This window comes from Psychromonas algicola (genome assembly GCF_004378355.1).
Lineage (GTDB): Bacteria > Pseudomonadota > Gammaproteobacteria > Enterobacterales > Psychromonadaceae > Psychromonas.
Map to the genome: position 1 here is coordinate 57,672 of NZ_SNUB01000006.1, position 57,671 is coordinate 115,342.

48 protein-coding genes and 3 tRNA genes (2 of these 51 cut by a window edge) are annotated in these 57,671 nt (G+C 37.3%); 23 read left to right on the forward strand and 28 right to left on the reverse strand.

The annotated features are described in order from the left end of the window. Window positions 1–762, reverse strand: the 5' portion of a protein-coding gene (locus E2R67_RS04525) for an adenosylcobinamide-GDP ribazoletransferase (RefSeq protein WP_134289743.1). Its footprint begins 36 nt before the window's first position; the window shows 762 of its 798 coding nt (coding positions 1–762); it begins with the start codon at window positions 760–762; the stop codon falls past the left edge of the window. Between the two features lie 38 nt (window positions 763–800). Further along, the gene (cobT, locus tag E2R67_RS04530) at window positions 801–1,853 is read right to left on the reverse strand and encodes a nicotinate-nucleotide--dimethylbenzimidazole phosphoribosyltransferase (RefSeq protein ID WP_243836953.1); all 1,053 of its coding nucleotides are present in this window, start codon (window positions 1,851–1,853) and stop codon (window positions 801–803) included. A gap of 219 nt (window positions 1,854–2,072) precedes the next feature. Here cobT and E2R67_RS04535 point away from each other — a divergent pair, with 219 nt between their 5' ends. The 3 genes from E2R67_RS04535 to E2R67_RS04545 all read left to right on the forward strand — a co-directional run bounded on the left by E2R67_RS04535 (window position 2,073) and on the right by E2R67_RS04545 (window position 6,920). Next, a complete protein-coding gene (locus E2R67_RS04535) occupies window positions 2,073–3,626 on the forward strand; it encodes a response regulator (RefSeq protein WP_134289745.1) in 1,554 nt (517 codons plus the stop codon). A 164-nt stretch (window positions 3,627–3,790) separates the two neighbouring features. Next, window positions 3,791–5,149 (forward strand): ATP-dependent RNA helicase SrmB, encoded by a 1,359-nt coding sequence (gene srmB, locus E2R67_RS04540; protein ID WP_134289746.1) that lies wholly within the window; start codon window positions 3,791–3,793, stop codon window positions 5,147–5,149. A 241-nt stretch (window positions 5,150–5,390) separates the two neighbouring features. After that, the gene (locus tag E2R67_RS04545) at window positions 5,391–6,920 is read left to right on the forward strand and encodes a COG3650 family protein (protein WP_134289747.1); all 1,530 of its coding nucleotides are present in this window, start codon (window positions 5,391–5,393) and stop codon (window positions 6,918–6,920) included. Window positions 6,921–6,932: 12 nt separating this feature from the next. Here E2R67_RS04545 and dacB read toward each other — a convergent pair whose 3' ends face one another. Further along, window positions 6,933–8,381, reverse strand: coding sequence for a D-alanyl-D-alanine carboxypeptidase/D-alanyl-D-alanine endopeptidase (dacB, locus tag E2R67_RS04550; protein ID WP_445177030.1), 1,449 nt, complete (start codon window positions 8,379–8,381; stop codon window positions 6,933–6,935). A 198-nt stretch (window positions 8,382–8,579) separates the two neighbouring features. Between dacB and pyrB the strand changes: the two genes are divergently transcribed. The 3 genes from pyrB (at window position 8,580) to rraA (ending at window position 10,602) form a co-directional block, all read left to right on the forward strand. After that, a complete protein-coding gene (gene pyrB / locus E2R67_RS04555) occupies window positions 8,580–9,515 on the forward strand; it encodes an aspartate carbamoyltransferase (RefSeq protein ID WP_134289749.1) in 936 nt (311 codons plus the stop codon). 9 nt (window positions 9,516–9,524) lie between these two features. Next, window positions 9,525–9,980, forward strand: a complete 456-nt coding sequence (gene pyrI, locus E2R67_RS04560) for an aspartate carbamoyltransferase regulatory subunit (RefSeq protein WP_208379460.1) — start codon at window positions 9,525–9,527, stop codon at window positions 9,978–9,980. Window positions 9,981–10,086: 106 nt separating this feature from the next. Beyond that, the gene (gene rraA / locus E2R67_RS04565) at window positions 10,087–10,602 is read left to right on the forward strand and encodes a ribonuclease E activity regulator RraA (RefSeq protein ID WP_134289751.1); all 516 of its coding nucleotides are present in this window, start codon (window positions 10,087–10,089) and stop codon (window positions 10,600–10,602) included. Window positions 10,603–10,701: 99 nt separating this feature from the next. Here rraA and E2R67_RS04570 read toward each other — a convergent pair whose 3' ends face one another. After that, on the reverse strand, window positions 10,702–10,935 hold the full coding sequence (locus tag E2R67_RS04570) for a cell division protein ZapB (RefSeq protein ID WP_134289752.1): 234 nt from the start codon (window positions 10,933–10,935) through the stop codon (window positions 10,702–10,704). Between the two features lie 189 nt (window positions 10,936–11,124). Here E2R67_RS04570 and E2R67_RS04575 point away from each other — a divergent pair, with 189 nt between their 5' ends. Beyond that, complete coding sequence (locus E2R67_RS04575) at window positions 11,125–11,349, forward strand: DUF1653 domain-containing protein (protein WP_134289753.1); 225 nt, start codon at window positions 11,125–11,127, stop codon at window positions 11,347–11,349. A 10-nt stretch (window positions 11,350–11,359) separates the two neighbouring features. Here E2R67_RS04575 and cysE read toward each other — a convergent pair whose 3' ends face one another. Then, window positions 11,360–12,139: a serine O-acetyltransferase gene (gene cysE, locus E2R67_RS04580; RefSeq protein WP_134289754.1), complete on the reverse strand. Its 780-nt coding sequence runs from the start codon at window positions 12,137–12,139 to the stop codon at window positions 11,360–11,362. A 22-nt stretch (window positions 12,140–12,161) separates the two neighbouring features. Beyond that, the gene (locus E2R67_RS04585) at window positions 12,162–13,091 is read right to left on the reverse strand and encodes a cation diffusion facilitator family transporter (protein WP_134289755.1); all 930 of its coding nucleotides are present in this window, start codon (window positions 13,089–13,091) and stop codon (window positions 12,162–12,164) included. Between the two features lie 180 nt (window positions 13,092–13,271). On the opposite strand from E2R67_RS04585, the gene trmL reads away from it, so the two are divergent. Further along, window positions 13,272–13,736 carry a tRNA (uridine(34)/cytosine(34)/5-carboxymethylaminomethyluridine(34)-2'-O)-methyltransferase TrmL gene (gene trmL / locus E2R67_RS04590; protein ID WP_134289756.1) on the forward strand — a complete coding sequence of 155 codons (465 nt, stop codon included), beginning with the start codon at window positions 13,272–13,274 and terminating at the stop codon, window positions 13,734–13,736. 38 nt (window positions 13,737–13,774) lie between these two features. Here the strand turns inward: trmL and recJ are convergent, their stop codons facing one another. From recJ to xerD, 3 genes are all read right to left on the reverse strand, one after another. Then, window positions 13,775–15,508, reverse strand: a complete 1,734-nt coding sequence (gene recJ / locus E2R67_RS04595) for a single-stranded-DNA-specific exonuclease RecJ (RefSeq protein ID WP_134289757.1) — start codon at window positions 15,506–15,508, stop codon at window positions 13,775–13,777. Window positions 15,509–15,577: 69 nt separating this feature from the next. Beyond that, window positions 15,578–16,330 carry a bifunctional protein-disulfide isomerase/oxidoreductase DsbC gene (gene dsbC, locus E2R67_RS04600; RefSeq protein WP_134289758.1) on the reverse strand — a complete coding sequence of 251 codons (753 nt, stop codon included), beginning with the start codon at window positions 16,328–16,330 and terminating at the stop codon, window positions 15,578–15,580. 177 nt (window positions 16,331–16,507) lie between these two features. Beyond that, on the reverse strand, window positions 16,508–17,404 hold the full coding sequence (xerD, locus tag E2R67_RS04605) for a site-specific tyrosine recombinase XerD (RefSeq protein ID WP_134289759.1): 897 nt from the start codon (window positions 17,402–17,404) through the stop codon (window positions 16,508–16,510). Window positions 17,405–17,461: 57 nt separating this feature from the next. On the opposite strand from xerD, the gene fldB reads away from it, so the two are divergent. Continuing rightward, window positions 17,462–17,980, forward strand: coding sequence for a flavodoxin FldB (fldB, locus tag E2R67_RS04610; RefSeq protein ID WP_134289760.1), 519 nt, complete (start codon window positions 17,462–17,464; stop codon window positions 17,978–17,980). Between the two features lie 335 nt (window positions 17,981–18,315). Then, window positions 18,316–19,836, forward strand: a complete 1,521-nt coding sequence (locus E2R67_RS04615) for a DUF3360 family protein (RefSeq protein ID WP_134289761.1) — start codon at window positions 18,316–18,318, stop codon at window positions 19,834–19,836. 68 nt (window positions 19,837–19,904) lie between these two features. Here the strand turns inward: E2R67_RS04615 and E2R67_RS04620 are convergent, their stop codons facing one another. Then, window positions 19,905–20,408, reverse strand: a complete 504-nt coding sequence (locus E2R67_RS04620) for a glycine cleavage system transcriptional repressor (protein WP_134289762.1) — start codon at window positions 20,406–20,408, stop codon at window positions 19,905–19,907. Between the two features lie 615 nt (window positions 20,409–21,023). Between E2R67_RS04620 and pflB the strand changes: the two genes are divergently transcribed. The 3 genes from pflB (at window position 21,024) to rlmA (ending at window position 25,108) form a co-directional block, all read left to right on the forward strand. After that, on the forward strand, window positions 21,024–23,309 hold the full coding sequence (pflB, locus tag E2R67_RS04625) for a formate C-acetyltransferase (protein WP_134289763.1): 2,286 nt from the start codon (window positions 21,024–21,026) through the stop codon (window positions 23,307–23,309). Window positions 23,310–23,470: 161 nt separating this feature from the next. Next, window positions 23,471–24,211, forward strand: a complete 741-nt coding sequence (pflA, locus tag E2R67_RS04630; protein WP_134289764.1) for a pyruvate formate lyase 1-activating protein — start codon at window positions 23,471–23,473, stop codon at window positions 24,209–24,211. An 81-nt stretch (window positions 24,212–24,292) separates the two neighbouring features. Further along, complete coding sequence (gene rlmA / locus E2R67_RS04635; protein WP_134289765.1) at window positions 24,293–25,108, forward strand: 23S rRNA (guanine(745)-N(1))-methyltransferase; 816 nt, start codon at window positions 24,293–24,295, stop codon at window positions 25,106–25,108. Here the strand turns inward: rlmA and yfbV are convergent. Next, a complete protein-coding gene (gene yfbV, locus E2R67_RS04640) occupies window positions 25,105–25,554 on the reverse strand; it encodes a terminus macrodomain insulation protein YfbV (RefSeq protein WP_134289766.1) in 450 nt (149 codons plus the stop codon). The genes rlmA and yfbV overlap by 4 nt on opposite strands. Window positions 25,555–25,821: 267 nt before the next feature. Here yfbV and E2R67_RS04645 point away from each other — a divergent pair, with 267 nt between their 5' ends. Next, window positions 25,822–27,021: an acetate kinase gene (locus E2R67_RS04645; RefSeq protein WP_134289767.1), complete on the forward strand. Its 1,200-nt coding sequence runs from the start codon at window positions 25,822–25,824 to the stop codon at window positions 27,019–27,021. A 62-nt stretch (window positions 27,022–27,083) separates the two neighbouring features. Continuing rightward, window positions 27,084–29,249: a phosphate acetyltransferase gene (pta, locus tag E2R67_RS04650; protein ID WP_134289768.1), complete on the forward strand. Its 2,166-nt coding sequence runs from the start codon at window positions 27,084–27,086 to the stop codon at window positions 29,247–29,249. Between the two features lie 80 nt (window positions 29,250–29,329). On the opposite strand, the gene E2R67_RS04655 is transcribed toward pta, so the two are convergent. Both E2R67_RS04655 and E2R67_RS04660 read right to left on the reverse strand, forming a co-directional pair. Further along, window positions 29,330–30,268: a class I SAM-dependent methyltransferase gene (locus E2R67_RS04655; protein ID WP_134289769.1), complete on the reverse strand. Its 939-nt coding sequence runs from the start codon at window positions 30,266–30,268 to the stop codon at window positions 29,330–29,332. Between the two features lie 3 nt (window positions 30,269–30,271). Then, window positions 30,272–31,369, reverse strand: a complete 1,098-nt coding sequence (locus E2R67_RS04660) for an AI-2E family transporter (protein WP_134289770.1) — start codon at window positions 31,367–31,369, stop codon at window positions 30,272–30,274. A gap of 418 nt (window positions 31,370–31,787) precedes the next feature. Here E2R67_RS04660 and adhE point away from each other — a divergent pair, with 418 nt between their 5' ends. Further along, window positions 31,788–34,439 (forward strand): bifunctional acetaldehyde-CoA/alcohol dehydrogenase, encoded by a 2,652-nt coding sequence (gene adhE, locus E2R67_RS04665; RefSeq protein WP_134289771.1) that lies wholly within the window; start codon window positions 31,788–31,790, stop codon window positions 34,437–34,439. 130 nt (window positions 34,440–34,569) lie between these two features. On the opposite strand, the gene E2R67_RS04670 is transcribed toward adhE, so the two are convergent. Together E2R67_RS04670 and purL are read right to left on the reverse strand one after the other, a co-directional pair. Then, on the reverse strand, window positions 34,570–37,248 hold the full coding sequence (locus E2R67_RS04670) for a sensor domain-containing protein (protein WP_134289772.1): 2,679 nt from the start codon (window positions 37,246–37,248) through the stop codon (window positions 34,570–34,572). Window positions 37,249–37,376: 128 nt separating this feature from the next. Continuing rightward, on the reverse strand, window positions 37,377–41,273 hold the full coding sequence (purL, locus tag E2R67_RS04675) for a phosphoribosylformylglycinamidine synthase (protein ID WP_134289773.1): 3,897 nt from the start codon (window positions 41,271–41,273) through the stop codon (window positions 37,377–37,379). Between the two features lie 193 nt (window positions 41,274–41,466). Here purL and mltF point away from each other — a divergent pair, with 193 nt between their 5' ends. Both mltF and E2R67_RS04685 read left to right on the forward strand, forming a co-directional pair. Further along, window positions 41,467–42,972 carry a membrane-bound lytic murein transglycosylase MltF gene (mltF, locus tag E2R67_RS04680; protein WP_134289774.1) on the forward strand — a complete coding sequence of 502 codons (1,506 nt, stop codon included), beginning with the start codon at window positions 41,467–41,469 and terminating at the stop codon, window positions 42,970–42,972. 164 nt (window positions 42,973–43,136) lie between these two features. Then, entirely contained in the window at window positions 43,137–43,541 is a 405-nt protein-coding gene (locus E2R67_RS04685) for a CBS domain-containing protein (protein WP_134289775.1), read from the forward strand. A gap of 56 nt (window positions 43,542–43,597) precedes the next feature. Here E2R67_RS04685 and E2R67_RS16595 read toward each other — a convergent pair whose 3' ends face one another. The 8 genes from E2R67_RS16595 to orn form a co-directional block, all read right to left on the reverse strand. Then, on the reverse strand, window positions 43,598–43,768 hold the full coding sequence (locus E2R67_RS16595; protein ID WP_166739311.1) for a hypothetical protein: 171 nt from the start codon (window positions 43,766–43,768) through the stop codon (window positions 43,598–43,600). Continuing rightward, a complete protein-coding gene (gene tadA / locus E2R67_RS04690) occupies window positions 43,758–44,294 on the reverse strand; it encodes a tRNA adenosine(34) deaminase TadA (protein WP_134289776.1) in 537 nt (178 codons plus the stop codon). The genes E2R67_RS16595 and tadA overlap by 11 nt, the downstream gene beginning before the upstream one ends. 14 nt (window positions 44,295–44,308) lie before the next feature. Further along, window positions 44,309–45,181 carry a prepilin peptidase gene (locus E2R67_RS04695; protein WP_134289777.1) on the reverse strand — a complete coding sequence of 291 codons (873 nt, stop codon included), beginning with the start codon at window positions 45,179–45,181 and terminating at the stop codon, window positions 44,309–44,311. Window positions 45,182–45,221: 40 nt separating this feature from the next. Continuing rightward, complete coding sequence (gene ndk, locus E2R67_RS04700) at window positions 45,222–45,662, reverse strand: nucleoside-diphosphate kinase (protein WP_134289778.1); 441 nt, start codon at window positions 45,660–45,662, stop codon at window positions 45,222–45,224. Window positions 45,663–46,318: 656 nt separating this feature from the next. Continuing rightward, a tRNA-Gly gene (locus E2R67_RS04705) sits at window positions 46,319–46,394 on the reverse strand. Between the two features lie 110 nt (window positions 46,395–46,504). Then, window positions 46,505–46,580 (reverse strand) — tRNA-Gly (locus tag E2R67_RS04710). Between the two features lie 55 nt (window positions 46,581–46,635). Beyond that, window positions 46,636–46,711: transfer RNA gene (locus tag E2R67_RS04715), tRNA-Gly, on the reverse strand. A gap of 184 nt (window positions 46,712–46,895) precedes the next feature. Beyond that, window positions 46,896–47,435, reverse strand: coding sequence for an oligoribonuclease (orn, locus tag E2R67_RS04720; RefSeq protein ID WP_134289779.1), 540 nt, complete (start codon window positions 47,433–47,435; stop codon window positions 46,896–46,898). A gap of 96 nt (window positions 47,436–47,531) precedes the next feature. Between orn and rsgA the strand changes: the two genes are divergently transcribed. Genes rsgA through E2R67_RS04740 form a run of 4 tightly spaced genes read left to right on the forward strand, consistent with a single transcriptional unit; the run spans window position 47,532 to window position 52,123 of the window. Continuing rightward, window positions 47,532–48,572, forward strand: a complete 1,041-nt coding sequence (gene rsgA / locus E2R67_RS04725; RefSeq protein ID WP_134289780.1) for a small ribosomal subunit biogenesis GTPase RsgA — start codon at window positions 47,532–47,534, stop codon at window positions 48,570–48,572. Between the two features lie 40 nt (window positions 48,573–48,612). Beyond that, entirely contained in the window at window positions 48,613–49,467 is an 855-nt protein-coding gene (gene asd / locus E2R67_RS04730) for an archaetidylserine decarboxylase (protein ID WP_134289781.1), read from the forward strand. Window positions 49,468–49,510: 43 nt separating this feature from the next. Continuing rightward, window positions 49,511–51,049 carry a threonine ammonia-lyase, biosynthetic gene (gene ilvA, locus E2R67_RS04735; protein WP_134289782.1) on the forward strand — a complete coding sequence of 513 codons (1,539 nt, stop codon included), beginning with the start codon at window positions 49,511–49,513 and terminating at the stop codon, window positions 51,047–51,049. Window positions 51,050–51,058: 9 nt separating this feature from the next. Then, complete coding sequence (locus E2R67_RS04740; RefSeq protein WP_134289783.1) at window positions 51,059–52,123, forward strand: potassium channel family protein; 1,065 nt, start codon at window positions 51,059–51,061, stop codon at window positions 52,121–52,123. 76 nt (window positions 52,124–52,199) lie between these two features. Here E2R67_RS04740 and E2R67_RS04745 read toward each other — a convergent pair whose 3' ends face one another. After that, entirely contained in the window at window positions 52,200–52,748 is a 549-nt protein-coding gene (locus tag E2R67_RS04745) for a hypothetical protein (protein ID WP_134289784.1), read from the reverse strand. A gap of 177 nt (window positions 52,749–52,925) precedes the next feature. Between E2R67_RS04745 and E2R67_RS04750 the strand changes: the two genes are divergently transcribed. Beyond that, the gene (locus E2R67_RS04750; protein ID WP_134289785.1) at window positions 52,926–53,456 is read left to right on the forward strand and encodes a hypothetical protein; all 531 of its coding nucleotides are present in this window, start codon (window positions 52,926–52,928) and stop codon (window positions 53,454–53,456) included. A gap of 83 nt (window positions 53,457–53,539) precedes the next feature. Here the strand turns inward: E2R67_RS04750 and parE are convergent, their stop codons facing one another. The 4 genes from parE to nudF form a co-directional block, all read right to left on the reverse strand. Continuing rightward, window positions 53,540–55,429 (reverse strand): DNA topoisomerase IV subunit B, encoded by a 1,890-nt coding sequence (gene parE / locus E2R67_RS04755; protein WP_134289786.1) that lies wholly within the window; start codon window positions 55,427–55,429, stop codon window positions 53,540–53,542. A gap of 82 nt (window positions 55,430–55,511) precedes the next feature. Next, entirely contained in the window at window positions 55,512–56,099 is a 588-nt protein-coding gene (locus tag E2R67_RS04760) for a YqiA/YcfP family alpha/beta fold hydrolase (RefSeq protein WP_134289787.1), read from the reverse strand. Between the two features lie 13 nt (window positions 56,100–56,112). Continuing rightward, the gene (gene cpdA / locus E2R67_RS04765) at window positions 56,113–56,949 is read right to left on the reverse strand and encodes a 3',5'-cyclic-AMP phosphodiesterase (protein ID WP_134289788.1); all 837 of its coding nucleotides are present in this window, start codon (window positions 56,947–56,949) and stop codon (window positions 56,113–56,115) included. Between the two features lie 168 nt (window positions 56,950–57,117). After that, window positions 57,118–57,671: the 3' portion of an ADP-ribose diphosphatase gene (gene nudF, locus E2R67_RS04770; protein WP_134289789.1), read on the reverse strand. 43 nt of this gene lie beyond the right edge of the window; the window shows 554 of its 597 coding nt (coding positions 44–597); the start codon falls outside the window, past its right edge; the stop codon is at window positions 57,118–57,120.

Consider the following 57,671-nt stretch of genomic DNA (forward strand, 5'->3'; position numbering starts at 1 on the left):
TAATAAAATCAAAAAGATTAATAACTCATTTAGTTGCTGCAAAAAGCCTAAACAGTCTCCAGTGTAACCTTGTATTTGCTTGTTAAAATAAGCACGACATAATAATGTACTTATGGTGAGCAAACAAAGTATCAGCACACTCCACAATACAGGCATCCAATACATTGAGCTCAAACCCATTAAAATAGCCAGCAACAAATACTTTTTAGGTAAAGCATGAGAGGAACTAGCCGCTTTGCTACTTTCATCATCTCTTGCATATAAACTACATTGAATAACAGCTAATAGACTGAGACGGCTCAACATAGCAGCACTTAATAACAGCGCAAAGAAAACAATATTAGATTGTAAAGAAAGCGTAATTAACAGATTGATTTTCAGAGCAAAAAGCAAGATCAAGCCCAGCACACCATAAGTGCCAATCTGGCTATCCTTCATGATCGCCAAACATTGTTTTTTAGTATAACCACCGCCAAAACCGTCACAGCTATCTGCAAAACCATCTTCATGTAATGCACCAGTAAACAATAAGCTCGCAACTAACATCAAAATAACACTAATCGTATTATCAAACATGCTTTGCGCAACATAAAAAACACAAAAACCAAGGATCGCAGAAAATGCCCCCACCACTGGGAAATAAGCATTGCCTAAGTGGAAGGGATAAGCTTTAAAATCAGTAGAGCGTGGAACAGATAAGCGAGAAAAAAACGATAATGCATAACACAATAAAGTCCATTGTTTTTTAAAACTAGCTAACATCTACTTCACTCTCTATTTATTACGGTGGATTTATTAACTTAGTGGCTATCAGACACACCCGCATCAGCAAATGAAGCCATTTCATTTAAGAATGTAAGCGCAGAAACCAATAATGGGTAAGCAACGGTCACGCCAGATCCTTCTCCTAAACGCATACCAATTGAAAGTAATGGTTTAGCCTCCATTTTGGCCAATAATCGTTTATGTGCTTGCTCTTCAGACTGATGACAGAATTGCGTGTAATGTAAAAAGTTTTCATTCATTTCACTAGCAACTAACGCCGCACTCGAAGCAATAAAACCGTCAATTAACACTAACATAGATAATTCTGCAGCTTTTAACATGCCGCCCACCATCATCGCGATTTCAAAACCGCCAACACTTTGCAATACAATTAAAGGATCACTTGCGTCTAGTTTGTATTTTGCAATCGCAGTATCAATGGCTTTAGCCTTGATTAAAACAGTCGCATCATCAACACCAGAGCCTTTACCTGCAGATTCTTGACCAGTTAATCCTAATAAAGCAGACATGATCGCGGCCGCTGAGGTGGTATTAGCTATGCCCATTTCACCAAATCCAATCACGTTACAGCCTTGGTCAAATTGTGCTTTGACGACTTCAGCACCTTTATTGATAGCGGCGATGCATTGCTCTTTACTCATTGCAGCTTGCTCAACAAAGTTGTGTGTCCCCGCAGCAATAGGTAGGTTAATAAAATTAGCATTGGTAATGTTATCAAAGTTAGCTTTCACACCTGCGTTTACAATTTTCAATTCGATATTATGTTGGTTTGAAAAACAGTTAATAGCTGCACCATTATTAAGAAAATTTAACACCATTTGTTCGGTCACAACTTGCGGAAATAAACTCACACCTTGATCCGCGACACCATGGTCAGCAGCAAAAACAATCACACAGGGTTTAACAAACTTTGGCATTAAGCTTTGCTGTAATAATGCGACTTTAAAGGCAACCGTTTCTAATAAACCTAAACTGCCTTGAGGTTTTGTTTTCATGTCTATTTTATCTTGAATAGAGCTAATAAATGCAGACGTCACTTTATCGACAGGTGAAATAATATCAAACACGTTAATTTCCTTAATATGAACCATAATGAACTTATACCTATTACCGGAAATAGGCTAAACTAAAACAGTGCTGTTATAGATGTGGATACAATCACAATCTCGGGTAAAGTTGTACACTTTTGCTAAAAATAGCATACATTAACCTACTGTTTTAATAACAACTGTATCTTGTATCTATGTTATTTTCCCATGTTTAAAACAATTTATTGAGAGATATTTATGAATGACGACGACATTTTACTCATTGATGATGAAATAATCCCCATTAATGATTCGACTGATGCTCGTTTATCTCCTTGGAAAGTCCTTATTATTGATGATGATGAGGAAATGCATGCGGTGACAAAATTAGTCCTATCTAGTTTTGAATGGGATGATATTCCATTACATTTTTTAAGTGCTTACTCTGCCTATGAAGCCGAATTGTTATTTAAAGAACATAATGACATTGCCGTTGCATTAGTTGATGTTGTGATGGAAACCGATAATGCTGGTCTCGGATTGATTAAAACAATCCGAGATACGTTAAATAATAAAGAAACTCGACTTATTTTAAGAACCGGACAGCCCGGGCAAGCACCAGAACGGAAAATCATCCGTGAATATGATATTTCAGATTATAAAAACAAAACGGAATTAAGTGGCATCAAACTCGACACTTTAATGTGTAATGCATTACGTGCTTATCAAAGTGTTATGTCTTTGAAAAAAAATAAGCAAGGGTTAGAAATTGTTGTTGCTTCTTCATCCTCCTTATTTGAATCACCAACCTATGAATCAATCGTTAAAGCTACGATCAATTATCTCACTCAACTGGTTAGATTATGTACTTCTAACGTAGAATATACTCTTTCGTCTTTAGGGATTTATTGTAATCCGACTATCTTTCACTTACTCGAAACCACCGAGAAATTTTCACACCTCAGCGATATACACGATATTGATAAGTTACCCGATGCAGTTTCACTATTAATTACTCAATGCATTCAAGAACAACGACATATTTATACTGATAATGCCTTTGTGATGAACATATCAAGCAGCTCCGATAGTTCAATCATCCTCTACTTTGAAGGTTTTTTACCGCTTAATGAGCAAGATATTGCATTACTCGATTTATTTGCAGCCAATGCAAAAACCTCTTTTGATAACGAAGAGTTACGTCACGAAGTCAGTGAAGGACAACGTGAAATTGTTTATCTGCTAGGTGAAGCAATTGAGCATAAATCTAAAGAAACAGGTAATCATATTCGTCGCGTAGCTGAGATCACCCGCGTATTGGCACTTGAATTAGGTTATTCAGTCAAAGAAGCAGAGAAAATAAAATCAGCTTCTCCACTGCACGATTTAGGCAAAATAGGCATTCCAGATGACATATTACATAAACCTGCTGCATTAGATTCTGATCAATGGGAAATAATGAAGTCACATGTAGAAATTGGTTATGATTTAGTACGCCATTCTAATCAAGACGTTTTAAGATATGCCGCATTAATCAGTTATCAGCATCATGAAAAATGGGATGGTTCAGGTTATCCTAATGGCCTAAAAGGTGAAGAAATTGATTTGGTCGGGCGTATTGCTTCATTAGCAGATGTATTTGATGCACTCGCGCATGATCGTTGTTATAAAAAAGCATGGCCAATGCATGAAGTCATTGCATTTATTGAGCAACAAGCCGGTTCACATTTTGACCCTAGAGTGGTTGCTGCATTCAAGCGATGCCAGCAAAAGATTATTGAAATCAATGAGCAATACAAAGACATCTATTAACCCTTTTCATACCCAAACGACAAACTGACTTCGCTATGCTAGGTGTGTTTTTAACAACACATGCCTAGCGCTTTAATTAAATCATCAAAATCTGTGACAATTACTCCCTAAATGTAAACTTTGCTTTATAATATGCTTTTTGTTTTATTGTATTGGAAATATTGATGTCATTTGAATCGCTTGAGCTTGATCAGCACTTATTAAACGCCGTTGCTAAAATGGGTCACACTCGCCCTACCAGCATCCAAAGCTTGGTGATCCCACCAGCAATGGATGAACGCGATATCATGGCAAGTGCACCGACAGGAACAGGCAAAACATTGGCATTCTTGTTACCTGCAGTGCAACGCTTAATTGATTACCCGCGTCGCAAAGGTGGCTCTGCACGTATTCTCGTATTAACGCCAACCCGTGAATTAGCAGTACAAATCAGTGAAATCGCAGAACAACTTATTGAAGGCACAAAATTAGTTGTTGGTAATATTATTGGTGGTATCTCTTATGAAGCACAAGAAGATACTATTATGGGCTCCGTTGATATTGTTATCGCAACACCTGGCCGCTTAATGGAATACATTGATGCTGAAGCCTTTGATTGCCGCGAAGTTGAATGCTTGATCTTAGATGAAGCAGATAGAATGCTAGATATGGGATTCATCGCAGAAATGGATCGCATTGCAGGTGAAGCTCGTTGGCGCAAAATGACGGCTCTATTTTCAGCAACATTAGAAGGTAAAGGCTTACGCGAATTTGCAAGAGACGTATTAAAAAACCCAGTGCAACTGACTGCCGAAGTGACGCGTAGAGAAAGTGGTAAGATTTTACAGTATATCCATTTAGCTGATAATCCTGAGCACAAACTGCAATTACTAGCGGCTATTCTGCAACAAGAGCCTGAGCATGAACAAGTACATAAGATGATTGTATTTGTTAAGACTCGTGACCGCCTTGCGCAACTTGTTGCTCAATTAGCAGAATTAAATATTCGCTGTAATTACTTACGTGGAGAAATGGATCAAGAGAAACGTAATCTTTCTCTTCGTCAATTCAAAGAAGGCACCACTAATATATTAATCGCCACCGATGTGGCAGCGCGTGGTATCGATGTTCCTGATATTAGCCATGTTATTAACTATGATATGCCACGCAGTGCAGATGTTTATGTACACCGTATTGGCCGTACAGCTCGTGGTGGTAAAAAAGGCACTGCGATTTCAATTATTGAAGCACATGATATTGATATTCTTTCTAAAGTTGAACGTTATACAGATCAAATATTAAAACGTCGTGTGATCAAAGGGTTACGTCCTCAAAATAAAGAAGCAAAAGCGAGTGTACGTAAAACTAAAAAGCCGTTAACCAAAAAAGGCAAAGCACGCGAAGAAGAAGTTAAACGACTTCAAAAAGAAAAACGCCAAAAGAAAAAACTCGAAATGGGCAAACAGCGCCATAGAACAATTAAAGCAAAAGGTAAGCCTAATTGGGCGGGTAAAAAGAAAGCTGAAGACGATAAACAAGCTTAAAATAGCAAGCTAATAAATGGTGGCTGGTTTTATTGAACAATGAAACTAGTCACTTTTGACTCACTCTCAATCACTTACTTAAGCGTTACCCACAAAAATAGCATACTTGCATTAACTCAAATTCCCCAACTTCTACTAAAAAATAAGAAGTTAACAACTAAATCACTAAAGAAAGTTATTTTTCCTCCTGTTATAATAGTTATTATTTATATTTTCATATTGTTACTTGATTAGGCTAGCTATGCGTTTTTCACATCCTTTATTATTGGTTGCTCCAGTTATACTCGCCTTATCAGCATGCTCTTCAACGACCTCTAGAATAAAAGAAAACCTTGCCTTTCTTGGTGTTAACTACAAAGCTTATTCACAGGTTTCTGAAGCAAGTTTCAGAGGCCAGCTTAATTACGATGGTGCTCAAGCTTATTTCAAGTCCTGTGATAGTGAGATTGAATATGAAATCTCTGATAATGAAGAGCTCTATGATATATATGACACCATCATCGATGCTCAAGATGAAGAAGATCCTGTCTATATCGAGTTTTCGGGGGAAGTAAACTTTCCAGATCACTACAACTCAGATTCACCTATTGTGATTGATGTTGAAAGAGTGCATCACATGGCTGCGAAAAAGATATCTCTGCAATGTGCAAAAGCAATTGATACCTTTGATTTCAAAGCAAAAGGCAATGACCCTTACTGGCGAATCAATGCTCATGAGCAAACGTTATTTTTTGCAAACAAAGCGAGCAATGAGTCCTATCAATTAGATAAGATTGAACTTAGTACAAGTAGCGTCAATTACTTAAAAGGTGTTAATGATAAAGGCGAGCAACTCTTCCTTGAAATAACACCAGAGCACTGTTACATGCTCGACAATCAAGAATACTGGGGATTCCGTACGCAAATTAATAGTATTTATGGCGAATTTAATGGATGTGGTGAATCAGGACATTTAAGTAATGTGGCTTTGTTTAAAGGCGAATATGTTAATCAATCGCAAGCTATTAAGTTAACGCTAAAGCAAGATCATACTCTTAAATACCAACAAACAACGGATGGACAGCTAAGCGAAAAGACAGGTTTTTGGAAAAGTAACACAGAAGAAACCGTTGTACTTATGTTAACCAATGAAAACACTAAAATGATACAAGAAGAGCTGATATTAACTCGTGATGGCGACAAGTTAGTGACTCACCAAGTCAATCAAGATAATGCTGTTACTGAATTTGATCAGGCATTGGTATTCAAGAAACAAGACGCTCAACAAACCGACTTGGATGATCAACACAATATTCAAATCAAACGTCAATTCACAGCTGAACTTATTAACCCAGAACAAAGCATTGATTTAGAAGTTAAAGCAGCACTTAAAAAATACTTTAAAATTCATAGAACTGATCCTAAAGAAACTCAATTTAATTCTGTTCGCTTTGATTTAAACGGTGATGGGCGCGATGATGCGATTGCTCTTTTAGATTGGTGTGCAGGTGATCAATGTGAAATGATCATTTTTGAAGCAACCGATGATGGATTGAATTTTTCAAGCCGAGTATCACGCATTCAAGCACCTATTATCGTTAGCGAAAACCGACACTTTTCATGGCAAAGTTTAATGGTTGAAAGTGATAACAGCTGCTTTTTACTTGATTTTGATGGCCTTAGCTATCCATTACATATTCGCGATGCAGTGGATATAAAAAAGATTGAAAACTCTTCAGAAGTGACTTTGTTCTCCAGTGGCAAACCAGCTCATTGGTTCTTAATCAAATAAGGTTTAAATCCATTAACCTTTCGATTTGAAATTATATATTTTATTAAAAAACGCTTTTTCAAATAAATACAATGAGGCTTCAGGATCTCTAGGAATATCTGCGTCAATCGAACTATTTTGTTTATTGTATCCATTGATCATTAATACAAATAACTTATCACCGTAACGACTTTTAACCACTCCGACCAAGTTAGCCACCCCTTTTAATGACCCCGTTTTAGCAATCACTTTGCCTTTGAGTTTTTTCGCATTGACCCCTTTATGGTACTTCAAGGTACCATCCACACCAGAGATGGAGAATGTGTCCAATAGTCTTAATTGCTTATCATGCGCGTAAACAAACTGCATCACAGACATAAATAACTCTGCACTCATCAAGTTGTGACGAGATAAGCCAGAGCCGTCAGCAATATAAGCATTTTCAAGATCCAAGCCTTTTGCTTTTAAAATAGCTTTAACTGCTTTAGTTCCATTTCTAAAGTTACCTTGCTGCTTGAAATAGCGCCCGCCCATGGTTTTAAATAAACTATCAGCAATCAAGTTATCAGACTCTTTCATCATCACATTTAATAATTCATCTAACTCTGGTGATTGATGTGACACTAAAACCGATTGGTAAGACTTCCCTCTTACCTTATTATCAACAAGCACTTTACCAGTTAGCTTAATGCCTAAGTTTTTTAATTCATCAGCAACAATTTGTTGTGCATAGGTTTCAGGATCATTCACCGCAAAAGCCAGTGGCAGCGGTCGTTTACGAGGCAACATACAACCTAAAAGATGGTAAGTATTATGACTATTTCGAGTTACTTCTAAAGCGCAAAACTGCTTCTCTTTTTGCTCTTTTGATACCACGGCGACTTGGCTGGTAATATCGACAGGTTCATATTGTGGAATAAATAGAGTCGCTTGCTTATCATCTTTATTCGCTAAGCTTAAATTTCCTAATACACAATTTCGATTAACCACAATAGCGTTCGAAGGAGCGGTATAACAGACACCTAAATCATTCCAAGCTTGTCCATCACTCCATTGGTAGCCATTAAAATGGCTATTATTTAGCAGCACATTCCCTTGTATCTTTCTAATACCTAAATGCTTTAAACTTTGCAGCATTTCTCTAATATTTTTTCGGGTAAAGGTCGGGTCGCCAGTAAAGTAGAAACTTAAATCACCTGAGAAGCCCCCTTTTTTAATAAACCTTCTATTGCCTTCGATGGTGGTTTGGTAACGATAGTTTTTACCTAAATAAAGCTTAGCGGCCGTGGCGGTCAACAGCTTTTGCACACTGGCAGGAGTTCTTAAGGTTTCTTCTTGATAATTTGCAATAAGATCTTTTTGTTTCGCATCAACCACTAAGTAAGAAACCTGTGTTCCTTTAGGTAATAAGGGCTGTAATTCTTCCCACTGTTTAGCAACAGCATTTGAACAAAGGAAACTTATTACTAACAAACCACACACTTTTAGCATCGTTACTCACTCACAAAGAAATCTATTTTTAGAATAACCTTTATTATCAATAAACCCAATCCATGTTGTTAATATTTAGCGTTTAAATAAGGATAAATAGCAACAAATGGAATTGATAGTGATATAATTTTATTTATTATCAGCTTCACTTATCCCGACAACTTTGTTTGATAACATGAGTGTAATAAAATGAACAATCCGCTATACCAAAAAAATATTATTTCCATTCCTGATTTATCCCGTTCAGACCTAGAATTAATCTTACAAACAGCCCAATCTTTAAAGAAAACACCACAACCTGAATTGTTAAAAAACAAGGTAGTTGCAAGTTGTTTTTTTGAAGCTTCTACGCGTACTCGTTTATCCTTTGAAACAGCGGTACAGCGTTTAGGTGGCAGCGTGATTGGTTTTGATAGTGGCGGCAACACTTCATTAGCACAAAAAGGCGAAACATTAGCCGACTCGGTCAAGGTTATTTCTTCTTATGCCGATGCATTTTTTATGCGTCACCCACAGGAAGGCGCTGCACGATTAGCCTCAGAATTTACTTCAATCCCTGTTATCAATGGCGGAGATGGCTCCAACCAGCACCCTACTCAAACTTTATTAGATTTGTTTACCATTTATGAAACGCAATCAAGATTAGATAACTTAAATATCGCCTTTGTAGGTGATTTAAAATATGGTCGTACTGTGCATTCGCTGGCACAAGCATTATCACTGTTTAACTGTAACTTTTATTTTATTTCGCCAGAAGCTTTGGCAATGCCAGATTACATTACAGAAGAATTGAATGAACGTGGTATTAACTTCTCATTGCATAACAGTATTGAAGAAGTGGTTGATGATTTAGATATTTTGTACATGACTCGTGTTCAAAAGGAACGTTTTGATGAAACTGAATATCAGCACATGAAATCTGCTTTCCTACTTAATGCTGGGATGCTCAGTAATGCTAAAGTGAATCTTAAAGTTTTACACCCACTGCCACGTATTGATGAAATAGATATCGATGTAGATGACACGCCTTATGCGTATTATTTCCAACAGGCACAAAATGGTGTCTTTGCTCGCCAAGCATTACTCGCTTTATTATTAACCAATCATTTTCAAGCAAACGCTTAAGGTTTTATGATGCAAAAGAAATTACAAGTAGAAGCCATTGAACACGGTTCAGTAATTGACCATATTCCAGCTCAACAGGGAGTGAAAATTTTAAAGTTTTTTAAATTCACTCAAACTAAAGAGAAAATCACCATAGGTCTCAACCTAGCTACGCATAATGGTGAAGGTAAAGACTTGATCAAGATTGAAAATACTTTTTTTAATGATCAGCAAGCGAATCAATTGGCATTATTTGCACCTAATGCAACCATTAATCAAATTAAAGACTTTAAAGTAGTTAATAAATTCCAAGTACAATTACCGAGTTCATTTATCGGCGTATTGGTATGCCCGAATAGCAATTGTATTAGCCATAATGAACCCGTTAATACACGCTTTTATGTACACCAAAAAAATAGCTTAAAATTGAAATGTCATTACTGTGAAAAATCTTTTGAGCGCAGTACCTTTGATGAATTAGATTAATAAAATTCTTAGTCTAATTTTCAAAAAATTTCCAGAGAATAAGATTGAAATAGCATCTGTTAAGTTTATACTGAATTTAACTTCATCATAAAAAGTGAGCATGAACATGCAATACAATACTTCTGTCCTATGTGATATCTACGCAGATACAATTGACGTAGCAGAACCATTACTAACTAACTTTGGCGGTCGCACCTCCTTTGCGGGTGAAGTCGTTACAGTTAAGTGTTTTGAATCTGTTGGTTTAATTTATAAAGCACTAGAAGAAAATGGTGCAGGTAAAGTATTACTGATTGATGGCGGTGGTTCATTACGCCGAGCTTTAATCAATGCGCATATCGCAGAACTAGCTGTTGAAAACGACTGGGAAGGTATTGTCGTTAATGGCTGTGTTCGTGAAATAGACACACTTGAAGAATTAGATATTGGCATTCAAGCAATTACAGCAATGCCTGTAGGTGCTGATGATAACGATATTGGTGAAACCGATGTTCCCGTTAACTTTGCTGGCGTGACATTTTTACCTGAAGATTTCTTATATGCTGATAGCACAGGTATTATTATCTCTCCCGAGCCATTGGTGCTTGATGATGAAGATGCTGACGAAGAAGATGTATTTTAATAAAACGCTCTCATTATCGTCATTACGTTAAGCAAACACCAGATAGCAAAAAGCCCAATTTAATTGGGCTTTTTTAATGCAGTATTGTTTACAATAATTTTAATCGATATTTTCTTCAGTTTCTTCGATCTTACCTAATAATGCACTCAAACGTTCTTGCCATTGTTTGTGCTCTGTATTCAGACGAATATTCTCAGATTGTAACTGCTCGGTTTTATTTGATAAGTTAACTTTGTCTTCTTTAAGCTCTTCTACTTCCATTTGCAATAATGCAATTGTCTCTACAGCTTGGTTGATTTTATTTTCTAATTTCTCTAATAGCTCGAATGTCATTTAAATGCCCTTAATACAAAATACACATAGTTAACTGGAATGGCACGAGAATAAGCATTCTAGAGCGCTTATTCAACCTTTGTTTTTAGTTTTTAAGAAAAAAGAGTTAAATCGCCTTTAAACTGCCACCATGTTAATCTAAACATGAATAACAAGCACAATAATAATTTTTATTTTTTAAGGAGCAAAATGTCAAAAGAACTAAAAATAGGTAAATATAAGCACTATAAAGGTAATTTTTATCAGGTGGAAGATATCGCAACGCATAGTGAAACAGAAGAAAAAATGGTTGTTTACCGCCCTTTATATGGTGAAGGTGCTTTATGGGTAAGGCCACTAACTATGTTTTTGGAAGAAGTTGAAATAGAAGGAAAGAGTCAAGCACGCTTTGCTTATGTTGACTCAGAAGATTAAAGCAAAACCTTTATAGGTTTTGCTCCATAGACATCGATGGCATATCGCATGATGGTCTTCCAACAATCTTAGCAGGTACGCCTGCTACGGTTGTATGCGCAGGCACAGCCTCTAGCACAACACTACCTGCACCGATTTTAGCACCAACACCAATTTCTATATTACCTAATACTTTTGCACCCGCACCAATCATAACACCTTGGCGAATCTTAGGATGACGATCACCACATTCTTTACCCGTACCCCCTAATGTCACGCCCTGTAATAACGAAACATTATCCTCAATCACAGCCGTTTCACCGATAACAACACCAGTCGCATGGTCAAACATAATACCTTTACCGATAGTAGCAGCTGGATGTACATCAACACCAAAAATAACCGAGCTACGGTTTTGCAAATATAAAGCTAATGCCACACGCTCCTGTTGCCATAACCAATGTGCAACACGATGTATTTGAATAGCATGAAAGCCTTTTAAATATAAAAGAGGAATTGAATATTCTTCAACCGCAGGGTCACGCTCTTGGACGGCAATAATATCAGCCATTGCGCTCTCTAACAGTGTTGGATCACTTGAAAAAGCATCGTCAATCACTTCACGAACAAGAATAGCTGGCATAGTGCTGCTATCTAAACGGTTAGCGAGTTGGTAACTTAACGCTGAAGCTAAGTCTTTATGGTTTAAAATCGTTGAATAAAAAAAGCTTGCTAAAATAGGTTCATTGGCAGAGCTTGTCCACGCCTCTTCTCGTATTTTATCCCACAATTTTTTTGCCATCACTTCCATGTACTAACCCTTACTGACAAACTTATGTTGTCTCTAAATTTATTTTATTATTACGATTTTCTTCTGGTACGACTGAGATAGGATCAAGATGGATCAAAATATCAGACTCAGGGAAAGCTTTTAATAAAGCGAATTCAAGTTCATCTGCTTTATCATGTGCCGCAAGCAAGGTTTGATCGTCATCTAGCTCTAAATGTAGCTGAATAAACTTAACATAACCCGACGAACGGGTTCTTAGACCATGCACACCATGGACACCATCAATATCATAAGCAAGCTTAAGCACAAGATCTTCATCTTCTTTCGGCAATTTTTTATCCATTAACGCATCAACAGATTGTTTACCTATTTCCCATGCACCATGCAAAATATATAAACTAATTGCAATGGCAAAGGCCCCATCAGCCCAGCCCCAGCCATAACCGGCCAACATAATAGCGAATAATACAGCAGCATTCATCACAATATCAGTACGATAATGCAATGAATCCGCTTTAATCGCGACGCTATTTGTTTTCTTAACGACATAGGCTTGAAATAACACTAACAAAATAGTGATAAGTACCGAGAACAACATTACGCCAATACCGACATTACTAGCTGTAATAGTATTCCCATTTATTAAAGCAGAAATACCATTAAACATAAGAAATACAGCTGAGCCTGAAATAAAGGCAGCCTGCGCTAAACCGGCTAAGCTTTCAGCTTTACCGTGACCAAAACGGTGCTCTTTATCCGCAGGTTGTATCGCAACTTTGATAGCAAATAAATTAATGATGGAAGCACAAACATCCACTAAAGAATCAGTTAAAGCAGCAAGGATACTTGAGGAGCCAGTCATTATCCACGCAATAAGCTTAACCATAATTAATAAAGAGGCTGCAATAATAGCAGCCTGACCAGCACGTTTAACTAAATGTCCGTATTGCTCTGCTTGCGTCGATTCATTCACTGTAAAATATCCATAAATCAAATAACCCAGAAGATTTAATTCGCCATTATAACCTGTTTATTCACTTTCATCACCTGATCAAAAAATATCGTTTTTAAGCATCACCGCATATCAATAAGCTTAAAATATCGCTACCATACTTAGCATTAAACCATTCACCATTAACAATAGAGTTCAAACATGATTGAAGTTGCATTATACGAACCAGAAATTCCGCCTAATACGGGCAATATCATTCGCCTATGTGCGAACACAGGTTGCGTTTTACATTTAATAGAGCCACTTGGATTTGATTTAGATGAAAAGAAAGTAAGACGAGCAGGGCTTGATTATCATGAGATGACACATGTTCACCAACATAAAGATTTTGATAGTTTCTTAAAAGCGATTGAAGGAAAGCGTTTACTTGCTTGTACCACTAAAACCACTACTTACCATCACAATGCAAACTTTCAAGAAGGTGATGTTTTATTGTTTGGTCCAGAAACTCGTGGTTTACCAGCATCCATATTAGATGCATTACCACTAACGCAGAAATTACGTATCCCAATGCGCGAAGATAGTCGTTCAATGAACTTATCTAATGCAGTGTCAGTGTTTGTTTATGAAGCTTGGCGTCAGCTAGACTTTCCAGGAGCGGTATAACACAAAAAGTTGGTAAGCATATACTTACCAACCCTTTTTTACATTTTAGGCTCCAACAACTGCACCAATAATTGTACACTTCTTTGCCCACGAAATTCATTAATATCTAAGCTGTAAACACAGGAAACCTGTTTCACTGAAAGGTTAGGCCATGCTTCTGGATCGATATTAAAAGCAATAGCATCAATGAGTTTATCTCCTTGTTGCAGTACCATTTTCAAGTGTTTTAACCCGACGATTCGTTGTTGCTTTAACTCAAAAACACCATCAAAGATTGGCGCAGGAAAGCCTTGTCCCCAAGGACCTGCATCGCGTAGCTCTTGGGCAATACTTAGATCAAATTGACTTGGCTCTAATTCACCATCTGACAAAATCACATTTTGTAATAAATGAGGTTCAACTTCGGACTTCAAAATGGCATTCAAGGTATCATTAAATAAATGAAAATCTTTTTCTAATAAACTGAGCCCAGCCGCCATGGCATGACCACCAAACTTTAAAATCACACCGGGAATTTTTTTATCCACCAAATCCAACATATCGCGAATATGAACTCCCGGGATAGAACGAGCAGAACCTTTGATTTCACCATCATTCGCACGCGCAAAAGCAAAAGTAGGACGGTAATACTTTTCTTTGATACGTGATGCAACGAGCCCAATCACACCTTGATGCCAATCAGGCTCAAATAAGCACAAGGCTAAGGGTAAATTATCTTGATCGATTGAGAGTTTTTGTAAGCTCAACATGGCTTCTTGCTGCATGCTTTGTTCTATTTCTCGGCGAGATAAATTCAGTGCATCGAGCTCACTGGCTAACGTATTTGCACGCATATAATCATCACACAACAATAACTCTACACCGTGACTCATTTCATCCAAACGCCCCGCTGCATTTAAACGAGGGCCCAATGAAAATCCTAAGTCTGTCGCAACTAGCTGTTGTTGGTTTCGTTTAGCCACTTGAATCAAAGCACTAATACCAGGGCGACACACGCCCGCTCTAATACGTGCTAACCCTTGATGAACTAAAGTTCGGTTATTTTCATCAAGTTTAACCACATCAGCGACGGTACCTAGCGCCACTATATCTAAAAAGTTGGCTAAGTTTGGCGCAGGAAAATGTGTAAAACAGCCCTTTTCTTGCATTAACGAGCGCAACGCTAGCATGACATAGAATGCGACACCGACTCCGGCAAGATGCTTACTAGGAAAAGAACAACCAACTTGATTAGGATTTACAATCGCATCAGCATCGGGAATCCCCTCTCCCGGTAAGTGATGATCCGTGACTAAAACTTGGATCCCGATACTTTTAGCATGAGCGACGCCACTCAAACTTGAAATACCATTATCCACAGTCATTAATAATTCAGCACCTTGTTGTGCTGCTAAGTCAACAACCTCAGGACTTAATCCGTAACCATAGTCAAATCTATTTGGTACCAGATAGTCAACATTTTGAAAGCCCAATGCTTTAAGTGATAGCACACTCAATGCTGTACTGGTTGCACCATCGGCGTCAAAATCACCGATGATCATTATCTTTTTACTATTAAGGTAAGCTTGATATAACAATTCACAAGCGTCACTAATGCCTTTTAATTGATTAGCATGAATTAACGTTTTAGTACTGTTATCTAATTCGCTCGCAGCAGTAATACCACGACTAGCGTAGAGTTTCGTTAATAAAGGAGAACAAGATAGTGATAATAAGCTGGCATCGACCTCAGGTCGTTGCTGTATTTGTGTTTTTGTTGTTTCTGAGGACATAAAAAAACTGCACGATAAGGAAATATCAATGCAGTTTATTATGAATAGACCAATAGCAGAAGCCTTAGTCTAGTTTTTTTGTTGTAATACCTGAAGTAAACGATCTGCAGGTAAATAACCAGGCATTGCTGTGCCATCTTCTAAGAATAATGTTGGCGTCCCAGTAATACCTAAAGCAACACCTAGATTATATTGGTCTATTACATTGTTTTCACAAGACACTGATTTGATTGAACGGCGTTTCTTTGCTTGATCCATGGCTGCATTAGGATCGTCTGAACACCATACCGACACCATTTTGTTGTAAGCACTGGAGTTTTTTCCACCACGAGGAAAAGCAAGGTAACGAATAGTGATCCCCGCTTTATTATAATCTGCCATTTCTGAATGCAATTTTTGACAATAAGCACAACTTGTATCAGTAAAAGCAGTAATAACGTATTTCTCATTATCCGCTTTATAAACAATCATGTCTTTTTCAAACTCTTTAATTTTTACAAAGTATTTTTCAGTATTCGCACGGCGTAACTCTTCTACTTTGTTACTTGTTAAGTTTTGCATTCCGTTATCAATGTCGTAAATACTGCCATTAATAAGAAACTTTCCATCCTCACTGACATAATAAATGGCACCATCACTAACCACTTCATATAAGCCTTTTACAGGAGACTCGTTGATAGCTTGCACATTCACTCTTAAAGCCTGTAACTTTTGATTTAATAATGCATTAACTTCCTCTGAAACAGCAGCAAAGCTACTAGAAGTCATTAACATGCCCACGATAACGGCAGCGAACTGTTTTTTTACACTTAATATGGACATAAAAAATTCCTAGAAATAAAAGTAATAACATTTGATTATGCCTCTATTCAATCATAAAGTGAATGCAAAAGACACAAATCCGTTATCCCTTTTCAAGGAATAAAAGAGGACTCTGTGATACATCACTTTTATTGGCGGCTTTATGACAAGGCTATGATTTTATAGTGAGAATATTGCTTAAGCTCTAGGATGATGCTCACTATGCAATGCTTTTAATCTATCTTTTGCGATGTGGGTATAGATTTGAGTGGTGGACAAATCACTGTGTCCTAATAGCATTTGTACAACCCGTAAGTCTGCACCATAATTCAATAAATGCGTTGCAAAAGCATGACGTAAAACATGAGGAGATAATGCTTCCTTATTAATACCGGAGAGCTGTGCATAATATTTAATACGATGCCAAAAGGTTTGCCTGACCATTTGAGCTCCTCTTCGACTGGGAAACAACACATCGCTACTTTGACCAGATAATAACGTCGACCGCATTTCTTCAATATAACGCTCTAACCAGTGAATTGACTCTTCACCTAGTGGTACCAATCGAGTTTTATTACCTTTACCGGTCACTCGAATAACACCTTGTTGTAAGTTGATCGCCTCCATTGTTAATCCTACTAACTCAGACACACGTAATCCTGTTGCATATAGCACCTCTAACATTGCTTTATCACGGAATTGCACGGGATCCTTTAAATCAGGGGCACCCAGTAAAGCATCGACTTCCGATTCTGATAATGATTTAGGCAAGGGCTTTACAATTTTTGGACTTTCTAGTTTTGCACTGGGATCATCTTCGCGAATTTTTTCGCGACATAAATATTGGTAATAGCGACGAATAGCACTCATTAATCGAGCTGTAGATGTATTTTTGTAGTCTATTTTTCCATTTAACCTAAATTCAAAATAATCATTCAAATCCATCGCACTAGCTTGGTTTAAATTAATTGATTGCTTTTGTAAATAAACCTCTACAAGTGTTAAGTCATGGCGGTAAGAATCTAAGGTATTTTTTGATAACCCCCTTTCTAACCAAAGCGAATCTAAAAATTGTTCAATGCTTAATACTTCCATTTCGGCTGCCTTAACGGTAAATTAGCGACTCTTTAAATAGTTATCCAAAGGTCACGTATGAAAATCGGTTTATTTTATGGCTCTAGCACTTGTTATACAGAAATTGCTGCAGAAAAGATTCAAGCAGAGCTAGGAGAATCATTAGTAGACCTATTTAACATAAAAGATGAGGGTTTAAGCAAGATAAATGATTACGATATCCTCATTTTAGGTATCTCCACATGGGATTTTGGTGAACTCCAAGAAGATTGGGGAAAATTATGGGACGAAATCGACGGACTTAATGTAAATAATAAAATCGTCGCTCTTTTTGGGTTAGGAGATCAAGATGGTTACAGCGAATGGTTTGTCGATGCTGTTGGCATGTTACATGAAAAATTATTACCACAAAACCCGCGCTACATTGGCTTTTGGCCAACGGAAGGTTACCAATTTGAGGCCTCTAAAGCGCTCACAGAAGATGGGCAACATTTTGTTGGTTTAGCATTAGATGAAGATACACAATATGAGCTGAGCGACCAACGCATTAGTGATTGGTGCTTACAAATATTAGAAGAAATGCAAGAATTGCTATAATTTATTGCTCTGCGGTAAACACTTTTACCGCCAGCAGTTATTCTAACACCATGACTTAAAACTAAAACTTTCAGCTAACATTTCAAAAAAGAAATTTTATTTAAAAAAATCGGCTTATTTCACACCATTTGTTATAGATCGACTATCTTTATGTAATTTTATTTCAGTAATGTAACTATTCTGATCCAGATCAATCACAATTTGGTAACTTTAGTTAAGCTTCACTTATTAAATATTCTTAATCAAATTACAGGTCGTTGTTACCCTCTTAACAGCGATTAATTACCACTTTATACACCATTTTTAATTTAACAATGTAAGGGAGTACTTCCTCAATGCCGGAAGATAAACAAACTAAAAGTTATAGTGAGTTACATAAACCCGCTAGCGAGTTTGCAACACGCTCAGATTATTTAGATCATGAGCTACAAATAATGAAACCTCGACGTTATGGTTTAAACTTACCAGGCCGAGATTTCCGCTTTGAATGGGAAGATCTTGTTCCAGCAATTGCGGGAACCATTGGCATTATTGCAATGTATTCTGCGGTAATGATGTCTTGGGCCGACGGTTTAACTGAACAATGGGCACACATCACCTTAGGTAAAGACTTTGCAATCGAAGTTGCACGAGTAGAAATGCTTATTCCTGCCTTTCTATTCTGTATTGTTGCATCTGGCTTTGTGAACCCTAAAGCAAACCTTGCTGGGAATCATGGTCCAATGATCCCTTTAATTGGCGCAATTGCATTAGCGGGTGCACACCCTCTAGCATTAGCTATTTTATTAGGTGTTTTTGGTTTATTGCTAAGTTACTTTAAAGGTGGCTCTAAACTGGTTAATTTAACAGGTGAAGGTGTTGCCGGTGGTTTATTAGTATTCCTTGGTTTTACAGGAGCGTTTAGTCAAATTGGTCAAATTCAAGATTGGGCAAGAGGCTTAGAGTCTACGGATGTTGTCGCAGGTAGCATGGGCTATGTTGGCTTAGTGGTATTAGCAGTTAACGTGATCCTTTATGCTTTCTTAGCTAAAATCAATAAACGTTGGTTGGCAATCCCAGCTTGTGCAATTACAGGTCTTATTGTCGCGCTAGTATTAGGTGCAGGATTTAACTTAACCTTTGAAACTGAAATGGGCTTACCAAACTTAAACCCTGTTTATTGGTGGGGAAGTACAACAGAAGGTTGGATGCTAGGTTTACCAAATCTTCAACACTTTATTGCTTCATTACCTTTTGCAATCTTAGCGGTTGCTATGTGGTCGCCTGACTTCTTAGGGCACCGTATTTTCCAAGAATTAAATTACCCTAAGAAAACTGAAAAAGTATTAATGGATGTTGATGATACGATGACTATGTGTTCAATTCGTCAAATCGTTGGTACAGCAGTTGGTGGTGGTAATATTACTTCTTCATGGGGAACTTACATGATCCCTGCCGCTATCGCTAAACGCCCTATTCCAGCAGGATCGATTATCTTAGGAAGCTTAGTAATGCTAATTGCTTTCCTTGGGTTCCCAATGGATGTGGCAGTTTGGCCGCCAGTAATGAGAATTGCACTGTTAGTAGGTGTATTCCTACCGTTACTAGAAGCTGGCATGCAAATGATTAAAAACACTAAAGACTCTCAAGCCGCTGGTATTTGTATCTTTACTGCTGCAGTGGTTAACCCAGTATTAGCTTGGGCATTAACTATGTTACTTGATAATAATGGTTTAATTGGTGATAAAGAACGCGCAAAACGCCTTTCAATTATAGATAAAGTGATCATACCGGGGTCTGTATTGTTAGTTTGTTTAATTGCGATGCTAGCAGTAGGTATGTTTGAGAAACAATATGGATTACCTGCTTTATTATAATAAAGTGTAATAACTCTAAACATTAAGGCGCTAATTATTAGCGCCTTTTTTACAAGCTCCGATACAGATTAAAGATCATTAATTTCGATAACTAAATCATCTGATATGGATTGTAACGAATTAATTAACACCTGTTTTTCAAAAACATCAGACACAGCAATATGAAATTGGCTAGTAAATACCGTTCCACCAATGTCAGGTAGTCCAATTCGATTACACTCCATATTTTCAACTTTAATACTGTTTTCACTTAATTTTTGTGAAATATCATTAACCAAGCCAGTGCGATCTTTAGCATCGATAGATAAAATAAAATGGTTAGATTTTTCTTTCGGCAAACGCTTTAGTTCAACCCAATCAAGGTTAATAGGTAAAGCTTGAAAATGACTCAGTAATGTTTCCACTTTATTCAATGGGATTTCGACTTTAATCAAGCCAGCCATTTGCTGTTCAATATGATTAATTTTACTGGCTAACCATTTACCTTCTAAAGCATGTGTTTTTTCAGAAAGGTGTTTAATTAAGTCCGCTTGATACAAACCTGTGATCGTGATGAGAATTTGAACATTCATAAAGCAATTCCTCCATACCGGATTCAAACTAGGTGCTATACTCGTCGAGCTAATTCATCATTAAATGAGAGAACTCATTAACAATTAAAGCATATAAAAAAAGTATAAATTGAATAATCTTTTTTTAAAGCAAACAAATTGACAATTCATCACAAAAACGCGTATTCAATGAAGAAGGAATATTCCTACAATTATTCATAATTGAAAATAAATAACTAAAAAAACAAAAAAAGACTTTTATTTTCTATAATATTGCACTGAAAATGACTAATTTAAGATCAAACTGTAATTTAATTACAGGATTTTTATCCTAATTGATGTAAATCAATTTATATGAAAAATCATTTGTTAAACTGAATTCATGTTAACGACTAGGCCACTTTTAAACATCCAAACAGTCGATACCATGTTTGCCTTTTTATGCCTAGTTACTGTTTTTTGTTGCACTCTGTATTTCAGTCCAACATTAAATAGGATTTATTTTTGATGCTTTATTTTTATAGGCAAAAAGCATTGTAAAAATAGAGTAACAGTATTGAGTTATCGTTTTTATAACGAATACGCGAAACAAGATTTTATAACTTTTTTAATCACTAACGATAAAGGTAAATCTTTATGACAAAATTAAACGAAGAATTTGCATCAGCATGGGAAGGTTTTGCTGGCGACACTTGGAAAACTGAAGTTAACGTACGTGACTTTATCCAAAAAAACTACACACCTTATGAAGGTGATGAAAGCTTTTTAGCTGATGCAACACCAGCAACTGATAAGTTGTGGGAAAAAGTAATGGAAGGCATCAAGCTAGAAAACAGCACACATGCTCCAGTAGATTTTGATACTGATGTTGTTTCAACAATTACTGCACATGACGCTGGCTACATCAGCGAAGAATTAGAAACAATTGTTGGTTTACAAACTGAAGCTCCATTAAAACGTGCGATTATCCCTAACGGCGGTATTCGTATGATTGAAGGTTCTTGTAAAGTTTACGGTAAAGAATTAGATCCAGGCATCAAACAAACTTACTCTGAATTCCGTAAAACACATAACCAAGGTGTATTTGATGTTTACACTGGCGACATTTTAAAATGTCGTAAATCAGGTGTATTAACAGGTTTACCTGATGCTTATGGTCGTGGTCGTATCATTGGTGATTACCGTCGTGTAACACTTTACGGTATTGATTACTTAATGACTGAAAAAGCAGCACAACACAAGAGCTTAGAAGCAGAGTTAATCGCAGGTTCTTGTTTAGAAGATACATTAAAACTACGTGAAGAAATCTTCGAGCAATACCGAGCTTTAGGTCAAATGAAAGAAATGGCCGCTAAATACGGTTATGATATTTCAGGTCCAGCAAAAAATGCTAAAGAAGCAATCCAATGGACGTACTTTGGTTACCTAGCGGCAATCAAGTCTCAAAATGGCGCAGCAATGTCATTTGGTCGTACCGCTTCATTCTTAGATATCTACATCGAAAAAGATCTTAAAGCAGGCTTAATCACAGAAACTGATGCACAAGAATTAATTGACCATTTAGTAATGAAACTACGTATGGTTCGTTTCTTACGTACTCCTGAATATGATGACCTATTCTCTGGTGACCCAATCTGGGCAACAGAGTCAATTGGTGGTATGGGTGTTGACGGTCGTACACTTGTTACTAAAAACAGCTTCCGTTTCTTACATACACAATACACTATGGGTCCTTCTCCAGAGCCTAACATCACTGTATTATGGTCAGAACAACTACCTATTAACTTCAAAAAATACTGTGCAAAAGTATCTATCGATACTTCTTCAATCCAGTATGAAAATGATGATTTAATGCGTAATGATTTTGACAACGATGACTATGCGATTGCTTGTTGTGTATCACCAATGATTGTTGGTAAACAAATGCAATTCTTCGGTGCACGTGCAAACTTAGCAAAAACACTTCTATACGCAATCAATGGTGGTGTTGATGAAAAATCTAAAATGCAAGTGGGTCCTAAAACGTTACCAGCGATCACATCTGAAGTATTAGATTACGATGAAGTTTACTCAAACCTTGATCACTTCATGGATTGGTTGGCTGAACAATACGTGACAGCACTAAACTGTATTCACTACATGCACGACAAATACAGCTATGAAGCAGCATTAATGGCACTTCATGACCGTGACGTAACACGTACAATGGCTTGTGGTATTGCGGGTCTTTCAATTGCAGCGGATTCATTAGCGGCAATTAAATATGCAACGGTTAAACCAGTTCGTGACGAAGATGGTATTGCAACTGACTTTGAAATCGAAGGCGATTACCCTAAATTTGGTAATAACGACCCACGTGTTGATGATATTGCTTGTGAACTTGTTGAAACGTTCATGAAAAAAATCAAATCACGTCCAATGTACCGTAACGCACGTGCAACACAGTCTATTCTTACTATTACATCTAATGTTGTATACGGTAAGAAAACAGGTAACACACCTGACGGCCGTCGCGCTGGTACTCCTTTTGCACCGGGCGCAAACCCAATGCACGGACGTGATGAGAAAGGTGCAGTAGCATCATTAACATCAGTATCTAAACTACCGTTTGCTTACGCACAGGATGGTATTTCTTACACATTCTCTATCGTACCAAACGCATTAGGTAAAACTGATGATTCACAAAAATCGAACCTAGCTGGTTTAATGGATGGCTACTTTAAGCACACACCAGAAATTGAAGGTGGACAACACTTAAACGTAAACGTGATGAATCGTGAAACATTATTAGATGCGATGGATCACCCTGAGAAATACCCTCAGCTAACAATCCGTGTATCTGGTTATGCTGTTCGTTTTAACTCATTAACTAAAGAACAACAAAGTGATGTAATCACTCGTACATTTACAGCAACGCTATAAATTACAATTATTAAGGTGAATGCTTTCATTTGCCTGTTATAATTAAAAAGGTTTCATCTTAACGGATGAAACCTTTCTTTTTATCCACACCAAAATGATTATTTGTATTATTTTTTCATAAAAGAACAAATATAAATAATCAGTTTTTATGAGGTTACAAAATGTCAGTCACTGGACGAGTTCATTCTATAGAAACCTGCGGTACCGTTGATGGACCAGGGATCCGCTTTATTATCTTTTTACAAGGCTGCTTAATGCGTTGTAAATATTGTCACAACCGTGATACTTGGGATACTGAAGCAGGCAAAGAAACGACTGTTGAAGAACTGATGAAAGAATTACTGCAATATCGTAATTTTATGGAAGCATCTGGTGGTGGTATCACTATTTCAGGTGGCGAAGCCATGTTACAACCTGAGTTTGTATTAGCTATGTTCAAAGCCTGTCGTTTAGAAGGCATTCATACTTGCTTAGATACCAACGGTTTTGTACGCAAAATAGATCAAACAACTAAAGATATTCTAGACCATACAGATCTAGTGCTATTAGATATCAAACAGATGGATAATAAAAAGCACATCGACCTCACGCATGTGAGTAATAAGTACACCTTAGAGTTTGCTAAATATTTAGCCGATCATAATCAAGCAGTTTATTTACGTTATGTGGTTGTACCAGGTATTACCGACGATCTTGACGATGCACATGCATTAGGTAAATTTATCGAACCAATGAAGAATATAGTGAAGATTGAAATGCTTCCTTATCATGAACTAGGTAAGCACAAATGGACTGCAATGGGTGAAATTTATCCACTAGATGGCGTTCATCCGCCAACAAGAGAATCGATGATTGCAGTACAACAAGTGCTACAACAATATCATCCCGATGTTATTTTCTAAATAATATTCCTTAAAATAGCGAAAGTGTGCTCATTACTTTCGCTATTTCTTTATTGCCTTTTAATCAATACAGAAAATACTATGACCTCTTTTATTTGCCCCCTTTGCCAAGCTTCTTTCAATCGACAAGATAAAACTCAGGTCTGTGAAAATAATCATCATTTTGATATCGCAAAAGAAGGTTATTTAAATTTACTGCCCGTGCAATCTAAAAGCTCAAAAAATCCCGGTGATAATAAAGAAATGATGTCAGCGAGACGTGCATTTTTAAATACTGGTGGTTATTTAGCCCTAGCAGAAAAAGTGGCACAAACAACTCAGCATTATTTAACCAATGTAGAGCAAGCAAGTGTTTTAGATTTAGGTTGCGGAGAAGGTTATTACACAGCTCTTATTAGCCAGCAGGTATCATCTCACCACATATGCGGTTTGGATATCTCTAAAGTAGCCATACGTTATGCAGCAAAACGTTATAAAAATATCGACTTTTGTGTCGCGAGTGCTTATCAAATTCCATTAGCTGACGAGAGCATTGATCTAATAACACGCATCTATGCACCTTCAAAAGCAGAAGAATTAATGCGAGTTATTAAAAAAAATGGTTATTTAATTACAGTTACGCCAGCTCCTCGCCATTTATATCAGCTACGCGAAGTCATTTATGAGCAGGTAGAAGCACATTTACAGGAGAATGAAGCCATAAATGGTTTCACTAAAATAGAGCAAATTAACCTCAATTATGAACTAATAATTGAGCAAGAGCAGCAATTAAAAGACCTTATCAACATGACCCCTTTTGCATGGAAATTCACACAAGAGAAATTGGCTTTATTACTGACTCAATCGAATTGGAAAATTGAATGCGATTTTAATATTGAAGTGTTTCAAAAAAATTAGATTAATTCGTTATTATACAAGAAATTATCGCCCCCTTTTTTAAAGCCTTTATTCAATAATTTTGCTAAATCGATGAATTTAGGGTTATCAATCATTACTTTTTGCCCTTCCTGCTGACCATTTAATACATCACTAATTTCAACATACCAAGTAAACAAGGCAGGCGACAAGGACTGTTGTGAGCGATTACCCAACCATAAAAGACAATGAACCGGCAATCCAATCAAAAACAGAATAAATGTTGCGGTACTTGGCCAAGGGAAATAAATTGGAAACAAAATATATAGTGAAGCCACAAGCATTATAAATACAGGAAATATTTTAATCAGAAGTTGAGTGTAAAACGCCATTTTACTATCAACAAATAAAGAGTATAAACAACGTTGCTTAGGCCACGTTTTTAGATAACGGTCGCCTTCTTTTAACACGCTAAAAAAGTTAAGCAAATAAGCGCTCCTTTAAGAAAAATAAATGGTCAATATTAATATTATTAATAATCAATGAAAAATGTTTACATTAACTTTGATTTCAAATAATTTTTATTAAATTGATGTTTGTAATTTTATTACATAAGCGTAAAATTCAAATCATAGCTTAATGTGAGCAATGTCACCAAATGCTAAGTATCAATTAAGTTATACAATTATATCCTAACGCAATATCAAACTTTGTTTTGATATTTTAAGCTTATATTTTACTGATTGGAATTCTTCATGAGCAATAAATTAGTCCTTGTACTCAACTGTGGTAGTTCTTCGCTAAAATTCGCCGTCATTAATGCAAACAATGGTGATGAAGTCATCAGTGGTTTGGCGGAATGTTTTAACCTTCCTGACGCACGCATCAAATGGAAATTTGATGGCAAAAAAGAAGAAGCCAACCTTCCTGAAAATAGTGCCCACTCTGAAGCAATCAGCTTTATTGTAGAAGATATCATCAAGAAAATTGATGGTCTTGCTGAGCAATTCATTGCAGTAGGACATCGTGTTGTACATGGTGGCGAAAAATTCTCTAAATCAGTGATCATTGACGAGGCTGTATTAGAAGGTATTCAAGAATGTGCTTCACTTGCTCCTTTACATAACCCTGCACATATCTTAGGTATTAAAGCAGCACAAAAAGCTTTCCCTACACTAACTCAAGTTGCTGTGTTTGATACTGCATTCCATCAAACAATGCCAGCGAAAGCATTTATGTATGCATTACCATACAACTTATATAAAGATGCACATATCCGTCGTTACGGTATGCACGGCACAAGCCATTTATTTGTAACAAGAGAAGCTGCAAAAGCATTAAATAAACCAATGGATGAGCTGAACATTATCTCTGCACATTTAGGTAATGGTGCTTCTGTTACTGCGATTAAGAACGGACAATGTGTTGATACAAGTATGGGAATGACACCACTTGCAGGATTAATAATGGGAACTCGCTGTGGTGACATCGATCCAAGCATTATTGATCATCTTGTTACTAATGAAGGTTACACTCTTGAAGCAGTAATGGATATACTACAGAAGAAAAGTGGTCTGCTAGGTATATCGGGTATTTCAAGTGATTTACGTGAAGTGGCAAGTAATTATGAAAAAGGCCATGAAGGTGCTACTTTAGCGATTGATATGCTGACATACCGTTTAGCTAAATATATTGCAGGTTACTCTGTACCATTAGGTCGTATTGATGCAATCGTATTTACTGGTGGTATTGGTGAAAACTCTGCACTAATCCGAGAAAAAGTATTAGCTTACTTAACTATGTTTGGTTACCAAGTTGATGCAGAGAAAAATAAAGCAGCAACGCTCGGTGCATCAGGTGTGATCACAACAGATAACAGCCCAATCGCAGTGGTTATTCCAACCAATGAAGAATGGGTTATCGCGCAAGATTCTGCAGAACTCGTTTCTGCATAATCTAAACTAATTGAAAGAGAGCATTAGCTCTCTTTATTTCATTCTATTAAAAAGGAATAATCATGGGTCGTACAATAATGCTGATCCCGATTGGCTCGGGTGTTGGTGTAACTTCAGTTAGTCTTGGTATGGTTCGCTCAATGGAGCGCCAAGGTGTTGCAGTAAATTTCTTCAAGCCTATTGCTCAACAACGTCCTGGTGACCTTGGTGGCATAGAACGTTCAACAGCAACACTTCGTAATTCAAGTAATATCCTTCCTCCTGAACCTTTTGCAATGAAATATGCAGAAAACCTTATCTCTTCAGGAAATACATCAGAACTACTTGAAAATATCGTACAACGTTTCCGTGAAGATACTAAAGAAAGCGATGTGATCATCGTTGAAGGTTTAGTACCGACTGATAAACATCAATTTGCTAATGGTCTTAACTACAGTATCGCAAAAGCATTAAATGCAGATATGGTATTTGTTGCTCATCCAAGTAATGACTCATCACAGCAGCTTAAAGAACGTATCGACATTGCGATTTCAGCATTCGGCGGTAAAGACAATAAGCGTCTTGTGGGGTGTATTATCAATAAAGTCGGCGCACCTGTTGACGAAAGTGATAATGCTGGACCAGATTTAACTGAAATGTTTGATATTCCAGTTGCTAACTCTAATAGCAACCTTGAAGTCTTACAAATGTTCAGTAAGAGCCCGTTACCTATTCTAGGTTGCATCCCTTGGAGTGCAGACTTAGTTGCTCCTCGTGTTAAAGATCTAGCAGTACACCTAGAAGCAAAAATATTAAATAAAGGTGATTTAGAAAACCGTCGTTTACATTCAGTGACTTTCTGTGCTCGTTCAATTCCAAATATGGTTGAACATTTTAAAGCAGGTTCAATGTTAGTAACTTCTGGTGACCGTAGTGACGTTATCATCGCAACGTGTCTCGCTGTTATGAACGGCATGAAGATTGGTTGTTTATTACTGACTGGTGATTACACGCCAGAAGAAGAAGTAATGAAACTATGTAAGAGTGCAATGAACTCTGGTTTACCTGTTTTATTAATCAAAAGTAATACATGGCAAACAGCTCAACGTTTACAAAACTTCAATATGGAAATCCCTGTTGATGACCTTGAACGTATCGAAAAAGTACAAGAGTACATTGCAAGCCACATTGATAAACATTGGTTAGAAACATTAACGGAAGACTCTTCATTATCTCGTCGTTTATCACCACCAGCGTTCCGTTATCATTTAACAGAACTAGCGCGTAAAGCGAACCAACGCATTGTGTTACCTGAAGGTGAAGAGCCACGTACTATTCAAGCGGCGGTTATTTGTGCTGAACGTGGTATTGCAAAACCAGTATTATTAGGTAACCCAGAAGAAATTCATAAAATTGCAAGCCAGCAAGGTATTGTAATTACTGAAGATGTTGAAATAGTTAATCCAGTTGATGTTATTGAACGTTATGTCGCACCTATGGTTGAATTACGTAAATCAAAAGGTCTAACACCTGTTGTTGCTCGTGAACAGCTTCAAGATACTGTAGTACTAGGTACAATGATGTTAGCTGAAAATGAAGTCGCAGGTTTGGTTTCTGGTGCGGTACATACAACGGCAAATACTATTCGCCCAGCATTACAGTTAATCAAGACTGCACCTGGTGCAAGCCTTGTTTCTTCTATTTTCTTTATGCTATTACCTGACCAAGTATTGGTTTACGGTGACTGTGCAATCAACCCAGATCCAACAGCTGACCAATTAGCAGATATCGCAATTCAATCTGCAGACTCAGCAATTGCATTCGGTATTGATCCTAAAGTAGCGATGATCAGTTACTCTACTGGTGATTCTGGTGCAGGATCTGATGTAGAAAAAGTACGTGAAGCAACTAAAATTGCTCAAGAGCGCCGCCCAGACTTATTAATCGACGGACCTCTACAGTACGATGCCGCTGTAATGGAAAATGTAGCGAAAAGTAAAGCGCCAGATTCTAAAGTTGCAGGCCAAGCAACTGTATTTATCTTCCCTGATTTAAATACAGGTAATACAACTTACAAAGCAGTACAACGTAGTGCAGACCTAATCAGTATCGGTCCAATGCTACAAGGTATGCGTAAGCCTGTTAATGACTTGTCACGTGGCGCGCTAGTAGACGATATTGTTTACACAATCGCATTAACAGCAATTCAAGCAACACAAGCAGCCGATAAAGCAGCCCTAGAAGGTTAATTTATCAAGCTAACAAAAAAAGCCCCAGTTAACTCGTGAAATAGCGATGTTAAATGGGGCTTTTTTATTGGATTTTTTGTTTAATCCGATAATTCAATGAGAACGCACTTAAGTCCTTTGTCTCGGTCATTATTAGTAAATACTGCAGGAGGCTCAATAACATTTACCACTTTTGCTTGCGGACAATGTTCAGCTAATGAATCGTAAATAAACTTAAAATTAAGATCTGGGCTGTTTAAGCATAGCAATGCTTGCCCACCTGTCTTCAGCAAATCTGGCAATCGACGCATAATTTTTGGATAATCACGTTTAATATTCACGCTGCCCTTTTGTAAAGAGGGAGGATCAGCAATCACGATATCATAAGGACCTAAACGAGTTACCTTTCCCCATGATTTAAACAAATCATGGCCAAGATATTTTACCTTAGCAAGATCGTGTTCATTTAATCGATGATTATCACGCCCTACCGCCAGTGCAGCTTTACTCATGTCTAAATTAACGACTTGCTCAGCACCACCAGCAATCGCAGCAGCAGAAAAAACACAGGTATAAGAGAAGAGGTTTAACACGCGCTTATTTTTACTATTCTCTCGCAACCATGAGCGACCATTTTTCATGTCTAAGAAAATACCGTAGTTTTGATTTTTACCTAAGCTAATTTTATAAGCAAGTCCATTTTCACAAGCAGAATAATCATTTAATTCTTCACCATATAAAACCTGTGTAGGCGCTAAATCTCGACAGCGAAACTGTACTTGAATGCTTTGGACTTTAAATCCCTTTGCAGTTAGTTCAGACAATAGGAATGCACTTAATTGTGCTAGCCACTGTTGATCTTCTTCTTTATATAAAATGATCAATACAACGGGTGCTAACCAATCGATATTAATGTGCTGATATTCTGGGTAACAAAATCCTCGCCCATGAAATAAACGAAACATTTCTTTTTCTTGCCCAGCATCAATGGCTAATAATGGCTCAGAGAAATGCATTTTTTCTAATAACGGGTCAAACATATTTTATTTTTCTTCTTCAATTAGTGATTCATCATCTGTATTTATAAAAGCGTCTGCATTTTGCTGTTCGATATCATCAATCTCTTTATCAGAGCTTAATAAAATAGCAAACCATCGACCTCCTTCGCTGCTCTCTAATGCAATTTTTAAAATCATAGTTAATGGCACTGAAAGCAACATCCCTACCATGCCTAATAACCAACCCCAAAAGATTAATGATAGAAAAACGACAAGAGTAGACAATCCCAAACTTCGCCCCATAAAGCGAGGTTCAACGACATTCCCCATCACCATATTCACACCAACAAACAAACCAATAACGATAGAAGCGTACCCAGCTCCCAATTGTAAGAAGGTTAAAATAACAGCAGGTACGGCTGCAATAATGGATCCTATATTAGGAATATAATTAAGCAAAAAGGCCAATAAGGCCCATAGCACATAAAATTGTACCCCTAAGATCCATAAAACAGTGCCAATCACTAAACCAGTCGCTAAACTGATCACCGTTTTAATCGCCATATACTGATTAACCATATTTAAAAAATGATCTAATTTCTTCTCTGTTTTAACAGAATCATCAAAGGCAATATGCAATTTTTTAGCAAAAACCTTACCCTCGGAAAGCATAAAAACAACAGTTAGCAGCAGTAGGAAAACATTACCTAACACGCTACTAAAACCACTCAAAGTCGTTGTGACTAAATTCATTACTTTAGCAGGATCAAAGTAAGAGCGAATGTCATTCATCGACACTACAATATCGTGGCTTGCCAACCATTTAAGCAGCCATGTAATTTCTTCGGACAATTGAGCTTCATAAACAGGAATTGCCACTCTAAAATCATTGACAGCAGCGCCAATCACACCACCCAATATAAGAAATAAGGAGAAGATGGTAAAAATAACAATGGTAATCGCCAATCCTCTAGGCACTTTTTTGTTTTCTATATAGTTAACCGCAGGATTACAAATAATGGCAACAAATAGAGACAATAAAAAAGGAACCACAATTGGAGCGGCTACTTTTATCCCAGCTAAAGCGATCACAAAGGCAGAAAAGTACAGAACACTACGCGCGGCAGCAGGCATATTCCCCATAATATTTATTCCTTACATAGAGTTATCTTTATGGACAAGATATTAGTGAAGCATTATAGCGGATCACTATACATTAATAAAAATGACTTAGTGCAAGCTAAAATATTGAAATAGTTAAATAAAGTATTTAGTCATTAATTAGTCTTTAAATTGGCTCAGAATTATCTTATTAATTACTTGAATGTCATCTTTAAATAACAAATAAATGGTTAAATAACATACTACTCAAAATCATGACCTAGATCACCAAAAGCCCAGTATCCATGGTATCTTGAATGTGATCTAAATCAATGTGGGTTGCATGATTGTTCCTATAATGAATGTGAAAGTTTTTTACTAAGTCAATTTTTATAAGTCACTTAGATTTAATAAAGCATTTTTAAAATTTTTTAAATTTATTAAACTTTGGAGAAAATATATGACGGTAAGTAATGTCACAGAACTAAACGCAATGGTTGCTCGCGTAAAAGCGGCGCAAAAAGAATTTGCAAGCTACTCACAGGAGCAAGTTGATAAAATATTCCGCGCGGCATCTTTAGCTGCATCAACGGCGCGTATTGAACTTGCCAAAATGGCAGCTACAGAGTCAGGAATGGGTATTATGGAAGATAAAGTGATTAAAAATCATTTTGCTTCTGAATTCATTTACAACAAATATAAAGACGAACTGACTTGTGGAGTCATTGAGCGTAACGAGGAAGGCGGCACTATCACTATTGCAGAGCCTGTTGGTATCGTTTGTGCCATCGTCCCAACAACCAACCCAACATCAACAGCTATTTTTAAAGCATTAATTTGCCTTAAAACTCGTAATGGCTGTATTTTCTCACCCCATCCTCGCGCTAAAAATGCAACAAACTATGCAGCAAAAGTTGTATTAGATGCTGCAATCAAAGCCGGTGCGCCAAAAGACATTATTGGCTGGATCGACGTTCCTTCAGTTGAACTTTCAAATGCATTAATGAAACATGATGATATCAACCTGATACTCGCAACAGGTGGGCCAGGCATGGTTAAAGCGGCTTACTCTTCAGGTAAACCAGCCATTGGTGTTGGTGCGGGTAATACCCCTGTTGTTATTGATGAAACAGCAGATATCAAACGAGCAGTGTCTTCAATATTAATGTCTAAAACCTTCGATAACGGTGTGATCTGTGCTTCAGAGCAAGCAGCGATTGTTGTTGAATCTATTTACGACGAAGTGAAAGCGCGCTTTGCAAAATATGGTGCAGCTGTATTAAGCGAAGCTGATGCGAATAAAGTTCGTAAAGTATTAATGATTGATGGGGCGCTGAATGCCAAAATCGTTGGTCAACCAGCTTATAAAATTGCAGCTCTCGCTGGAGTTAAAGTACCAACATCAACCAAGATTTTAATAGGTGAAGGATTAGAAGCTTCTTGGGATGATGAGTTTGCTCACGAAAAACTATCTCCAACTTTAGGACTTTTCAAAGCAAAAGATTTCGAAGACGCGGTTCGTCAAGCTGGTATCGTTTTAGATATAGGCGGTGTAGGCCATACATCAGTACTTTACACAGACCAAGATGCTAATGAAGAACGTATTGCTTACTTCGGCGACAAAATGAAAACAGCACGTATTCTTGTTAATACACCTTCTTCTCATGGTGGTATCGGTGACCTTTATAACTTTGAGCTAGCGCCTTCTTTAACGTTAGGTTGTGGTTCATGGGGCGGGAATGCGATCTCTGAAAACGTAGGTCCAAAACACCTTATCAATAAGAAAATTGTTGCGAAGCGAGCTGAAAATATGTTGTGGCATAAACTACCAAAATCAATCTACTTCCGCCGCGGCTGTTTACCAGTTGCAATGACCGACCTTGAAGGTAAAAAACGTGCATTAATCGTGACCGACCGTTTCTTATTTAATAATGGTTATATCGATGATTTACGCGCTATCTTAAAAGAAAAAGGCATGGAAGTTGAAGTGTTCCATGAAGTTGAAGCTGACCCAACATTAGCCGTGGTAAAAGCAGGTGCTGCCGCCTGTCACAGCTACCAACCTGATGTTATTTTAGCTGTTGGTGGTGGTTCACCAATGGATGCAGCTAAAATCATGTGGGTAATGTATGAGCACCCTGAAACTGACTTTGAAGATTTATCAATGCGCTTTATGGACATTCGTAAACGTATTTACAAATTCCCTAAAATGGGTGCAAAAGCAGAGTTGGTTTGTATCACAACAACTTCTGGTACAGGTTCAGAAGTCACACCATTTGCTGTGGTAACAGATGAAAAAACAGGTCAAAAATACCCGTTAGCAGATTACGAATTAACGCCTAACATGGCTATTGTAGATGCGAATCTAGTGATGGATATGCCTAAGTCTTTATGTGCCTTTGGTGGTTATGACGCAGTGACTCATGCAATGGAAGCTTATGTTTCTGTATTGGCGAATGAGTATTCTGATGGTCATGCATTACAAGCACTTAAATTACTTAAAGAGTACTTACCAAGCTCTTACACTAATGGGAAAAAAGATCCGATTGCACGTGAAAAAGTACATAATGCTGCAACGATTGCGGGTATGTCATTTGCTAATGCTTTCCTAGGTGTTTGTCACTCAATGGCACATAAACTAGGTGCAGAATTCCATATTCCACATGGTCTAGCGAATGCATTACTTATTTCAAATACAATTCGTTACAACGCAACTAACAATCCAACCAAGCAAACCGCTTTCTCACAATACGATCGTCCTAAAGCGCGTGCTCGTTATGCTGAAATAGCTGCACACTTAGGTTTCACTACAGGTAATACTGAAGATAAACTTAACGCACTATTAACATGGTTAGAAGAATTAAAAGTGGCATTAGATATTCCACTATCGATTCAAGCTGCAGGCGTTAATGAAGCAGATTTTATGGCTAAAGTAGATGAATTAGCTGAGCATGCTTTTGATGACCAATGTACAGGCGCTAACCCACGCTACCCATTAATATCAGAGCTAAAAGAAGTCTTAATTGCTTCTTTCTACGGCAAAAAATACGCTGATATAGTGGATGCACCTGAAGCGAAAGAAGAAAAGAAAGCGACAAAAAAATCAAAGTAATGAGTTAATTACAATGATAATTGAAGCCTGCTTAACAGCAGGCTTTTTTATGGGCAATGCAGAGGGATTAAAGTATCAACTAGAAACGCGATGCACGATACTTCATTAATAGCGTGTAATGAGAGCGATATTATTTTCTTTTATGGCAGCGAAGATAAAAAGTAGCTTCACTGGCTTTCATTGGTTCATTTAGAGGTAAGCTTTCATCACCGCCTAACAAGGAAGCTTCCTGCATTCCTTCACCAACTACATCAATGCCTAATGAATTAGCCAACACAAACACTGACTTAATCATGGCTTCACCCGCTAAATAACCTGGAACACCTTGTATAAAGTGTTTAGATATTTTGAATTTTTCAATATTTAATCGTCCAATAGAATATAAAACAGAACGATCTGCACCAAATCCATCAACAGTCAGTGACACACCTAGTCGGCTCAGATTTAATAGATTATCTTGTACAGTAGACACTTCGCTACTAAATAAATGTTCTTCAATAGCAAACTCAAACCAGCTTGCTTGACTATTAGTATTTAATAATACTTTTTGTATCGCACCAATCAGTGAAATTTGTGACAACTCTAATTTAGATAAGTTAAATGCAATACGTCCGAAGTTAATCCCTGATTTATGCCAAGATGCAGCTTGTTTTGCGGCTTTCTCAAACATTTGCATACCCAACTCAATCAATAAACCAGATTGCTCTGCCAATATTAAGAATCGATTTGGTAATAACACACCTTGTTGAGGATGATGCCAGCGCATTAAACATTCTACAGCGACAATTTGATGTTTACTTAAATCATATTGAGGTTGGTAATAAACTTCGAATTGGTCATTTTCTAATGCAAACCTCATTTCTTTTTCTAATTCTATTTGATGTGTTGAATTAATGGTTAATTCATTGGTATAGAAATGATAAGAGCTACTACGATCGTCTTTACCACGTAACATAGCAGATTCTGCATTGGATAAAATGGTATTCAAGTCCATTCCGTCATCGGGACAGATGCTTATACCAATAGAAACAGAGAAGCTGACGGGCATACCTTCAATAGTAATGGGATCGGCAAACTGTTGAGCGATATTTTGAGCAATCAAAGCAACGACTTGCTCATTATCTAATTCATCAACAACCAAGACAAATTGATCATCCCCAATACGCGCAATAATATCTTTATCTGATACTGAACGTTTAAGTCGTTTAGCGACGTTTTTAATAATCAAATCACCTTGATGATGACCATAGCGTTCATTTTTTTCTTTATAGCCTTTGATTTCAACAAATAAAACGCCCATTGCGATTTGCTTATGATTAGCACGAGCAATAGCAGCCTCAAGATGGGTGAATAAAGCGATACGATTATTAAGCCCAGTAAGTGAATCATGTTTAGATAGATACTGAATTTTCTCTTCGTTATATTTATTTTGGGTTAAATCGGTAAATGAATAAACTCGATTTTCAATCCCGGTTTCGTGATGCTTAACAATATAAATTTCTAGCCAGAAATAACTTAATCCTCCGCCTGCTTTAGAGAAATTTGCATTACCTTGCCATTGACCTTTTTCTTTCAATCCAGCTTCTATTTCCGAGAACAATTGCTGGTAATCACCACCCGTCGCAAAGGAGCGTATTTCTTTCCCGATGAACTTTTCTTTAGAATGACCCGACTGCTTTATACACGCATCATTTAATGAAAGAATAATCCCAGAGCCATCGGTTACTACGATCGCATCACGGCTGTTTTCAAATACCACATTAGCGACTTTAAGTTGTTTTTGAATAATACTTTTTTCAGTGATATCTCGACCAATACCGATTAGCCCCTGTACATTACCTTCTTTATCTTTAAGCGGTACTTTTTGCATAAAGATGTAATGTTTTTCACCATTATTATAGGTTAAGTATTCATCACCAGAATAGGTTTTACCTGTACTCATGGCTAATGAATCTTGAGATTGGCACATTAATGCTTGGTTCTCTTCAAACAACTCATCATCTTTTTTGCCAATGATTTCCGCTTCTGGGCAACCAACAAATGCTTCAAATTGTTTATTACACCCAATGAATTTACTTTCTAAGTCTTTAAAGAAAATTAAATCTGATGAAATATCGGCAGTTGCTCTGAGCATTGCACGTTCTTTTTCAACAGCCCTTTTCGCGCTGTTCATCTCCGATATATCAAATAACATACCGATTTTTAACTCACTACCATCCATCAATTCTTCGCGAATTAGGAATTCGCGTTTAAGTCCGGTGACATCTCGCATTTCACATTCAAGTAAATCAACTTGATGCTCATTAAACATGGTTAACTCAGAGTTTTTAAATCCACCATATGAATCAATGGGTAATATATTTCTTGCATCTTGCCCTATTAAATCTTCAGGTAACAAACCAAAAACCTGCGAGAAATAAGTGTTACAGGTAATAATGACATTTTGCTTATTTTTGTAATAAATAGGAATACTAATACAGTCTAAAGCGGCTTTAACTTCTTCAGAAACCAATTCTTTGTTTTGTGGAGTTATATTTTTAATATTTTCTGAGTGCGCCTCCAAATCACTTAAATAAGTACACTCAAGATCAGGATGTTTTTCAGTAATGCATTCTTTAACAGAAGCTGACAGTGGTAATTCGCAAATGAAATAATCGTAATCGTTTTCATTCAATATACTTTCTAATGCATTAACACAATGAGTATGAGATATATTAAAAGAACCGATATTTGAATTTATAGACAGCAAAGCTTGAGCTAATTTTAAGTTTCTACCGACATACAAAACTTGACTAACAACACTTGACAATTACTTCACCTTTAAAGTTCAAAAAATTGACTTACCGATTTAAATCAACTACTTAGTTAATAGTAGCGCCAAAAATAAAAAAGGGAACCTAATGTTCCCTTTTTTTATTTAAGATGACATTTTTTTAATTAACCTAACTGTTTGCGCACATTTCTGAACATTCGCATCCATGGGCTATCTTCTTTCCATTCATCAGGGTGCCATGAGTTAGCTACCGTTCTGAATACACGCTCAGGATGAGGCATCATAATCGTCACTCGACCATCTTCAGAAGTAATACCTGTAATACCATTTGGTGAACCATTTGGATTAGCAGGGTAAGCCTCAGTGTTATTACCGTAGTTATCAATAAAGCGCAGTGCAACTGAACCACTTGCTTCAATAGCAGCAAGATGAGCACTGTCTTTAACTTCCACACGACCTTCACCGTGAGAAACGGCGATTGGCATATGTGAACCCGCCATATCATTTAAGAATAATGAATTAGACTTCTGCACTTCAACCAAGCTGAAACGCGCTTCAAAACGTTCTGAATTATTACGTACAAAACGAGGCCATAAATCAGTACCAGGAATTAACTCGCTTAGCGTTGATAACATCTGACAACCATTACATACACCTAAAGCAAACGAGTTTTCACGCTCAAAGAAGGTTTGGAATTGATTGCGAGCTTGCTCATTAAATAAGATTGATTTAGCCCAACCTTCACCGGCGCCTAATACATCACCGTATGAGAAACCGCCACAGGCAACTAAACCAGCAAAGTCAGCTAATTGCACGTTGCCCGATAAAATATCACTCATATGTACATCAATCGCAGAGAAACCAGCGCGATTAAAGGCAGCTGCCATTTCTTGTTGTGAGTTGACACCTTGTTCACGCAAGATTGCCATACGAGGTTGCACACCTTTCGCAATATAAGGAGCAGCAATATCTTCATTAATATCAAAAGTTAACTTAGTTGATAGACCAGGATCTTTATCATCTAATTTAAGATCAAACTCTTGCTGCGCACATTCTGAATTATCGCGTAATGATTGCATCTTAAGCGTTGTTTCAGCCCAAATTCCGCGGAATTCAGAGCGTTTAGCCGTTAGAACATCATTACCATCGCGCAAGAATTCAATTTGGTCTGACTCATTTAATGAACCAATCACTAATGAATTTGATGACAAACCATGCCCAGCTAGTGTGTTTAATACCGCTTCTTTGTCTTCACGTTTAACTTGAATAACGGCACCTAATTCTTCTGCATATAATGCAGCAAAATCATCACTACCAATTTGATCAAGCTTAACGGTTACACCACAGTGCCCAGCAAATGCCATTTCAGTGATTGTTGAGAATAAACCACCGTCACTTCTATCGTGATAAGCCAGTAATTTCTTGTCAGCCACTAAGGTTTGCATTGCATTAAAGAAACCTTTTAATAATTCAGGGTTATCAAGATCAGGAGTTTTATCGCCTAATTGCTTATAAACCTGTGCAAGTGACGAACCACCTAAACGATTCTTGCCATTACCAAGGTCTACTAAAATTAATGCTGTATCACCTTGGTCAGTACGTAGTTGTGGCGTCACTGTATTGCGAATATCACGTACAGCACCGAATGCTGTAATGATTAAAGACAATGGAGAGATAACTTCTTTATCAGTTCCCGCTTCATCTTGCCAACGCGTCTTCATTGACATTGAGTCTTTACCAACAGGAACCGTTAGCTCTAACTCAGGACATAATTCTTCGCCAACGGCTTTAACGGCTTCATATAAACCAGCATCTTCACCAGGGTGACCCGTTGCAGACATCCAGTTAGCAGATAATTTAATACGCTTGAAATCACCAATATCGGAACAAGCGATATTAGTAATTGATTCAGCTACAGCTAAACGAGCAGAAGCACCAAAGTTAAGCAATGCAACAGGCGTACGCTCACCTAGTGCCATCGACTCACCAAAGTAAGTATCATAACTTGCAGCGGTTACTGCACAATCGGCAACAGGTACTTGCCAAGGCCCCACCATTTGATCACGAGCAACTAACCCTGTTACGGTACGATCACCAATAGTGATTAAGAATGTTTTTTCAGCAATCGAAGGTAAACGTAGTAAACGTTCAGCGGCATCTTTAACCGTTGCACCAGAGAGATCTAGCGCTTTACCCGCTGCAGTTTTTGTTGTCACTTCGCGATGCATCTTAGGAGCTTTACCTAATAACACTTCCAACGGCATATCGATCGGTTTGTTATCAAACTCAGGATCGTTAAGCGTTAAATGCAAATCTTCCGTTGCTTCACCAATTACCGCATACAAAGCACGTTCACGTTTACAAATAGCTTCAAAGGTCGCTAGATTTTCTGGCTTAACCGCCATCACATAACGTTCTTGAGATTCATTACACCAAATCTCATGAGGTGCCATGCTTTTTTCATCATTGGGAATAGCACGCAAATCAAAAACGCCACCACGACCGCCATCATTTACAAGTTCAGGCATTGCATTTGATAAACCACCCGCACCCACATCGTGGATAAATTGGATTGGGTTATCTTCACCCATTTGCCAACAACGGTCGATCACTTCCTGACAACGACGTTCCATTTCTGGATTTTCACGTTGTACTGAAGCAAAATCTAAATCTTCTGAAGAGGCACCTGAATCCATTGATGATGCAGCACCGCCACCTAGACCGATGTTCATTGCTGGACCGCCCAATACAATTAACTTAGCGCCAACAGGGATATCTTTCTTTTGAACATGTTCACGGCGAATATTACCTAAACCACCCGCTAACATAATTGGCTTGTGGTAACCACGAATTTCACTTCCGTTATGACTTTCCACTTGCTCTTCATAAGTACGGAAGTAACCTAAAATATTAGGACGACCAAACTCATTGTTAAATGCAGCACCACCTAGCGGAGCTTCAAGCATAATGTCTAATGCAGAAACGATACGACTTGGTTTACCAAAGTCTGTTTCCCATGGTTGCTCAAAGTTTGGAATGCGTAAGTTAGAAACAGAAAAACCAACTAAACCCGCTTTTGGTTTAGAGCCAATACCCGTTGCGCCTTCATCACGGATTTCACCACCCGAACCGGTTGCTGCACCAGGGAACGGAGAAATAGCGGTTGGGTGATTGTGAGTTTCTACTTTCATCAAGATATCAATATCTTCATGGTGGTAACCAAATTCACGCTCATCAACACTTGGGAAGAAACGCCCTGCAGCATAACCTTCCATTACGGCAGCGTTATCTTTGTAAGCAGACAAAACATGCTCAGGATGTAATTCATGCGTATTACGGATCATTTTGAACAATGATTTTGGCTGTTTTTGGCCATCAATCGTCCAATCTGCATTGAAGATCTTATGGCGACAATGCTCTGAGTTTGCCTGTGCAAACATCATTAATTCAATATCGTTAGGATTGCGACCTAACTTAATAAAGTTCTCAACTAAGTAATCTATTTCATCGTCAGCTAATGCTAACCCTAAGTTCACATTGGCAACTTCTAATGCAGCTCGGCCTTGACCTAGCACATCGACGCTAGTCATTTCACCCGGTTTGCCTTGAACGAATAAGGTTGCAGCTTCATCTAATGATGTTAATACCACTTCCATCATACGGTCATGTATTAAACCCGTTAGTGTTTTGATTTGCTCTGCATTCAACTCTGTTTTTGTTTCAACGTAATAAGCAATACCACGCTCTAAACGTTTAACTTTAACTAACCCACAGTTTGTTGCTATATCGGTCGCTTTTGAAGACCATGGCGAAATAGTGCCGGGGCGTGGAGTAACAAAAAGAAGCGTGCCGACTGGATCATGCTCTGCTATTTTTGGTCCGTAAGTTAATAGTTTTTGTAATACTGATAGCTCTTGGTCATTTAAAGGTTCAGATAAATCTGCAGCATGCATAAACTCTGCATATAGGCCAGTTACAGGTAAATCTAACGCTTCACAGTTTTTCAGCAACTGATTAACACGAAATGTCGATAAGGCAGGCGCCCCTCGCAAAATTTCCATAGGTTATTACTCTCGTTGAATAAATAAATGAACTTGGGTTAAGCTCTATATTATAAAAGAAAAGCATTTTTTATTAAATAGAAACACTCTATAGTCTTAGCTAAATAAACCGATTAATTAGTAAATAAATGGATATTTAAATAGTTTATTGGATAATGTACCCACTCGACTAACTGGATTGATATAACTCTCTATGAAGAAACCTAATTTTTCAGCCTCTATTGCTAACCAAGTGAAATTATTTTTATCGATAATTTCACTCTTTTTAATGGCAGCGTGCAATCCTTTAACTCAAACCACAGACTTAGAAGAAATACAGGCTAAAGGTTCAATCACTATGGGTACCATTAATGGTTCATTAACCTATAGCTATGATGGAGATACTTACAGCGGATTAGATTATGAGTTAGGGAAGAAATTTGCAGAGTACTTACAAGTAGAGTTAGTTGTTGAGGAATTCGATAACCTAGCTTTATTATTTACAGCACTTGAAAATAATGAGATTGACTTTGCAGGGTCAGGGTTGACATTAACGCCTAAACGCATGGAAAAATACCGTAGCTCACCACCCTATTACACCCTGACACAGAAGCTGGTTTACCACAAAGGCACTTATCGTCCTCGAAAAATCGAAGATGTGAATGCGCCGGTTACCGTGTTAAAAGGAAGTAGTCACGAAGAAAATATTATTGCTTCATTAAAAGAATATCCGGATCTAGTGATAGACGTTTTAGACAATGAAGATCAAGAATCGTTATTACAAAAAGTAGCCGATAAAGAAGTCACCTTCGCCATTGTAGACAGTACAACCTTGGCTCTCAAACAACGTTATTACCCGTCTCTAGCCGAAGCCTTTACTATTTATGGAGAGCAGCCTGTTGCTTGGTTAATTCGTAAAGCACAGGATGATTCTTTATATTCTGCCATGATCGAATTCATGGGAAATCAACATCAAGAAGGTTTAATCGCCAAAATTGAAGAAAAATATTTAGGGCATATTGGCGATTTTGATTATGTAGATACACGCATTTTTGTGAATCGTATTAAAACGAAATTACCAACTTACGAAAAATTATTTAGAAAATATGAGACCCCTGAAGTTTCATGGCAATTACTCGCAGCACTGAGTTACCAAGAATCACATTGGAACCGTAAAGCTCGCTCACCGACAGGAGTGAGAGGTTTGATGATGCTAACACTTGATACTGCAAAATTTGTGGGAATTAAAAACCGCCTTAACGCAGAGCAAAGTATCAAAGGTGGTGCAAAATACTTAACGCAAATGATTAAAAGGCTGCCAGAAAGCATTCCACAAGATGAAAAAGTCTGGTTCGCGCTTGCCGCTTATAATATTGGTTTAGGGCATTTATTGGATGCACGACGCATTACAAAAATGAGAGGTCAAAATCCGGACTCGTGGGCGGATATGAAGGAAAACTTACCTCTACTGCACCAACGAAAATGGTACAAAAAAACACGCTATGGATACTCTCGTGGACGTGAAGCCTTGCATTACGTGAACAGTATTCGTCAATATTTAGAAACATTAACATGGCAAATACAAGAGCGTGAAAAAGCAGAAAAAATAAAAGCTGAAGAACTAAAAGCAAAACAGGAAGCTGAAAAACAAGCTGAAATTGAGCGATTAGCAGCAGAAGCAGCTAAAACAGAAGCGGAAACGGAAGCGACTGAAGAGTAAAGAATAAAGAATAGAGACTCAATAAAGGGGCTGATTAATAACATGCCCCTTAACTCAACAAACAGCAAAACCTATCAATTTGATAACAACAATCGATTTAAACTATCGACCGTTTTGCCGTATTATCACCTTATAAGTTAAAACATAACAAATAAGGTGACAATATGAGCCAGCAAACTATTCAAACAATCATGCATAAAAAACCCATAACAGTTGAATGTCAAACTCCCTTAATGGATATAATTAAAGTATTAATTAACAGCCAACAAACACAATTACCAGTAATCAATAGCAGTAAACAATTGATTGGAATGGTCTCTATTATTGACTGTCAAAAAGCGTTACTTATAAGCGGGTATCATTGTGATATGCCAGTCACTGTTGATGAGATCATGGCTAAGGATTTTGTTTCTTTATCTGTAACCGATGAACTATCCGAGGTTGCAATAAAAACACAAAAATCATCGGACAATATTTTTCCAGTATTAAGTGAAGGCAAACTCGTTGGTGTGTTAAAACGTGTAGATTTATTAGTACATTTACAAAATAATTTACTGCTTTGCTCTTAGGTAATAATGCAATAAAGAGTAATAATACCATGACTAAGTGCATGGTTTTATTATCGTTAGTCTTTTTTATCGATAGTCACTTGAATATTTTTACTATTTCCAGCAAACCACTTTTGTAAATAAAGTGAACCAATAATAGGCGCTTGCCCTTCCTCAGGCACTTCTTTATAGCGAACACTATTTTTTGTTTCTTTTTCAATTTCAAAATTAACTACTTTACTGCTCATCACTTACTTCCTTAGCCATTGCTTTTTTGAGGGCTTTCTTTTCTTTACGACGACGCTTAAAAAAATCACTGATCTTAGTTGCGCATTCTTCTGCAAAAATTCCTGAAGTGACTTCAACTTGATGATTAAGTTGATCATTTCGTACCAAATCAAAAACACTCCCCGCAGCACCCGTTTTATAATCTCCTGCACCATAAACAAGACGTTTGATACGAGCATGTACAATCGCACCGGCACACATAGGGCAAGGCTCAAGTGTAACGTAAAGCGTGCAATCAATTAATCTATAATTCTGTAGTTTTGCGCCTGCTTCTGCAATGGCTTTAACTTCTGCATGGGCACACGCATTATGCTCAAGAATAGAAAGGTTCCAACCCTCGCCGACCACCTTATTATCTTTTACTAATACCGCACCAACCGGTATTTCACCAACGGATTCAGCTTTATCCGCTAAAGATAGCGCATAAAGCATCCAATCTTGATCATTATATGACTCTGTATTTAATGCCTTAGTCTGATCTGTCATATTATAAAAAACCGCTATAAAACAAGAGTATAATAGAACTGATTAATTTCATCAGCGTAAACCAAATAGACCCATCCCGCAGCCGCTAAATAAGGCCCAAATGGAAATGCTTGGCTTTGTTTATCTTTCGATAGAGCAATGATAATAATACCAACAATAGCGCCTACAAAAGATGAGAGTAAGATGATTAATGGTAGCGCCTGCCAACCAAACCAAGCACCTAAAGCCGCGAATAATTTAAAATCACCATATCCCATGCCCTCTTTACCTGTTATTAATTTAAATGCCCAATAAATAGACCAAAGACTTAAATAACCAAAGACAGCACCAAGCACCGCGTCGTTTAAACTAACAAATGAATGAGATAAGTTAACCAATAACCCCAACCACAATAGAGGCAGGGTCAACTGATCAGGTAATAACATGGTATCTAAATCAATAAAGGTAAGCGCAATTAAAAACCAAGTAAAAATAAGCGCATATAGAACAGGCCAACCAAAGGGTAATAACCAAGCAACAGCAAAAGACATTAACGCAGTTAATAACTCAATACTCGGATAACGAATAGAAATTTTACAGTCGCAATGTTTACAACGTCCTTTCTGGAACAGCCAACTGAGTAATGGAATATTTTCCAAAGATCCTATGACATGTTGACATTGCGGGCAGGTAGAACGAGGTAAAGAAAGATTAAATATTTTGTTATCAACGTAAATACCTGCATCTGGAAAAGATTCAGCGCATTCAGATTTCCACGCTCGATCCATCATAATAGGCAAACGATAAATAACAACATTCAAAAATGAGCCAATTAATAACCCTAAGATTGAAACAGTAACAAAATAAAATGATGGCACCTGTTCCATCAGTATAACGATGTCGTTCATCGATGCCCTTATTTACATTATTTAACTTGTGTGCAAAAAGTTATTTATAACTTTCTGTTGCAGGACAGATCTCTTCATCAGCAAAGAAAAAAGCAATTTCACGTGACGCTGACTCGGGACTGTCTGAACCATGTACTGCATTATAACGAGTTGTTTCCGCAAAGTCTGCACGGATAGTTCCTGGAGCTGCTTGTGTGGGATCGGTTTTGCCAATTAACTCACGGTAATTTGGAATGATATCTTCGCCCTCTAAGACTTGAACCATAATTGGACCTGAAGTCATGAACTCAACCAAAGGAGCATAAAATTCACGCCCTTCATGTTCAGCATAAAATGCTTCAGCCTGATCCTTCGTCAAATGCAACATTTTTGCAGCAACAATTGTAAAATTAGCACTTTCAAAACGTTGTAAAATAGCCCCAATTAAGTGTTTACTAACAGCATCGGGTTTAATGATTGAGAGAGTTCTTTCTAATGACATAAATAGCTTCTTAAATTAAATAAATGAGTTGGCAATATAACTACATCACCAGCAACCATCAATAACAAGATGGCAATATGAAAATAAGTGTCACATTTAATTAACATATAGATTACTTTTAGAACGAATAAAGGGCTTATTTACAGAATTTGATGGTATCAAAAAGCATAAAGTACGTTGCTAATTGTTAACATTGTTAAATTTAAACGAATAGGGATTTTTTGGAAATAAAGAGAAGTAGAAAAGTGTTTGGAGCGTTACACGAGACTAAAAAAACGCGTGACCCCAGCTCTTAATTGGCAAGGTTGCTTTATTTCTAGCAGGGATTTTTTTAAATGAAGAAAAAGTAATTTGGAGCGTTACACGAAACTAAAAAAACGCGTGACCCCAGCTCTTAATTGGCAAGGTTGCTTTATTTCTAGCAGGGATTTTTTTAAATGAAGAAGAGTAATTTGCAGCGTTACACGAGACTAAAAAAACGCGTGACCCCAGCTCTTAATTGGCAAGGTTGTTTTATTTCTAGCAGGGATTTTTTTAAATGAAGAAGAGTAATTTGGAGCGTTACAGGAGACTAAAAAAACGCGTGACCCCAGCTCTTAATTGGCAAGGTTGTTTTATTTCTAGCAGGGATTTTTTTAAATGAAGAAAAAGTAATTTGGAGCGTTACACGAGACTCGAACTCGTGACCCCAACCTTGGCAAGGTTGTGCTCTACCAACTGAGCTAGTAACGCTTCATAATTTATAGATTAGATAGTTTGGAGTGTTACACGAGACTTGAAACTCATGACCCCGGCTCTTAATAAGTCAAGGTTGTGCTCAATGCACATAATACTTCAAAATTTGGAGCGTTACACGAGACTCGAACTCGTGACCCCAACCTTGGCAAGGTTGTGCTCTACCAACTGAGCTAGTAACGCTTTATCTAAAACTATTTGGAAAAAATTTTAAATGTACGTAAATACATTTCAAATTTGGAGCGTTACACGAGACTCGAACTCGTGACCCCAACCTTGGCAAGGTTGTGCTCTACCAACTGAGCTAGTAACGCATCACATTTTCCTGTAACAATTCTCTTATAAAAGAGTAGGTACTTGGTAATACCCATTCATTACGAGGTGCGAATTATAGAGATGGCATTAATGATTGCAAGCTTTTTTTAGCTATTTTCAGCAGTTCTAAGCTTGCATGTTGAGTTTTTGAGCAAATATTAAAAAGCTTGCTTAAAAAGTAGCTTAATAGCTAAAGAAATGTTTCTGATAATGCTGTAATTCAGAAATAGATTCCTTAATATCTTGAAGCGCTAAATGTGTACCAGTTTTTTTATGCGCTTCGACCATTTCAGGTGCCCAACGACGACCTAATTCTTTTACTGTACTCACATCAATATTACGGTAGTGGAAAAAAGCTTCTAACGTCGGCATATGCTTAACCATAAAACGACGATCCTGGCCTATACTGTTGCCACATAATGGCGCAGCTCCAGCAGGAACCCATTGCTTTAAAAATTCAAGCGTCTCTTGCTCTGCTTGTGCACAACTTATTTTGCTGGCCTTAACGCGCGCCGTTAAGCCTGATTTTCCATGATGTTCAGTACACCATTCATCCATTGCATCAAGTGCTTCATCACTTTGATGGATCACAAATTGAGGGCCTTCCGCTAAAATATTTAAATCACTGTCAGTCACAATGGTTGCAATCTCAATAATTTTATCAGTGTCAGGGTTTAAACCTGTCATTTCTAGATCGATCCACACCAAATTGTTTTTGTTCATTAGATAACCGCCCTTTTCTCTTGTTGAATAGCTTTATTATGTGAAAAATATAGTATGATACGCCATTCAAATCACCAGTGGTAGCAAAGGAAGTCTGTGGCTAAGAAGAAAAAACTCAGTAAAAACCAAGTTCGTCGTGTTCAAAGCAATCATAACAAGCGCTTAACACCTAAAAACGATAAACAATGGGATGAATCTGAACTAGGTCCACAACTAGAGGGTTTAGTGGTCAGTCGCTTTGGTCAGCATGCTGATATCGAAGATGAACAAGGTAAAGTAGAACGTTGTACTTTACGCCGTTCTATACGCTCTTTGGTTACAGGCGACCGAGTCGTATGGCGAGCAGGAAAAGAATCACATCAAGGTATCAGTGGGGTGATCGAAGCTGTTCATCCACGCAAAACGGTATTAACTCGACCTGATTATTATGACGGTATTAAACCTATTGCAGCCAATATCGACCACATCATTATCGTTAGCTCCATAGCCCCTGAGTTTTCTCGCAATATTATCGACCGATATTTAGTCGCTTGTGAAGATATTGGCATCACTCCAATTATTGTTTTAAACAAAGTTGATCTTTTAGATTCTGAATCAGCAAAAATAATTGACCAAGAACTACAAAGCTACCGTAATATCGGCTATAAAGTGATTTACAGCTCTATGCATGGTGATGGACTCAATGATTTAAAGTCTGCAATGAAAGATAAGATCAACATTTTCGTTGGTCAGTCAGGTGTAGGTAAAACGTCATTGTTAAATATGTTATTACCCGAAGTGGGCGCGGTAACTGGTGAAATATCTGAAGGTTCAGGCCTTGGTAAACATACCACCACTGCGGCTCGCTTATATCACTTCAGTGATGGCGGAGATTTAATTGATAGCCCAGGAATACGTGAGTTTTCATTGTGGCATTTAGAAGCAGAACGCATTGCCAGTGGCTTTATAGAATTTAGAGATTACCTTGGTAATTGCCGTTTCCGAGATTGTAAGCATCAAGCAGATCCCGGCTGTGCCTTGGTTGAAGCTGTAGAAAATGGTGACATTGACGAAGCAAGATTTAATAGTTTTTTACGCATATTGGAAACCATGGATGACGCTAAAAATGCACGTCACCGAGATCCAAATACTTACTAAATCATTTATTAGAAAAATACATTTATAAAGAGAGTTTACTATGAACGACCAACTAAAAATAATTGGCCAATATCTTTTACCAAAGCACCTTTTAACTTTTTTGGCTGGTAAGTTGGCTGAAGCAAAAATGGGTAAATTCACTACCTTTTTAATCACTCAATTTATTAAGAAGTTTAAAATTGATATGAGTGAAGCAAAACATTCTGATCCCGCTTATTTTGACACCTTTAATAACTTCTTTACTCGTGAATTAAAAGAAGGCTTACGTCCTATCGTCGAAGGTGATAATAATCTAGCAACCCCCGTTGATGGATGTGTTAGTCAACAAGGTGATATTAAAGAAGGCCGTATATTTCAAGCAAAGGGCCATGATTTTAGTTTACGTGAATTAGTAGGTGGACGTGATGATGTTGCCGCTCCTTTTGATGATGGTATTTTCTCAACGGTTTATTTAGCGCCAAAAGATTATCACCGTATTCATATGCCAATCGCAGGCAAGCTAGAACAAATGATCTTTATTCCTGGTGACTTGTTTTCAGTGAATCCTTTAACGGCTCAAAATGTACCTAACTTATTTGCTCGTAATGAACGTGCCGTTGCTATTTTTTCTACCGCAATTGGTCCAATGGCAATGGTATTAGTTGGCGCAACAATCGTTGGTAGTATAGAAACGGTTTGGGAAGGCACATTAAAAGCACAAAAGAATAAAGAACTGCAATACTGGGATTACAAGGATCAGGACATTCACTTAGAAAAAGGTGCTGAAATGGGTCGCTTTAAACTAGGTAGTACGATTGTTGCTTTGTTCCCTAAAGGTACAATTGAATTTAGTGAAGCTTTAGCACCATCTAGCGTCACTCGTTTAGGTGAGTTATTTGCAACAATTAAATCTTAACTTTATAAGTTTTGATTTTTTAATTTAAAAACAAAGGGTTGTAATGTCAGTAATTTCTAGCGAACAGTATTTAAAAAAAATCTTATTAGCGCCTATTTACGAAGCCGCTATTGAAACTAAACTGCAGCCTTTAGGCAAGTTATCGGCTCGTTTAGGCAATCACGTATTATTGAAACGCGAAGACTTACAGCCAGTACATTCGTTTAAGTTACGTGGCGCTTACAATAAACTGTCAAACTTAAATGAACAACAAAAGCAAAGTGGCGTTATTGCCGCTTCTGCTGGAAATCACGCACAGGGTCTTGCTTTATCTGCACAAAAAATGGGATTAAAAGCCACTATTGTGATGCCTACGACCACACCAGATATTAAAGTTAATTCAGTTCGTTCATTTGGTGCCAATGTTGTTTTGTTTGGTGATAGCTTTGATGCAGCCAATGGCCATTCATTAGCTCTTGCAAAAGAACATGGTTATACCTTAATACATCCTTTTGATGATCCTGATACCATCGCAGGACAAGGTACAATCGGTAAAGAACTACTGCAACAAGATTCTCGTTTAGACAAAATATTCGTTCCCGTTGGTGGCGGAGGTTTAGCCGCGGGTATTGCGGTTTATGTCAAACAATTACTACCAGATATTAAAATTATTGCAGTTGAACCTGAAGATGCAGCCTGCTTACGTGCCGCATTAGCTGCGGGCAAGCCAACAACACTACCTAAAGTCGGTTTATTTGCTGATGGTGTTGCGGTTAAAACGATTGGGACAGAAACTTTCCGCCTATGTCAGCAATATATCGATGAAGTGATCACAGTGAGCAGCGATGAAATATGTGCCGCGATGAAAGATATTTTTGACGATACCCGTGCGATTGCAGAGCCTGCAGGCGCACTCTCGTTAGCTGGATTGAAAAAATACACACAACAGCATCAAATAAAAGATCAACGCCTTGCTGCTATTTTAAGTGGTGCAAATGTTAACTTCCATAGTCTACGTTACGTTTCTGAACGTTGTGAGCTTGGCGAGCAAAATGAAAGTATATTGGCGGTTACTATCCCAGAGAAAAAAGGAGCCTTCCTTGGTTTCTGTAATCAATTAGATGGCAGAGTTATTACTGAATTTAATTATCGTTATAACGACAATAAAGAAGCAAATATATTTGTTGGTGTAAAAATGCCACAGGGTCTAGAAGAAGTCTCTACATTAACTGAAAAACTAGCAATAGCAGGTTATGCCGTTGCAGATTTAAGCCAAGACGAAACCGCTAAGTTACATGTACGCTATATGGTCGGTGGAGTGCCAAGCCATCACTTAACAGAACGCTTATACAGTTTTGAGTTTCCACAAACACCAGATGCATTATTAAATTTCCTCAATTTACTGGGTACAGATGCCAATATAACGCTGTTCCACTATCGTAATCATGGTGCAGCATACGGACAAGCATTAGTCGGCTTTGAAGTAAATGAAGAACAAGCAGACAAGTTCAGTCAGCATTTGACTGAGCTCGGTTATAGCTACAAAGATGAAACCTTTAATCAAGCTTATCGTTTCTTCTTATCACATAATAACAATCGTTAAGTAATCAATATGATGCCATTTGTACGAGTTAAAAAGCTGCTTACAAAATTTAGTCGCCAATTAACTTGGCCGGCAATGTTTTTACTGATTTTATTACAAGCTTTGATCACGTACTTACTCTTTATCATTGCGCAGGAAGACAAGCTAACTAGCAGTCCATTTGAGTTTTTTTATTATAATATGGTTGTCGTTTCTACGGTTGGTTTTGGTGATCTCAGCCCTGTAAGCCAATTAGGGAAATCGATTGTTGCCTTTTGGCAAATTCCCTCTGGATTAGTGATATTTGCTTCATTTATTAGCAAAACAACACAATTGTTTATTAATATAGCGAGAAAAAACATGAACGGCAGTAATGACTTCTCATATTTAGACGATCACATTCTTTTATTATGTTGGGATAAATACTCAACAGAGCAGATCGTGCGGTTAATTTTGGGCGATAAAAAACGTAAAAAAAGACAAATACTGTTATGTGTAACCGACGAGATGAAAGACCCGTTCCCGGAAATAGATGAAATATCCTTTGCTAAGCTACGCACTTTTTCGGACACGAATGAATTAGCTCGTATCGCCCTAAAGAAAGCGAAACGTATTATTGTTGATGGGAAGTCAGATGATGAAACGCTTTCTATTGCACTAAGTATCGCCACTTATGCAGATAAAAATGCAAATATCACTGCTCACTTTTTTGACCAAACCAAAGCTCAACTATTAAAAATGCATTGCCCACATATTGAATGCAGCATTGATAACAGTGCAAAGATGATGGTTAGAAGCATGCAAGATCCAGGTTCAAGTCAAGTAACAGAACAGTTACTTTCAACACTTAATGGCGCAACCTTATATAGCTTTAAAGTACCAGAGTTGGAAACAGAAATTAACTTTGGACAAATATTTGAACGTTTTAAACAACAATATGACATGATTTTACTGGGGTATAGTAAAGACAAAAATGGTGATGATATGTGCTTAAATCCACATAACGAAACCATGATAGACAGTGCTTACCATTTACATTATGTTGCTAATGAACGCATTAACGCTGAAGAAATTGACTGGAAAAGTTTGTATTAAACATTCGAAAAGTTGAATAGGCTATCAAAAGAGATCAACAGCCAATAAGATATAAACGCTAAACTTTAAAGACCACTTAAAAGTGGCCAATAATACCAATAACATACATACACCAGAAAAGCGCCCCCACCGCAATCCAGGCATAATTAGCACCGGTAAATTCTTTATTACTTTCACCATTAATATCATTACAAATGTAATTAATAAACCATTGAGCTTGATAACAGAACCAACAAAGTACAAATGTAAAAACAAGATTAAGCACTAATAAAAAAGGCTTTAATTCAGAGTCTTCTGGTACATAACCACTAGCGAAGCTAATCGCGCTCACGACCACAAATAAAGTCGCAGCCGTACTTAATGCGGAACTTTTTTTACCACTTTTTATTGCGTAGAAAGCGGTCAATTTATTAAACAGAGAATGCACAAAAAATATCGAAAAAAGCGCTCTCAGAATAGGCATTTGATTGCCATTAACACTTAATTTATATGACTTCCATTGTTGATAAAACCAATAAACCATATACAAACCAGCAGTTCCTATAAATAATATGGCAAACTTATTTAATGAAACAACATAAAACTTAGGGATCATGGCCTCGACTTCAGCTGGACTATCTTGCATATAAATTCCTTAAATTGATAATTAACCCAATACTCTATACTTAGATTACAAATGAGATTGTTAAGGAGGTTAACAAAACAAGACATATTCTGCCATTAAAAAGTTAATTGATCTAAAGACTTACTTATTACGTATATTAGCTATAATTAATTGAATTATGACAAAGAGACTTGGCCAATGAAATTATTCACATCATTATTGCTGACGCTATTACTTAGCGCATGTAGTACAACTTACCAAAATCAAAACATCTACGGTAAAACACTCCCTTCAATGCAAGGAGAAAGCCTTGCTCAAGAGTTAGTTCAAATACCTTCTGACTTCAATTTACCGATAACATTATTGCTCGTTGGCTATAAACAAAATGCTCAATTTGATATTGACCGTTGGTTAATTGCTTTGGATATGACAGAAACTGAAGTATCAGCCTATGAAATACCTGCTATTCAAGGGATGTTTCCACGTATGTTCGAAACACAAATTAATAATGGTATGCGTAAAGGTATTCCAAAAGAGCTATGGAAAGGTGTAGTTACTTTGTATGAAGATGGTGAAACCATGCAAGCATTTACTGGTAATGAAAACGGTAATAACGCGCGTGTGATATTAATTAATAATGAAGGGAAAGTGTTACATTTCTACGATAGAGGCTTCTCAGTAAATGCATTGAATGAACTAAGAGCAGCAATCTTTCAAGCACCAAACTAAGATTGATTTAAAACCACTGATAATATAAATAATGATTGTCAGTGGTTTTATGATGCTGCGTAATGACCCTATAAGGAATAACTTTAGTCAATCGCCGCCATGTCACCGCTTGCTTCTAACCATGTTTTACGATCACCTGCACGCTTTTTAGCTAACAACATATCCATCATTTCAAGCATTGAGTCTGCATCATCGATAGTTAACTGCACTAAGCGACGTGTATTAGGATCCATGGTGGTTTCACGTAATTGTAGCGGATTCATTTCACCTAGCCCTTTAAATCGCTGTACATTCACTTTGCCGCGTTTTTTCTCTGCTGCAATACGAGCCAAAATCCCATCTTTTTCAGCTTCATCCAATGCGTAATAAACTTCTTTACCAATATCAATACGATACAATGGAGGCATAGCAACATAAAAGTTACCCGCATCAACTACGGCTCTAAAATGTTTAACAAATAGAGCACAAATGAGTGTCGCAATGTGTAAACCATCAGAGTCGGCATCGGCTAAAATACAAATTTTTCCATAGCGTAACCCAGATAAATCTGTTGACGCAGGATCGATACCAATAGCAATTGAAATATTATGAATTTCCTCTGAGCTTAAAATAACGTCAGATTCATCTTCCCACGTATTTTTTATTTTACCACGCAATGGCATAATCGCTTGAAATTCGCGGTCTCGCGCTTGTTTTGCACTACCACCTGCCGAGTCACCTTCCACTAAGAATAATTCGCCACGCTCAGGATCTTGTGTTGAACAATCAGTTAACTTTCCAGGTAATGCAGGCCCTTGAGTTATTTTCTTACGTGCGACTTTCTTGCTTTTACGTGTACGCGTTTGTGCATTATTAATACAGAACTCAGCTAAAGCTTCTGCTTCATTTACATTCGCATTTAGCCATAAACTAAAAGCATCCTTAGCAACACCCGAAACAAAAACAGCACATTGACGAGATGAAAGACGCTCTTTCGTTTGACCTGCAAATTGAGGCTCTTTGATTTTAACTGAAAGGATATAGCTACATTTATCCCAAATATCTTCAGGACTTAATTTAAGACCACGAGGTAATAGGTTTCGAATATCACAAAATTCACGAATAGCTTCTAATAGCCCCTGACGGAATCCATTTACATGTGTACCGCCCTGCGCTGTCGGGATAAGGTTAACATAGCTCTCTGCAATTGAATCGCCACCTTCAGGCAACCAGACCACAGCCCAATCTGCCATTTCTCCATTAGCCGAAAATTTTCCAACAAAAGGTACTGATGGTAATAATTCATTTTCTGAAACGGTTTCTAGGAGGTAATCATTTAAACCATCTTCATAACACCATTCATAGTTATTCTGGTTTACTTTATCTTTAAATTTAATGCTCAAGCCTGGGCATAAAACGGCTTTCGCTTTTAATAGATGCAATAAGCGAGAAACTGAAAATTTGAAACTATCAAAATATTTTGGGTCAGGTTTAAAATGGACGCTTGTACCAGTATTACGTTTGCCACAAGTACCAATCTCACTTAACTCTTCTTTCTTTTCACCATTCTCAAATGCAATATGGAATATTTTACCACCGCGACGAATTTGAACATCTACACGTGTTGATAATGCATTAACCACAGAAATACCAACACCGTGCAAACCACCTGATATTTCATAATTTTTACCAGAAAATTTACCACCCGCGTGTAATTTACAAAAAATGAGCTCAACCCCTGAAATTTTTTCTTCTGGGTGAATATCAATAGGCATACCACGACCATCATCAATAACTTCTAATGATTGATCTTCATGTAAAATAACTTGAATTGAGCTTGCATGACCACCTAAAGCTTCATCAACGGAGTTATCAATAACCTCTTGCCCTAAATGATTAGGACGACTGGTTTCGGTATACATCCCCGGTCGATGGCGAACGGGATCAAGTCCGTTCAATACTTCAATGGAGTCTGAATTATATTGTTCGCTCATGCATGCACCTATGTTTTGCTCTATGGATAATAATTACTTCAGTGTATAAGTTAACACATAAGAATCAGTTGATTATACGAATTTAAAAAAGAAAATGAATTATCTCAGTAAGATAGCGATCAAAGCCTATAAAGCTATGATCTCCTCCTTTTTCACAAGTTATTTTACACGCTTTATACTTTTGCAATGCATCTCTGTAATCTAACACTTCATCTTCTTGCTGTAATAGTACCCATATTTTGTCAGGATACTTTAACTTTTCAATATATAAATTTTCTATTTGCTTAATATAATCTTGATTTATTTCGTACTGTTGCTGTAAATAAGGATGAAGCTGTGGTCCTTGATACTTTTCAAAGAGTAAATTAGGAGTCACCGCCGGGTTAATCAATAACGCTTTTACCGCATATTTTTGTACAACTTTAGTCGCTAAAAATCCGCCTAAAGAACTCCCCATTATTGCGATTTCATATTCTTTATATTGTTCAAAAAAAGTCTCAATGACTTGCCACATTTGTTCGGGCAGCGCGGGAAGTTGTGGGCAATAAAATTGTATATCAGGATGATTAGATAAAAGGTGATCACGCATTTGTTGCGCTTTAAGTGATGCAGGAGAACTATGAAAACCGTGTAATGAAAGTAATATTTTAGGGCGGTTAGCGTTAGCCATTTTGTCTCTTTTATTAATATCCGGTTGCATTCTCATCTGTAATAAATTCACCTGCGTCAATACGCTCTACTTGAGTTTCTATTTCCCCTGATTGTTTTAACACTAGGTAACGATAACCAGGTTCTTTATTATCAACGGCAAAATCATTATTTCTAGGTTTAAACTGAACACAAGTTGAAGGACTTGTTAAATAACGTACCCCCTGCTTGGTTACATCAAAAGCTTGATGAACATGCCCAGATAAAACCGCTTTAACATTTTTAAATTGACTAATTAACGCTATAAATTGTGCATTATTTTTTAAAATATGTTGGTCCAACCAAGCTGCGCCAACAGGCAAAATATGATGATGCACTGCAACTAACGTGTATTTATCTGGAAACTCCTGTAGTTTTTCTTCCAAAAACACTAGTTGGTCATCACTAAGATGCCCATGTGGTACACCTTCTAGCTGTGAATCTAATAAGATCACTTGCCAATGATCACTCACTATTTGTTTCGTCTGCGCTAAACCTTCGCTTAAAAGTGAAGGCAACATTACTGATTGCATATCATGATTACCTGGCAACCAATAACAAGGCATATTTAAACTTTTAATACGCTCACTAAAATGCAGGTAGGATTGCGCAGAGTGATCTTGCGATAAATCACCCGTAGATAAAATCGCAGCACATTTACCAGAATATTTTTCGGCATGCTTAACAACTGCATCATAACTAGCTACAGTTTTAATGCCTAATAGATTTTTTTCACGGTCAGCAAAAAGATGAGTATCAGTGATTTGTAATAATTTTAAATCACCCTTAACATCTGCCGCTATTGACGCTTTTGTATGAACTACATCATTCATTTCTTATATGCTTCGCTCTTATATGTGAAAACACTACTCTCTTAAGGTAGTTTTCATTATTTAAGCGGATCATTTTATCATTCTCAAAAAAATGGCAATGATAAAATAACTAAAAATGTCGGGGGTGCCTCATTTCAATCAAAGGAAATGTCGAATTAACCAACAATTTTAAATATTCAGACCATTTTTACGGTTCAATTCTAACCACTGCAAACCAATAATTGTTGCTGCATTATTAATTTTTCCCGTTTTAACCCATTCATAAGCTTCAACACGAGAAACAACATGCACACGAATGTCTTCACTTTCTTCATCGAGACCAAAAACACCTTCAACATCAGTACTATCTACGTTTGCCACAAAGAGATCTAATGTTTCCGTAGTACCTCCAGGACTAACAAGATAACTCATCATAAACTGGCACTTTTCTATTACCAAACCAGCTTCTTCAAAGGCTTCCCGTTTAACGACTTCTTGTGCATCTTCGCCTTCTTCAATTATTCCAGCGATTAATTCAAACAACCAAGGTGAACCTTCACTTTGCATCGCACCAAATCGAAACTGCTCAACCAAAATAACCTTATCTTTAACTACGTCATAAGCCAATAAACCAGCAGCTTTGCCTCTTTCAAAAAATTCACGCTGAATAGGTGCGCTCCATTCTCCTGAAAATAGTTTGTGCTTTAACGTATATTTATTGCATTTAAAGAAACCTTGATACA

Bases quoted from the DNA above. Each gene is read 5' to 3' on its own strand.
- E2R67_RS04535 (WP_134289745.1), top strand. From the start codon at position 2,073: ATGAATGACGACGACATTTTACTCATTGATGATGAAATAATCCCCATT.
- srmB (WP_134289746.1), top strand. From the start codon at position 3,791: ATGTCATTTGAATCGCTTGAGCTTGATCAGCACTTATTAAACGCCGTT.
- E2R67_RS04545 (WP_134289747.1), top strand. From the start codon at position 5,391: ATGCGTTTTTCACATCCTTTATTATTGGTTGCTCCAGTTATACTCGCC.
- pyrB (WP_134289749.1), top strand. From the start codon at position 8,580: ATGAACAATCCGCTATACCAAAAAAATATTATTTCCATTCCTGATTTA.
- pyrI (WP_208379460.1), top strand. From the start codon at position 9,525: ATGCAAAAGAAATTACAAGTAGAAGCCATTGAACACGGTTCAGTAATT.
- rraA (WP_134289751.1), top strand. From the start codon at position 10,087: ATGCAATACAATACTTCTGTCCTATGTGATATCTACGCAGATACAATT.
- E2R67_RS04570 (WP_134289752.1), bottom strand. From the start codon at position 10,935: ATGACATTCGAGCTATTAGAGAAATTAGAAAATAAAATCAACCAAGCT.
- E2R67_RS04575 (WP_134289753.1), top strand. From the start codon at position 11,125: ATGTCAAAAGAACTAAAAATAGGTAAATATAAGCACTATAAAGGTAAT.
- cysE (WP_134289754.1), bottom strand. From the start codon at position 12,139: ATGGAAGTGATGGCAAAAAAATTGTGGGATAAAATACGAGAAGAGGCG.
- trmL (WP_134289756.1), top strand. From the start codon at position 13,272: ATGATTGAAGTTGCATTATACGAACCAGAAATTCCGCCTAATACGGGC.
- recJ (WP_134289757.1), bottom strand. From the start codon at position 15,508: ATGTCCTCAGAAACAACAAAAACACAAATACAGCAACGACCTGAGGTC.
- dsbC (WP_134289758.1), bottom strand. From the start codon at position 16,330: ATGTCCATATTAAGTGTAAAAAAACAGTTCGCTGCCGTTATCGTGGGC.
- xerD (WP_134289759.1), bottom strand. From the start codon at position 17,404: ATGGAAGTATTAAGCATTGAACAATTTTTAGATTCGCTTTGGTTAGAA.
- fldB (WP_134289760.1), top strand. From the start codon at position 17,462: ATGAAAATCGGTTTATTTTATGGCTCTAGCACTTGTTATACAGAAATT.
- E2R67_RS04615 (WP_134289761.1), top strand. From the start codon at position 18,316: ATGCCGGAAGATAAACAAACTAAAAGTTATAGTGAGTTACATAAACCC.
- E2R67_RS04620 (WP_134289762.1), bottom strand. From the start codon at position 20,408: ATGAATGTTCAAATTCTCATCACGATCACAGGTTTGTATCAAGCGGAC.
- pflB (WP_134289763.1), top strand. From the start codon at position 21,024: ATGACAAAATTAAACGAAGAATTTGCATCAGCATGGGAAGGTTTTGCT.
- pflA (WP_134289764.1), top strand. From the start codon at position 23,471: ATGTCAGTCACTGGACGAGTTCATTCTATAGAAACCTGCGGTACCGTT.
- rlmA (WP_134289765.1), top strand. From the start codon at position 24,293: ATGACCTCTTTTATTTGCCCCCTTTGCCAAGCTTCTTTCAATCGACAA.
- E2R67_RS04645 (WP_134289767.1), top strand. From the start codon at position 25,822: ATGAGCAATAAATTAGTCCTTGTACTCAACTGTGGTAGTTCTTCGCTA.
- pta (WP_134289768.1), top strand. From the start codon at position 27,084: ATGGGTCGTACAATAATGCTGATCCCGATTGGCTCGGGTGTTGGTGTA.
- E2R67_RS04655 (WP_134289769.1), bottom strand. From the start codon at position 30,268: ATGTTTGACCCGTTATTAGAAAAAATGCATTTCTCTGAGCCATTATTA.
- E2R67_RS04660 (WP_134289770.1), bottom strand. From the start codon at position 31,369: ATGGGGAATATGCCTGCTGCCGCGCGTAGTGTTCTGTACTTTTCTGCC.
- adhE (WP_134289771.1), top strand. From the start codon at position 31,788: ATGACGGTAAGTAATGTCACAGAACTAAACGCAATGGTTGCTCGCGTA.
- purL (WP_134289773.1), bottom strand. From the start codon at position 41,273: ATGGAAATTTTGCGAGGGGCGCCTGCCTTATCGACATTTCGTGTTAAT.
- mltF (WP_134289774.1), top strand. From the start codon at position 41,467: ATGAAGAAACCTAATTTTTCAGCCTCTATTGCTAACCAAGTGAAATTA.
- E2R67_RS04685 (WP_134289775.1), top strand. From the start codon at position 43,137: ATGAGCCAGCAAACTATTCAAACAATCATGCATAAAAAACCCATAACA.
- E2R67_RS16595 (WP_166739311.1), bottom strand. From the start codon at position 43,768: ATGAGCAGTAAAGTAGTTAATTTTGAAATTGAAAAAGAAACAAAAAAT.
- tadA (WP_134289776.1), bottom strand. From the start codon at position 44,294: ATGACAGATCAGACTAAGGCATTAAATACAGAGTCATATAATGATCAA.
- E2R67_RS04695 (WP_134289777.1), bottom strand. From the start codon at position 45,181: ATGAACGACATCGTTATACTGATGGAACAGGTGCCATCATTTTATTTT.
- ndk (WP_134289778.1), bottom strand. From the start codon at position 45,662: ATGTCATTAGAAAGAACTCTCTCAATCATTAAACCCGATGCTGTTAGT.
- orn (WP_134289779.1), bottom strand. From the start codon at position 47,435: ATGAACAAAAACAATTTGGTGTGGATCGATCTAGAAATGACAGGTTTA.
- asd (WP_134289781.1), top strand. From the start codon at position 48,613: ATGAACGACCAACTAAAAATAATTGGCCAATATCTTTTACCAAAGCAC.
- ilvA (WP_134289782.1), top strand. From the start codon at position 49,511: ATGTCAGTAATTTCTAGCGAACAGTATTTAAAAAAAATCTTATTAGCG.
- E2R67_RS04740 (WP_134289783.1), top strand. From the start codon at position 51,059: ATGATGCCATTTGTACGAGTTAAAAAGCTGCTTACAAAATTTAGTCGC.
- E2R67_RS04745 (WP_134289784.1), bottom strand. From the start codon at position 52,748: ATGCAAGATAGTCCAGCTGAAGTCGAGGCCATGATCCCTAAGTTTTAT.
- E2R67_RS04750 (WP_134289785.1), top strand. From the start codon at position 52,926: ATGAAATTATTCACATCATTATTGCTGACGCTATTACTTAGCGCATGT.
- parE (WP_134289786.1), bottom strand. From the start codon at position 55,429: ATGAGCGAACAATATAATTCAGACTCCATTGAAGTATTGAACGGACTT.
- E2R67_RS04760 (WP_134289787.1), bottom strand. From the start codon at position 56,099: ATGGCTAACGCTAACCGCCCTAAAATATTACTTTCATTACACGGTTTT.
- cpdA (WP_134289788.1), bottom strand. From the start codon at position 56,949: ATGAATGATGTAGTTCATACAAAAGCGTCAATAGCGGCAGATGTTAAG.